Genomic DNA, 57671 nt, shown 5'->3' with positions numbered 1-57671 from the left:
GATACCCCCTGGACCCCTGCGTCCGAAACGCCGTCCCCTTCCGCCGCTCCCATCCGTGTGGTCCTGGTCGATGACCAGCAGCTGGTCCGCGGCGGCTTCAAGATGCTCATCAATTCCCAGCCGGACCTCGAGGTGGTGGCCGAGGCCGGCAACGGCCGCGAAGCCCTGGCAGCGCTGGCCGCCGTGCGCGCCGACGTCGTCCTGATGGATGTCCGGATGCCGGGGATGGACGGCATCGAAGCCACCGCAAAACTGCTGGCGGCGGACGCGGGTGCAGTGCGCAACGAGGACCTGAAGGTGGTGGTGCTGACCACCTTCGACCTGGACGAGTACGCCCTCTCCGCCATCCATGCCGGGGCCAGCGGCTTCCTGCTGAAGGATGCCCCTCCGGAAGAGCTGCTGGAGGCCATTCGCACGGTGCACCGGGGTGACGCGGTGATTGCCCCGTCCACTACGCGGCGCCTGCTGGACCATGTTGCTCCCCTGCTGCGGACGGCGGGGACTCCCGGCAGTCCGCATGCCGCTGCCGTCGCTTCCCTGACGCCGCGCGAACACGAGGTGTTCACCCTGATTGCCCAGGGACTCTCCAACCCGGAGATCGCCTCGAAGCTTTTCCTCTCCGAGGCAACGGTCAAGACCCATGTGGGACACATCCTGGCCAAGCTGGAGGCCAGGGACCGCGTCCAGGCCGTGGTTATTGCCTATGAGACGGGCATTGTCGCTCCCTAGGGGTGCTCCCGGTCTCTACCTTTCCACCCAGGGTATGAGACACGCCCGCAAGGGACCGTCCCCAGGCCCGATGTGGCAGGCCCGGCCCGGCGCATAGCGTATGGGGTATGAAAACACTCGCAGAGCACAATCCTGTCCCCGGCACGGGGAAAACCCGTCTGGCCGCTGCCGCACAGCAGTTGAACAAAACCTACGGAACCGGGGAAACCCGCGTCCATGCCCTGAAGGACGTGGATGTCAGTTTCGAAACCGGCACGTTCACGGCCATCATGGGCCCCTCCGGTTCCGGCAAGTCAACCCTGATGCACTGCCTGGCCGGCCTGGACACCGCCGAGTCCGGCCGCATCTGGATCGGCGCCACCGAGCTGACCGGGCTCAAGGACGCCGAGCTGACGCGACTGCGCCGGGAGAGCGTGGGGTTTGTTTTCCAATCCTTCAACCTGGTTCCCACCCTCACGGCGGAACAGAACATCACCCTGCCCGTCGCGCTGGCGAACGGCACCGTGGACCGGGAGTGGCTGGCCTACATCACCGACACGCTCGGGCTCACCGACCGACTCAAGCACCGCCCGCACGAGCTTTCCGGCGGACAGCAGCAGCGTGTGGCCGTTGCCCGCGCCCTGCTGACCCGCCCGGATGTCCTCTTCGGCGATGAGCCCACCGGTAACCTCGATTCCAAGTCCGGCGCCGAGGTCCTGTCCCTGCTGCGCCGCTCCACCAAGGAGCTGGGCCAGAGCATCATCATGGTGACCCATGATCCGGTGGCAGCTTCCTATGCGGACCGCGTGGTTTTGATGAACGACGGCGAGCTGGTGGGCGAGATTGCCGAGCCCACCCCCGAATCCGTCCTAGCCGCCCTGACCAAGCTGGGAGCCTGACGCATGTTGCAGGTAGCCCTGGCGCAGGTGCGCCTGAATGCCCGCCGCTTCATTGCGGTCTCCCTGGCGGTGCTGATCGCAGTCGGCTTCCTTACCGCCACCCTGATCATTAATTCCTCGTCCAAGGCCTCACTCGCGCAGAGCGTGGGCGAGGGCTACCGGAACGCGGATCTGGTCCTCAACAACGACCTGTTCCGGTCCGACCCGGTGATCCTTACCGAGGAAACCGCAGACATGGTGCGGGACCTTCCCGGCGTGGAGGGCACCTACCCCGTCCAAAAGGGCTATGCCAGGTTCGGCACGGGCCGTGACACCGTCTACGCCATGTTGGACAGCCTTCCGGAGCACACGGAACTGTTCCCCGGCGAGGTCATCGACGGAACGCTCCCGGCTTCGGACGGCGAGGTTGCCGTGGACAGTGACACCGCAGAGCGCGAGAGCCTGTCGACGGGCTCCGTACTAAGCCTCACCGGCGGCTTCGATGAAACGGCTAAAGCCGAGTTGACGGTCAGTGCCATCCTTGCACCGTCCAACGACCCGAGCAGCATGGGCAATCCCCAGTTGTACGCCAGCGGCACCACAGCGGCGTTATTCGCTAACGGAGAAGACGGCTTCGATACCATCCAGCTGGCGCTTACCGAGGGCGCCAAGGCGGACGAGGTACGCGCGGCCGTGGAAGAGAAGCTTGCCGCGGCGGGCATGGATGAGGTTGTTGTCCGTACTGCTTCGGAACAGACCGACGCAGTGGTGGCCATGTACACCGGCGGAGATGATGCCCTGACCATCATCCTGCTGGCCTTCGCCGCTGTGGCCGTACTGGTCTGCGCGCTGGTGGTCTCCAACACGTTCTCCGTGCTGGTGGCCCAGCGCACCCGCGAGCTGGCCCTGCTGCGCTGCATCGGTGCCGAACGGGCACAGATCCGCCGCTCCGTCATCGTGGAAGCACTGATGGTGGGCATCGTGGCATCCGTTGCCGGCGTGCTGGCCGCCGTTGCCCTGGTGGGCGGGATCATCGCCTACCTGCAGACCATCCCGGAAAGCGGCTTTGCCACGCTGGCGGTCTCACCCCTTTCGGTGGTCGTCGGTCTCGCGGTTGGTGTGCTGCTGACCGTCCTGGCCGCACTGGTCCCGGCCCGGGCTGCCACTGCGGTGTCCCCGCTGGCAGCGCTCCGGCCTGCCGACGACGTTCGGGCCGGCACCAAGCGGGGACGGGTGCGCCTGGCCATCGGGCTGGTGCTGCTGGTAGGCGGCGGCGCCCTGCTCGCAGGCGGCGCGGTCGCCTCGGATCTCCTGGTGGCGCTTCCGGGCGGCATCCTCAGTTTCGTGGGCGTGCTGATGTGCGCCACCCTGTTTGTTCCCGGACTGGTGCGGACCGTGGGCAGGATCGCCGCACCGCTGGGTGTGCCCGGCAAGCTGGCCGCCCTCAACGCGGTCCGAAACCCGCAGCGCACCTCGGCCACGTCCTCCGCGCTGCTGATCGGGGTCACGCTGGTGACCATGATGATGACCGGAGCAGCCACGGTCAGGACGTCGCTGGACAACGTGCTGGCCGGGGAGTACCCGGTGGATGTCAGCGTCGCTGCCCAGGAAGCTCCGTTCACTGCGGCAGACGCGCAGACCGCCGGCACGCTTGACGGGGTGCAGGAGGCCGTGTTGGTGCCCGTGGCCGGCACTACCGAAACTGAGCAGTACGGGTCCTACGACGTCTATGCCCTGGACCCGGCCGAAGCTGCCAAGGTTCTGCAGGACTCCAACCTGGTGCTGGATGACAACACCATCCTGATGCCCCAGGGCATCGAGGCCCAGAACCTGACGGTTGTCGGTGCCGACTCCAGCGTGGAGCTGAAGGTCCTGGTCTCCGAAAGCAAGCAGCTGCGCCCGCTGATCACTGCGGCCACGGCAGCGGCTCTGGGCGGCCCCGCGCCGCTTCCGGATTCCGCGGGTTATCAGCCGCTGCCCCAGATCTGGCTGTCCGTGGAGGACGGGCTCAACACCACCGCCCTGATGGACCTGCGGTCCGATCTGGCCGAGCGGCTGGATGTGGAGGATTACGCCGTGGACGGAGCGGCCATTGAGCGGGCAGCGTATGAGCAGGTCATCAACGTGCTGCTGATGGTGGTTACCGGCCTGCTGGGCGTCGCCGTGGTGATTGCCCTGGTGGGCGTCGCCAACACCCTGTCCCTCTCGGTACTGGAGCGAACGCGGGAGTCCTCACTGCTGCGGGCCATGGGCCTCACGCGCGGCCAGCTGCGGGGCATGCTGGCACTGGAAGCGGTGCTGATTGCTGGAGTCGCAGCTCTGATGGGCGCGGTGCTGGGCTCCGTCTACGGGTGGCTTGGAGCGCAATCCGCCCTCGGCTCCTTTGCCTCCGTGACACTCGCACTGCCCTGGCTGCAGCTGCTCGGTGTCCTGGCCGTCGCCGTAATTGCCGGCCTGGCCGCCTCGGTGCTCCCGGCCCGGCGTGCCGCACGCCTCTCCCCCGTAGCGGGGCTGGCCGCCGACTGACATGCAGCAAGGGTCCGGCCCATCCGCGGCCCGGCTGCGGGGCGTCTGCCTCGCGGTCGGGCCGCGGATCTGCAAGGATACTGGGAAGGACAAATTACTAAGCAGGCTTATCCCGGGTCCGTTGGCCCGGCAGCCTGCAGGCGTAAGGAGATCAGCATGACCCATGCCACCCCCGGACACTTCACCCCCGGGCGCGAAGACCTCGCCGCGTATCTGGACGACCACCTGGTCGGCGCCGAAACCGGCGTCCGGCTCTTTACCGCCGCACAGCGCACCTGGGAAGGATCACCGTACGAGGAAACCTTCGCGCGGCTGGTGGAGGAAATTTCCGACGAGCGCGACGAACTCGAATCCCTTATCCATGCCCTGGGCTACTCCCGCAGCAAGGTCAAGGCAGCCGCCGCGGCAGTGGGGGCGGCCGCCGGGAAGTTGGGACCGCTCAATCCCCTCAGCACCGGCGGAGGCGCCACCGGCCAGCTGGAACTGGAATCCCTCCAGTCGTTGGTCCGGATGAAGGAATCCCTGTGGCGGACCCTGCTGGTGCTTTCCGGCACCGATCACCGTTTCAATACGGCGCGGCTGCAGGAGCTGATCGAAATGGCCCGCGGGCAGCAGGAAGCCGTAGCCGAGGTCATGGAGAAAACGGCAGTGGAGCGCTTCCTGAGCACAAACTCCTAGGCTCCTGACACATCGAAAGCCCGCAGCGAAACGTCTGCTGCGGGCTTTCCCTGTGTCTTGGAAGTTACTCCGTCTCGGGAGTTACTCCGCCTTGGAAGTTACTCCGCCGGTTCCTCGTACTTCGGGAAGATGGGCGTGGGCGCGGGCAACGGAATGCCCGGCACCAGCGGCGAAGCGATGGCGCTGAACTGCCGCGCGGCGTCGTCGTCCTGGCCCAGGACCGTCAGCAGCTTGGCCGCACTGTCCGGCATCACCGGCTGGATCAGGATGGCCACGATCCGCAGCACCTCCAGGGTCACGTAGAGCACGGTGTTCATGCGTTCGACGTCGGTCTTCCGCAGCACCCAGGGGGCCTGCTCGGCGAAGTAGGCGTTGGTGTCGCCGAGGACCTTCCAGGTGGCTTCCAGCGCACCGTGGAAGTCCTGGACATCGTAGGCCTCACGGGAAATCTGCAGCAGGTTGCCGGCGGCTTCCAGCAGTGCAGTGTCCTCCGGGGTGAAGGCGCCGGGCTGCGGTACCGCTGAACCGCAGTTCTTCGCCACCATCGACAGGGAACGCTGGGCCAGGTTGCCCAGGTTATTGGCGAGATCGGAGTTCATGCGCCCGACGACGGCGTCGTGGTTGTACGAGCCGTCGGCACCGAAGGGCACCTCGCGCAGCAGGAAGAACCGGACCGAGTCCAGGCCGTACTGGTCCGCCCAGTCCTTGGGTGCCACCACGTTGCCCAGAGACTTGGACATCTTCACGCCCTTGTTGTGCAGGAAGCCGTGGATCATGATCCGCTTCGGCAGCTCCAGCTTGGCGGACATCAGGAATGCCGGCCAGAAGATGGCGTGGAACCGGGAGATGTCCTTGCCGATCACATGGACGTCGGCGGGCCAGTACTTCTTAAACGTCTCACTATCAGTGTCCGGGAAGCCGACACCGGTGAGGTAGTTGGTCAGGGCATCCACCCACACGTACATCACGTGGTCCGGGTTGCCCGGAACGGGCACGCCCCAGTTGAAGGTGGTGCGGGAAATGGAGAGGTCCTCAAGCCCGCCCTTGACGAAGCTGATCACCTCGTTGAACCGCGAGCGCGGGGCAGCGAAGTCGGGCTGGGACTCGTACAGGGCCAGGAGCCGGTCCTGGTAGGCAGAGAGGCGGAAGAAGTAGCTTTCCTCCTCCGTCCACGTCACCTCGGTGTCGGTCTCCTTGGAGTAACGCACGCCGTCCTCGCGGACTTCGGTTTCATCCTCGCTGTAGTAGGCCTCGTCGCGGACGGAGTACCAGCCGGAGTACTTGGAGAGGTAGATGTCGCCGTTTTCTTCCATCCGCTTCCAGATGGCCTGGGCCGCGGCGTAGTGGTCGGCGTCGGTGGTGCGGATGAACCGGTCATAGGAGGTGCCCATGTCCGCTTCCATCTGCTTGAAGGCGGCGGAGTTGCGGTCGGCAAGCTCCTTGGCGGTCACGCCTTCCTTATCCGCGGACTGCTGCATCTTCAGCCCGTGCTCGTCCGTACCCGTCATATAGAACACGTCATACCCGTCAAGGCGCTTGAAGCGGGCCATGGCGTCAGTGGCGATGTGCTCATAGGCATGCCCGATGTGGGGCTGGCCGTTGGGGTAGGAGATGGCCGTGGTGATGTAGAACGGGGTCTTGGAGTCGGTTGAAGTCACATAAGAAAATTACCCTGTTTCAGTCCGGCTTGTCGCTTCGGTGCCGCCAAGGCGGGCGAGGCCGAGAAGGACGAGGGTGTAGAAAACGCTGATGGTGCAGGCCGTCCCGACGATGCTGCGGTATGGCAGCCAGGACTCCCCCTGCGGCAGGATGACGAACTCCGCCGCAATACAGGCCGCCAGCAGCACCGCGAGGAGGACCTCCATACCCATCCTGAGCCTGCCGTCCCGGTACCGACGACGCAGAAGCAGGGCAACCGGCAGCAAGGGCATGAGCCACACCAGTTCGTTGAACCACACGGTCGCGATCAGCAAATACGCGGCCACCCCGGCTGCAGCATAAGCGGCCGTATAGCCCCACCCGGCGGGCAGCCCTCCCTTCACGCCGTACAGGGCCGTGAGCAGCGCCCAGGGCAGCAGAAGGGCGGCCATGAACTCCATCGACCCCGTTGGAAGCTGAAGAAGCATCAGCAGGCCGATCGGAACGGCATAGACAGCGCCACGGAGCGCCCGTGCGGGCGGGCGCGCCGGCACAAAGACCATGAGCCCGGTGAGGACCGCTGCCGCACACCCAGAACCAGCCCGTTCACCAGCGTGCTGTCCCATTGGTCATCCCTGCCCTGCAGGAACAGCGCATTGATGAAGACGCCCGCATAGGAGGCTATTCCTACCAGCAGCCAGGCGGCTGGAATCCAGGACCCTGCAGTGGTGTTGGTGCCGTCGCGGGCGGAGGTTGGGACATTTGAGACAGCTTAGTGCCCGCCGGCAAGCACCGAGGTCAGCACCGGAGCCGTAACGGCAAGTCCGGCCCTCACCAGCCCGACCCCCGCGGCAACGGTTGCCGCAAGGATAACCATCGACGCCGGAGCGAAAAGCAGTGCGGCACCTACCAGCGGGAACAGCAGGACCCCCGACACTGTCACGGAAGCGGTGCATACGAGCAGCAGGGGCTGCATCACCGCCTTGATGCGTGCGCCTTCGATCACTTCGCGCGGCATGCCCATCCGGTCAAGGCTGCGGTAGAGCTCACCGCGGTCCAGGACCGTGGCTGCCTGGTTGATGCCCGCAGAACAGGCGACCATCAGAAACCCTGCGACAACCGTGATCAGCACACCGGTCATGAGGTCCTGCAGCAGGAAGTCTTCCGGCCCCTCCGCCTGGCTTCCCTGCACGGCCGCCGCGGCCGAACCGGCAACCACGGCAGTGAAGCAGACCAGGGCCAGGGCACTGACCTGTCGCCAGGCTGCCTTGGGGGAATCCAGCACGATCCGGGCGGCAAGCAGCGCCTCCGGCGTTTGTGCCCGCTGCAGGCGCCTGGTGGCTGAGCGGGCAACCAGCCAGGGGCCTGCCAGGTTGAGGACGGACATCCCGGCGGCAAACACACCGAAGATGATCATGATGGCCAGTACCGCCCCGGCGCCCGGAATACTCAGGGCAAGGCTGCCCGCAACCAAAACCGCCACGGCAATGCCTGCCCGGCTCCAGTGGACCTTTTGGGCTGCGGCCCGGGTCCGCACCCCGAGGGGTGACACAACCACTTTTCGCAGGCCTGCCGCGGAGCTGACCGCGGCCAGCAGAACCACCGCCAGCACCGTGGCGAATCCCGCCGCCGGGTGCAGCCAATAGGCTGCGCCAAGGGCTGCGCCGCGGAAGTGGATCAGCTGGATCAGAGGAGCGAACAGCACATACCCGGCCACACCGGCCACGGCGCCGGCCAGTGCCTGGGCGGTGGCCTCCAGGACCGTCACCTGCCGGACCGTCCTGGCGGAGCCTCCCAGCAGGCGCAGCGTTGAGAGGTGCTCATCGCGCCGGCGGGCGGACAGGCGCGCCGCGGAACCACCCAGGGTGATGAGTGGCAGCACCAGCAGCAGCAGCGCGAAACATGCCAGCAGCAGATACAGATCGCCTTCGGCGTCCCCCCACTGCAGGAAGGACAAGGCACCTGACAGGACGGTCAGCAGCAGCGTGGTGACCACTGCAAAAGCCGCGGCAGGCAGCAGCGCTTTCTCCCACCCGGCGGTGCCGGGACGGTTCAGCACCCAGGTGAGGCGGACGGCCACCGGCGAAGAGTCCAAAATGCGGTCCATGGCGGACAGATGTGCGGGCAGGGGCCTGACGGCGTTCATCGGGTCTGTCCCGCTGCACCGGCTGTGTCGGCAACAATCCGGCCGTCAGCCACGGTGACCACTCTGCCGCACCAGCGGGCCACCTCCGGATCATGGGTCACCACCACCAGGGAGCGCCCCGACCCCTCTACCGTGCGGAGCAGCAGCCCCATCACTTCGGCCGAGGTGTGCGAGTCCAGTGCACCCGTGGGTTCGTCTGCAAAGAGGACCCGCGCACCGTTAACCTGTGCCCGTGCTATGGCCACCCGCTGGGCCTGCCCGCCGGACAGCTCTCCTATGCGCCGCTGTTCCATACCTGCCAGGCCGAGGGCCGCCAAAGCCTGTGCGGCGGCCTGTTCCGCTTCGGCCCGCGGCACCCCGTTGAGCATCCGGGCCAGCGCCACATTCTCCCCGGCTGTCAGCTCAGGAATCAGCAGCCCCTGTTGGAAAACGAAGCCGAAGTCTCTTCCGCGCAGTGCGGAGCGCGCGTCGTCGTCCAGCGCCGTGATCTCCACGGGTTCACCGCTGCGGAACAGCCGGACGCTGCCGGTGTCGGGACGGATAATGCCGGCCAGGCAGTGCAGCAACGTGGTTTTTCCCGAACCGGAAGCACCCATCACGGCCACGGCCTCCCCCGGATATACGGCCAGGCTGATGCCCGCCAGTGCAGCGGTGCTTCCGTAGGTTTTGGTCAGGTTGTCGGCGGCCAGCAGAGGTCCGCCCGGCATGGATGAAGTCATGCCTTCCATGCTGCCGCGGCAGGGGTGCGGTCCGCGTCGGAGCCGGGCATGAAGCCGGGCGGGTGTGTCTCCTCCCCTGGGTGGAGACGGCGAAAGGCCGGCCCCGCCGAAGCGGAACCGGCCCTCCGGCAGGTGCGGTTAGTCCTGCAGGTCCACTTCGCGTGCCACGGAGGCGCCGATTTCTTCTCGCAGCTTCTCCAGCACGTCCTGCGGCACGGAGGAATCCACGGTGAGCAGGGACAGTGCCTGCCCGCCCTCGGAGTTCCGGGCCACCTGCATACCGGCGATGTTGATGTCCTTCTCGCCCAGGACACGGCCCAGGGCGCCGATGACGCCGGGACGGTCCTGGTAGATCAGCACAATCAGGTGCTCGCTGATGGGGATTTCCAGGTCATAGCCGTTGACTCCCACGAGCTTCTGGATCTGCTTGGGTCCGGTCAGGGTGCCGGAGACCTCCAGGCGGGTGCCGTCGGAGAGGGCGCCGCGGATGGTGAGCAGGTTCCGGTAGTCATCCACGTCGGGCGTGGTGAGCAGCCGGACCTCGATACCGCGCTGTTCGGCCAGTACCGGGGCGTTGACGTAGGAGACCTGCTCGGAAACGATGTCGGTGAAAATGCCCTTCAGCGCTGCCAGTTCCAGTGCCTTCACGTCCAGGGCGGCAATCTCGCCGGCCACCTCGATGTCGATGGCCGTGACGGAGTCATGGGACAGGGCGGTGAAGATGCGCCCCAGCTTCTCGATCAGCGGAATACCCGGGCGGACGTCTTCGGCGATGACGCCGCCGGCCACGTTCACGGCATCGGGCACCAGTTCCCCGGCCAGTGCCAGGCGGACGGACTTGGCGACCGAGACGCCGGCCTTTTCCTGGGCTTCGGCGGTGGAGGCGCCGAGGTGCGGGGTGACCACCACGTTGTCCAGCGCGAAGAACGGCAGGTCGGTGCTGGGTTCCTTCACGAACACATCCACGCCGGCGCCGGCAATCTTCCCGGCCTGAAGCGCCTCGAAGAGTGCAGCCTCATCCACGAGCCCGCCGCGGGCCACGTTGACCACGTAAGCGGTGTCCTTCATCTTCTCGAAGGCATCCGCGCCAAGCATGCCCAGGGTTTCCGGCGTCTTCGGCATGTGGATGGTGATGAAGTCCGATTCCTCGAGGAGTTCATCCAGGCTGACCAGGCGGACGTTCAGCTGCGCGGCGCGGGCGGAGGTCACGTACGGGTCATAGGCCAGGATCTCGGTGCCGAAGCCCTGCAGCCGGGCCGCAACCAGGGCACCGATGCGGCCGAGGCCGATGATGCCGATCTTCTTTTCGAACAGCTCGATGCCGCTGTACTTGGAGCGCTTCCACTCGCCGTTCTTCAGCGCTGCGCTGGCCTGCGGGATGTTCCGGGCCAGGGAAAGGATGTGTCCCACGGTCAGTTCCGCGGCGGAAATGATGTTCGACGTCGGCGCGTTGACCACCATCACTCCGGCCTGGGTGGCCGCCTTGATGTCCACGTTGTCCAGCCCCACGCCGGCGCGGGCAATGACCTTCAGGGTCTTCGCCGCGGCAATGGCTTCGGCATCCACCTGCGTAGCCGAGCGGACGAGGATCGCGTCTACGTCCGCGATCGCGGAAAGGAGCTGGGAGCGGTCCGCACCGTCCGTGGAGCGGATCTCAAAGTCGGGGCCCAGGGCCTCAACAGTGGCGGGCGAGAGTTCCTCCGCGAGGAGTACGACTGGTTTGGTGGCAGACACCGGTGACCTCTTTAGCTGTGGACGATTCAGGTGGGGTTTCGCGCAGGAGGCCGGACCCGAGGGTCCGGCCTCCCTGCCGATTCGGCTTGCCTTTCGAGCCTAACGCCATCCCCGGGGGGCGTGGCGAATCGGTGCGGATATTACGGTGGTGACTAGCGGGCTACGGAGCCCTCCGTGTAGTCATCCTCGTTCTTGATCCAGGAAAAGAGCTTGCGCAGCTCGCGGCCGGTGGCCTCGATCGGGTGGTCCTCACCCTTCTGGCGCAGTTCCTTGAACTCCGGTGCACCGGCATCCTGGTCATCAATGAAACGCTTGGCGAAGGCGCCGTTCTGGATGTCCGCGAGGACTGCCTTCATGTTTTCCTTCACGCTCTCGTCAATGACGCGCGGGCCGGAGACGTAGTCGCCGTACTCGGCGGTGTCGGAAACGCTCCAGCGCTGCTTGGCGATGCCGCCCTCCACCATCAGGTCAACAATCAGCTTCAGCTCGTGCAGTACCTCGAAGTAGGCGACCTGCGGCTGGTAGCCGGCTTCGGTAAGGGTTTCGAAGCCGTACTGGATCAGCTGCGAGGCACCGCCGCAGAGCACTGCCTGCTCGCCGAAGAGGTCCGTTTCGGTCTCTTCGGTGAAGGTGGTCTCGATGACGCCGGCGCGGGTGCCGCCGATGGCCTTGGCGTAGGAGAGGGCCAGTTCCTTGGCCTTGCCGGAGGCGTTCTGCTCCACGGCGATCAGGTCCGGCACACCGCGGCCGGCTTCGAATTCGCGGCGCACAATGTGTCCCGGGCCCTTGGGGGCAACCAGGGCAACGTCGACGTCGGCCGGCGGCTGAATGTAGCCGTAGCGGATGTTGAAGCCGTGGCCGAAGAACAGCGCGTCGCCGGACTGCAGGTTCGGGGCGATCTCCTCGGCGTAGACAAAACGCTGGACCTGGTCCGGGGTGAGCACCATGATCAGGTCGGCTTCAGCCACGGCGTCTGCCACGTTGAGCACGCGCAGGCCTTCGGCTTCGGCCTTGGCCCGGGAGGCGGAGCCTTCCTTCAGGCCGACGCGGACGTCCACACCGGAGTCGCGCAGGCTGAGGGCGTGGGCGTGGCCCTGGCTTCCGTAGCCGATGACCGCAACGGTGCGGCCCTGGATGATCGACAGGTCTGCGTCGTCGTCGTAATACATGTCAGTCACTGTGGTTATCTCCTACTGGTTTCCTGGATAAGGGTCTGTGGTGGAACTAGGCGCTGCGCAGGGCGCGGTCGCTCATGGATTTTGAGCCGCGGCCCACGGCCAGAGTTCCGGATTGGACTATTTCGCGGATGCCAAACGGCTCAAGCACTGAGAGCAGTGCATTGAGTTTCTCGGCGGTGCCTGTTGCCTCAACGATGAGCGAGTCTATGGACACGTCCACCACAGAGGCGCGGAACAACTCGGCTGCCTGGGTTACCTGCAGCCGGGTTGCGGCATCCGCGCGAACCTTGACCAGGATGTGGTCGCGTTGCACGGAAGATTCGGGAACAAGCTCAACAATCTTGATGACGTTGATGAGTTTGTTCAGCTGTTTGGTGACCTGCTCCAGCAGGTCACCCTCGGCGTCGACCACCACGGTGATACGGGACATGCCCGGCACCTCGGAGGGGCCCACGGCCAAAGAATTGATGTTGAAAGCGCGGCGGGCAAACAGCGAGGCCACCCGGGTCAGGACGCCCGGAACGTCTTCTACCAGCACGGAAAGGGTATGGCGGGCCATGTCCTAGTCCTCCTCTTCCCAGGTGGGAGTCATGTTGCGGGCAATCTGGATCAGGTCATTGGATACACCGGTGGGCACCATCGGCCAGACCATCGAGTCGCGGCTGACCACGAAGTCGATGACGACTGGCCGGTCGTTGATTTCCAGTGCCTTGGCGATGGTGGCGTCAATGTCCTCATCGCGTTCGCAGCGCAGGCCCACGCAGCCGTAGGCGTCGGCCAGCTTCACGAAGTCCGGCACCCGCACGGTGTCATGCCCGGTGTTCAGGTCCGTGTTGGAGTAGCGCGACTCGTAGAACAGGGTCTGCCACTGCCGGACCATGCCCAGCGAGGAGTTGTTGATGATGGCGACCTTGATCGGGATGTTGTTGATCAGGCAGGTGGCCAGTTCCTGGTTGGTCATCTGGAAGCAGCCGTCACCGTCAATTGCCCACACCACGCGGTCCGGGTTGCCCACCTTGGCGCCCATGGCCGCCGGCACGGAGTAGCCCATGGTGCCCAGCCCGCCGGAGTTCAGCCAGGCGCGGGGGCGTTCGTACTTGATGAACTGGGCGGACCACATCTGGTGCTGCCCCACGCCGGCCACGTACACGCCTTCGGGACCGGTCAGGGCACCGATGCGCTCGATGACCTTCTGCGGGGCCATCAGTCCGTCTTCCGGCTCGGCGTAACCGATGGGGTAGGTTTCCCGCAGCCGGTCCAGCACGGCCCACCAGGCGGAAATGTCCGGTTGCTCGGCCGCGAACTGGCTCCGCACGGCGTCGGTGAGCTCGGGGATGATTTCCTTCACTGAGCCGACAATCGGCACGTCCGCGGCACGGTTCTTGGAGATTTCGGCGGGGTCGATGTCCGCGTGGATGACCTTGGCGCCGGGGGCGAAGGAGCTGAGCACCCCGGTGACCCGGTCATCGAAGCGGGCGCCGAGCGTGATCAGCAGATCGGACTGCTGCAGGGCGGTCACCGCGGACACGGAACCGTGCATGCCGGGCATGCCGACGTGCTGCGGGTGCGAGTCGGGGAACACGCCGCGGGCCATCAGGGTGGTGACCACGGGGGCGCCCACCAGTTCGGCCAGTTCCAGCAGCTCCGCTGAAGCGTCGGCCTTGAGTACACCGCCACCCACGTAGAAGACCGGCCGCTGCGATGCGGCGATCAGGCGTGCCGCTTCGCGGACCTGCTTGGAGTGTCCGCGCACTACGGTGCGGTAGCCCTGCAGATCGATCTTCGGCGGCCAGGAGAAGACCGTCTTGGCCTGCTGGGCATCCTTGGACACGTCCACCAGCACCGGACCCGGGCGGCCCGAGGTCGCGATGTGGAAGGCCTCGGCGAGCACCCGAGGGATGTCCGCGGCATCGGTGACCAGGTAGGAGTGCTTGGTGATGGGCATCGTGATGCCGACAATGTCGGCTTCCTGGAACGCATCGGAACCGATGAACGCACTGGAAACCTGCCCGGTGATGGCAACCATCGGCACCGAGTCCATGTGCGCATCGGCAATGGCGGTGACCAGGTTGGTGGCGCCGGGGCCCGACGTCGCGATGCAGACACCGGCCCGACCGGTCACCATGGCGTAGCCTTCGGCAGCGTGTCCGGCACCCTGTTCATGCCGGACCAGGACGTGACGGATCTTCTTCGAATCCATCAGGGGATCATAGGTGGGCAGGATGGCGCCGCCTGGCAGTCCGAAGACTTCGTCGACGCCGAGCTCCTCCAGGGACCGGACTAGGGCCTGGGAGCCGGTCATTTCGGTGGGCGGAACAATGTTGTTCGGCCCTTGGATCCGGTCATCCACGGCATACGTGGAGGACATGGAACCGGCTACGTCTTTGGTCTTGGCTGCTGCCGCGCGTGCAGCGGCATTTGCCTTCGAGGCCATCAGCGAAGGGCTGATTGGCGATCCCTTACTCATTGGAACTTCCTTTGCGGATACTGATCCATTGTCTGTGCGGCGGCCTGCCCGGGTTGTGCCCGGTGGGGCTTTTAGGTGCTTAGCAAAGCCAAAACTGACGAAGCCAATAAAAAAACCCCTCGTGCCGGTTGGCTCCGTAGGGGTTCGCGCGTGACGTCTTAGACAAGTCGGGCTATTACGCCACGCGCTTGATAAGGACGACGGGTACGATCTGCATACCGTTTAGTCTCGCGGTCCCCTGCGGGAGTGTCAATTAGGTGAGACCGGCGTCTCACTATCTGGACATCATGTCTGTCTTATGGACATGCCTGCCCGGCTCCCCGCTCACGAGGGCGGCGGGCTTAATAAGGCTGAAAAGGCCTTAGGGCCCCGACGGCGTCCGCACCAGCGGGCGCCGTCGGGGAGGCTTTATCAGCCTTATCAGCCGCAGTACGCGCCGGTGGAGGCCGAGTTGACCATCTTGGCGTACTTGGACAGGACACCCTTGGTGAACTTGGCCGGCAGCGGCTGCCAGCCAACCTTGCGGGCTTCCAGTTCCTCCGGCTCCACCAGCAGGTCGAAGCTGCGGGCGGCAATGTCCACGCGGATCCGGTCCCCGTCCTTCACAAAGGCGATGGGACCGCCGTCGACCGCTTCGGGGGCCACATGGCCGATGCATAGGCCGGTGGTGCCGCCGGAGAACCGGCCGTCGGTGAGCAGCAGGACATCCTTGCCGAGGCCGGCGCCCTTGATGGCACCGGTGATGGCCAGCATTTCGCGCATGCCCGGACCGCCCTTGGGACCTTCGTAGCGGATGACGACGACGTCGCCGGCGTGGATCCGGCCGGCGTCGAGGGCATCCAGGGCACCCTGTTCGCGTTCGAAGACGCGGGCGGTGCCCTCAAAGACATCGGCGTCGAAGCCGGCGCTCTTCACCACAGCACCCTCGGGGGCCATGGACCCCTTCAGCACGGTGATGCCGCCGGTCTTGTGGATGGGGTTGTCCATGGCACGCAGGACCTTGCCGTCCGGATCCGGCGGGTTGATCGAGGCCAGGTTTTCCGCGACCGTCTTGCCGGTGACGGTGAGGCAGTCGCCGTGGATCAGGCCGGCGTCGAGCAGTGCCTTCATGATCACCGGGACGCCGCCGATCTTGTCCACGTCGAACATAACGTAACGGCCGAACGGCTTCAGATCGCCCAGGTGCGGGATCTTGTCGCCAATGCGGTTGAAGTCATCCAGGGTGAGGTCCACTTCGGCCTCGCGGGCAATGGCAAGCAGGTGCAGGACGGCATTGGTGGATCCGCCGAAGGCCATGGTGACGGCGATGGCGTTTTCGAAGGCCTTTTTGGTCATGATGTCGCGGGCGGTGATGCCCTTGCGCAGCAGGTTGACCACGGCTTCGCCGGACTTGCGGGCAAACTCGTCACGGCGGCGGTCCGCCGAGGGCGGTGCTGCGGAACCGGGGAGGGACATGCCCAGGGCTTCACCGATGCAGGCCATGGTGTTCGCGGTGTACATACCGCCGCAGGCACCTTCGCCCGGGCAGATGGCACGTTCGATCGTGTCCAGGTCCTTGAGGCTCATCTTCCCCGCGGCGCAGGCGCCGACGGCTTCGAAGGCGTCGATAAGTGTCACTTCGCGCTCGGTGCCGTCCTCCATTTTGGCGAAGCCGGGCATGATCGAGCCGGCGTAGAGGAAGACGCTGGAGAGGTCCAGGCGCGCGGCGGCCATCAGCATGCCGGGCAGTGACTTGTCACAGCCGGCCAGGAGCACTGAGCCGTCCAGCCGCTCGGCCATCATGACCGTCTCCACGGAGTCGGCGATGACTTCGCGGGAGACCAGGGAGAAGTGCATGCCCTCGTGGCCCATGGAAATGCCGTCGGAAACCGAGATGGTCCCGAACTGCATGGGGAAACCGCCGCCGGCGTGGACGCCTTCCTTGGCGCCCTGGGCCAGCCGGTTCAGGGAGAGGTTGCAGGGGGTGATTTCGTTCCAGGAACTGGCGATGCCGATCTGCGGTTTGGCGAAGTCGTCGTCGCCCATACCGACGGCTCGGAACATGCCGCGGGCGGGTGCTGCATGAATCCCGTCCGTGACGACACGGCTGCGGGGCTTGATATCCGGTGTGTTTTCCACGCTCATAGCTAAATCTTAGGACTTAAGCCTGCCCGCTTCTCTGTGTGACGGGGCGACACAGCCCTTGTTACGGCCCGTGAACAGCAGATGAAGTTCAGCGGCCCGGCCGGGACAGGGTTCACGAATGGGGGGAACGTGTTCATAGACTGGGGAAATGACATCGGATAGAGAATCCACCCGTCCGGACGCAGAACCTGATTCCGGCGCCAGCGACCGTCTGAAGATGGTCCTTCGGCGCGTTTTTGAAACCCAGATTCCGAACTACGGTGACTACAACCTGGTCTGCGCCACGCCGGGCGCGGAGGACGAAACCGGATACTACGTGCTGGGCTACCGCTGGCGTCCGGCCGAGCTGGTGTTTGCTCCGTTCGATGTCGATTCCCTGGCCGCACTGGAAGCGCCCACTGCCATCAACACCACCAATCTCTCCCACACAGATGAGCTGGGTACGGATGCCTACGAGGTGGGAACCAATACCGGACGCATCTTCCGCTTCAGTGTCCTTCCGGAGGCGGTACTCCCGGTGGAAGGTTCATCCACCCTCCTGGAGCAGGCCGCAGACTGGACCGATTTCCGCTCCTTCGTGCAGTCCTACCTGGAACTCGCATAGCGCCGCGTCCCTGACCGGCGCCGCTTCCCTGAGTTCTATTCCCAGGGGCCCGGGCGCACCAGGTTCATCGGTTCCCGGCCCTTGGCCAGCAACCCGACCTGTTTGCGGAGAAACGCTTCGATCCGTGGCTGGAATGCTCCGGTGTTCCCGCCCCAGTGCGGCGTGATGATGGCTCCCGCGGCCCGCCGCAGCGGATGGTCCGCGGGCATCGGCTCAGGATCAAACACATCCAGGGCGGCCCGCAGCCGCCCGGAGGTTACTTCCTTGGTCAGCGCTTCACTGTCCACCACCGCTCCGCGTGCCACATTGACCACGAGGGCGCCGTCCGGCAGTGCTGCCAGTACGCGTGCGTCGATGAGGTGCCGGGTCTGTTCGGTGAGCGGGGTGATCACCACCAGGATGTCCGTGCCGGCGGCAAGGTCAATGAGTTCGTCGCTGCCGTGGACCTCGCCCTCCGCGTCAGTCCGTGCGGTCCGCCCGACACGGGTCAGTTCGACGTCGAAGGGCCGAAGGCGTGCGGCGATTTCCTGCCCGATGCCGCCGACGCCAACCAGCAGCACGCGGCGGTCCGCCAGCCCGGGGTAGCGCAGAGCCTCCCAACGCCCTTCCGGCTGCGCCCGAACGGCCTCGTCAATCCCTCGTTGGGCCGCCAGCATCAGCGTCAGCGCCATTTCGGCCGTGGCAGCGGCATGCACGCCCGCGGCGCTGGCAATCGCGGTGCCCGGTTGCACCAGTTCGGGCAGTCCGTCATAACCGGTGGACTGGGCCTGGAGCAGGGCAAGGTGCGGAATCCGGGACAGCGCAGCGCCGTAGTTGCCGGGAAGGTAGGGGAAGACCACGGCGTCAATCTCGGCATACTCCACGCCCTCCGGGTCACCGTCCAGATCCCAGAGCACGGCCCGGATACCCTCCGGGAGCGGTTCCAGTGCGGAGAGCAGTTCAGCGCTGGGAACGGTGAGCACGCGTACGGGGCGGGATTCGTCGTCGGCCATGCGTGCCAGCCTAGCCGGATGCGTACCGTCCCCGGCTATGGACACGACCGGCTCCCGGCCGTACCGTCAAATTGTGCCTTCCGCCGACTCAAGGAGGCCCCGTGGCGCGAAAAACGGCTCTCTTTACCGCCCTTGGACTGGGCTCAGCCGCTGCGGTCTGGGCGGCCCGCCGGCTGCATGTGCTGCTGGCGAACAGTGCCGTGCAGATGGCTGCCGGCTCCGGCCACGGTGCCGAACCCGACCGGACAGCGTCCGGACCCGAGCGGACGGCGTCGGAACGGGAGGCGGAACAGCGGGAGGATATGGTCACCGTGGTGACCACCGGGGATCCCGGCTCCAACCTTCCGGCGCGGACCTGGGTGGTGGACAACGGCTCCGATTGGGACGGCCATCCCGGCGAACTGGTCATCCTGCCGTGGAACCGGACGGCGCCCGGACAGGAAACTGAGTGAAACAGCCCACAAAACGGGCCCGGATTTCATTCTTCGGCAAAACTGCTGGTAGTGTTTCATGTCGTTGCCGATGGCAGCCACGGAGAAATACCGATGGTTTCCACCGCATCGAATGCGCACCTCTAGCTCAATTGGCAGAGCAATTGACTCTTAATCAATGGGTTCCGGGTTCAAGTCCCGGGGGGTGCACCAACTACCCCGTCCGTTCAGGCTCTTCGCCTGAACGGGCGGGGTTTTTTGTGTCTCCGCCGCTGCCGCCCCGACGCCCGGCACCGTTTCGCGCTCGGCGCCGGGACGTGGTAGTGTTTCATGTCGTTGCGGAGATCGAACCGCGCTTCACGGCGCAGCGAGTTCGTCCCCGCAAAGATGCACCTCTAGCTCAATTGGCAGAGCAATTGACTCTTAATCAATGGGTTCCGGGTTCAAGTCCCGGGGGGTGCACACCGAGAAACCCCGTCCGGCCAGGCCCAGTGCCCGGCCCGGCGGGGTTTTCTGTTTCCGTGCCGGCAATCCGGCAAACCGCGGCGCTAGTTGCCTTTGACGTTCACGAGCTGCCGCAGTACGTGCCGCACCGAGACCAGATCCTTCGCATCCGCCATCACGGCGTCGATGTCCTTATAGGCGGCCGGAATTTCGTCAATGAACGCAGAGGTGTCCCGGTACTCAATCCCCCGCATGGCCTCGCGCAGCTGATCCCGGCTGAACGTCCTGCGTGCCCGGGTGCGTGAAAACTGCCGGCCCGCTCCGTGCGGCGCCGAGTTCAGCGACGGGGCATACCCCTTACCTTCCACCACATACGACGCCGTGCCCATGGATCCGGGGATCAGGCCTGCCCGCCCCGGCGAGGCATCAATGGCGCCCTTACGGGAGAGCCAGACATCCCGGCCGTAGTGGTGTTCCACTTCCGTGTAATTGTGGTGGCAGTTGATCCGTTCCCGCTCCTGCACGTGCTCCCCCGTCCACGCAGAGAAGCAGGCCAGGACACGGTCCATCATTTCCTCGCGGTTCAGCAGGGCGAATTTCTGCGCCCACATGAGTTCGGCAATGTAACGGTCAAACTCCGGGGTGCCCTCCTCCAGGTAGGCCAGGTCCCGGTCGGGCAGTTCAATGGAGCGTCCGGCGCAGTAGACCTGCGCAGCCCGGATGTGCCGCTGGGCAATCTTGTTTCCGACCCCGCGGGATCCCGAATGCAGGAAAAGCCACACCGAATCCTCCTCATCCACGGATACCTCGATGAAGTGGTTGCCGGAGCCGAGGCTGCCCAGTTGCAGGCGCCAGTCCCGGACATAGGCGGCAGGATCAAACCCCGCAGCGGCGGCGTCGTCGGCCAGTTTCTCCGTGCGGTGCCGGGCGGAGTCGGTGAGGACCTTGTTGTTATGGCCGGCGGATAGCGGAACGGCGCCTTCAATCGCCTCCCGCAGCCTCCGGCGCTCCAGGCCCGCCAGATCCGAAGCCCGGTGCCCGGTCCGGACCGCGATCATGCCGCAGCCGATATCAACGCCGACGGCGGCCGGGATCACCGCGCCCAGCGCGGGAATGACGGATCCCACGGCCGCCCCCTTGCCCAGATGCGCGTCCGGCATGGAGGCCAGGTGCGGATAGATAAACGGCATCTGCGCGGTCAGCTTGTTCTGCGCCAGTGTTGCGTCGTCGATGACACTGGCGAAGTTCAGGTACTTCCCGCTGATTTTCTGTTCCATGAAGCCGTCTTCCTTATCGGGGCTATCCGGATAAAGCAAAGGAGGCACATCCGGCGGATGTGCCTCCTTTTGGCATGGCTGCCCGTGAACTCAGCGGCTCTCGGCCGCAGCCTCAGGGATGATCTCCGGGCCGTTTTCCGGCGGGAGGGGAAGCCCGGGGACGTCCACGGCGATCTGCCAGCGCGGACTGCCCAGCTCGCTGATCACCTTGCGCAGCTGACCGCGCAGGTCCTCGGACATCAGCTCGCCGCCGTCGAGCAGGGTGCGCTCAATGTTCTGGGCCTCGTTCAGTGCTTCTTTGCCCTGAGGGGTAATGGTCACCATGTGACTGCGTTTGTCCAGGTCATTGCGCACGCGTGTTACGTGGCCGTGGGCTTCCAGGCGCGCCAGGGTTTTCCCCATGGTCTGGGCCTGGACACGCACCAGCTGTGCCAGGCGTGCCTGTGTCATTGGTCCCTGCGTCTCCAGAACACCCAACGCGATGACACCTGCATGGGTCAGTCCGATGCTGACCAAACGTTCATTCCAGGCGTGCTCTACGAGGCGTGCCGCTGTAGACAGCAGGCGACCGGTGGGCCAACGCTCCATATCCGGCATAAAATAAAACTCTTCCTCTCGGCTTCGGACTCGCAGTAACAGTCAGTTTGCTGATAACGCACGGATCCACAGACTAGGATAACCACCCTGCGTTGGAATGTCGCGTTCGGACGCACCGGACACGAAATCTAGATCTTAGGAGAGACACAATGCCCCGCCTCAGCCCGGCCGAAACCGCACCGGATTTCACTCTGTCCGCCTCCGACGGGAGTACCGTCTCGCTGGCCGATATGCGCGGCAGCAACACCATTGTGTACTTCTACCCGGCTGCCGCGACCCCCGGCTGCACTACCGAGGCGTGCGATTTCCGCGACAACCTGAACAGCCTTAAGAGTGCCGGTTACACCGTTCTTGGCATCTCCCCCGATCCCGTGGAGAAGCTGGCAAAGTTCACCGACTCGGAGGGCCTGAACTTCCCGCTGCTGTCCGACGAGGACCACGCCGTCGCCGAAGCCTACGGTGCCTGGGGCGAAAAGAAGAACTACGGCCGCACCTACGAGGGCCTGATCCGGTCCACGGTGGTGGTGGATCCCGAGGGAAAGGTTTCCCTCGCCCAGTACAACGTCAAGGCCACCGGACATGTTGCCAAGCTGCGGCGTGATCTGGGGCTCGATTAACCTCGGGTACACTGGAGGCTGGTTTCCCGGACGCCCCTGTGGCGGGCCGGGAACCACGCGCGAGTGGCGAAATTGGCAGACGCGCTGGATTTAGGTTCCAGTGTCTTCGGACGTGTGGGTTCAAGTCCCTCCTCGCGCACCATCCAAAGCCCCGGTCTACGGACCGGGGCTTTTTGCTGCCCGGCGCCAGCCCTGCCCGACCATCAAGGCGTGACCAAATCGTGACCGCGCCGGGGGTGTCGTATTTCACGTAACAGAAACACTTCGCCATTAGGCTCTGTCCATACGTTTGTGTCCGAGGACACATTCGGCCGGTATGCCGGCCGCAGGCAACACTCGCCTTAGCGTTTACCCGCCCTAGAGGAGTACCGAATATGTTCCCAGCAGACAGAGTCCGGAAAGGCCGTTCCGCGAAGAAACGCGCGTCCGCCCTGACCGCAGGCCTGGCCCTGAGCGCTCTTGTGCTCTCCGGCTGCGCCCAAAGCAACCGTGAAGAAGGCGACGCCGGTACCTCCGGCGACGTTGACGGCACCTTCGTTTTCGCCGCGTCCTCGGACCCCAAGTCCCTGGACCCCGCTTTCGCCTCCGACGGCGAGTCCTTCCGCGTCAGCCGCCAGATCTTCGAAGGGCTTGTGGGCGTGGAGCCCGGCACGGCTGACCCTGCACCGCTGCTGGCCAAGTCGTGGGAAAACTCCGAAGACGGCATGACCTACACCTTCGATCTTGAAGAAGGCGTCACGTTCCATGACGGCACCGATTTCAACGCCGAAGCGGTCTGCGCCAACTTCGAGCGCTGGTACAACTTCAGCGGCATCCAGCAGGCGGAAAGCCAGGCGTACTACTACGGCATGCTCTTCAAGGGCTTCTCGGATACCCCCGAAACGGCTACCTACAAGTCCTGCGAGGCCCCCTCGGATACCGAGGCCGTGATTACGCTGAACAAGCCGTTCGCCGGCTTCGTCGCCGCCCTGTCCCTGCCGGCATTCGCGATGCAGAGCCCCGCCGCCATGGAGGAATTCGGCGCCAACGAATCCTCGGGGACCGCTGAAGCACCCGAGCTGACCGAATACGCCAAGGAACACCCCACCGGCACTGGACCGTACAAGTTCGATGCCTGGGATGTGGGCAGCCAGCTGACCCTCTCCCTGAATGAGGACTACTGGGGCGAGGAAGAAGCCCAGGTCACCGACATCATCTTCCGCGTCATCGATGATCCGCAGGCCCGCCGCCAGTCGCTGGAATCCGGCGACATTGACGGCTACGACCTGGTGGCTCCGGCTGACACCGAGTCCCTGGCCGCAGCAGGTTTCAAGGTGGTCCCCCGTGATCCCTTCACCATCCTCTACCTGGGCATGAACCAGCAGGTACCGGAACTGGCCGACGTCAAGGTCCGCCAGGCCATCTCCCACGCCATCGACAAGGACGCCCTGGTTTCCCAGACGCTGCCCGAAGGCACCAAGGTGGCCACGCAGTTCATCCCCGAGGTTGTCAACGGTTACAACGACGACGTCACCACCTACGAGTACGACCCCGAGAAGGCCAAGTCGCTGCTGGCCGAAGCCGGTTACCCGGACGGTTTCACCATCGACTTCAATTACCCCACCGGCGTCTCCCGCCCGTACATGCCCACCCCCGAGCAGGTCTTCACCAACCTCAGCGCACAGCTGGGCGAGGTAGGGATCAAGGTCAACCCGCTGCCGAACAAGTGGTCCCCGGACTACCTCGACCGCGTCCAGGCCGGACCCGATCACGGCCTGCACCTGCTGGGCTGGACCGGCGACTACAACGACACCGACAACTTCGTAGGTGTGTTCTTCGGCCAGGAGAAGCCCGAATTCGGCTTCAACAACCCGGAGATCTTCACCGCACTGGAGGAAGCACGCCAGGTGTCCAAGCTCGAAGAGCAGACCCCGCTCTACGAGCAGATCAATGAAGACATCGCCCAGTTTGTGCCGGCAGTACCGCTGGCCCACCCGGCGCCGTCGCTCGCGTTCTCTGAGCGGGTGGATTCCTACCCGGCCAGCCCCGTGAATGACGAAGTGTTCAACCAGATCAAGCTCAACAAGTAACGCAGCGAAGGCCGGGGACCCCAGCGGTCCCCGGCCTTTACGCGTGTTCCAGTCTTTTTCCCCACCAGATCCTCCAGCTCCCACGGCTGGGAAAGGACGCTCGTGTTACGAGTCATCGGCAAACGCCTGCTTATGCTGATTCCCACCCTCATAGGCCTCTCCATCCTGCTGTTCCTGTGGGTACGCAACCTGCCCGGAGGCCCGGCCACCGCCCTGCTCGGGGACAAGGCCTCGCCGGAAGCCATCGCCAACATTAATAAGGCCTACGGATTCGACCGCCCGCTGATCGAGCAGTACTTCACCTATGTGGGCAAGCTTCTCCAAGGGGATTTCGGCACGTCCATAGTCACCGGCCGCCCCGTCCTGGAGGAATTCGCCACCCGCTTCCCGGCCACCGTGGAACTTGCGGTCGTGGCACTGATCTTCGCAATCGGCATAGGCATTCCCCTCGGCTACCTGGCCGCCCGGCATTACGGCCGCTTCTGGGACCACGGCTCGGTGGTCCTCTCCCTGATCGGCATCACCGTTCCGGTGTTCTTCCTGGCCTTCATCCTTAAATGGGTACTGGCCATCCAGCTGGGCTGGTTCCCCACCGACGGACGCCAGGATCCGCGCATTAACGCGACACATGTGACGGATTTTTATGTCCTTGACGGTCTGCTGACCCGGGAATGGGATGCCTCATGGGATGCCATCATGCACCTGGTCCTGCCGGCCATTGCCCTGGGCACCATTCCGCTGGCGATCATTGTGCGCATCACGCGCGCCTCGGTCCTGGAAGTCCAGGGTGCCGACTACGTCCGTACCGCCCGGGCCAAGGGACTCATGGAGAAAACCATCCGCGGCCGGTTTGTCCTGCGCAACGCCATGCTGCCGGTGACCACCACCATCGGCCTGCAGACCGGGCTGCTGATTTCGGGGGCGGTGCTCACCGAGACGGTCTTCGCATTCAGCGGTATAGGCCGGTTCCTGCGGGATGCCATTTTCGCCCTCGACTATCCCGTCCTGCAGGGCTTCATCGTTTTCATTGCCATAGCGTACTCACTCATCAACCTGCTGGTTGATGTGTCCTACGGCTTCATCGATCCAAGGGTGCGTGTCCAGTGAGTACTACTCTGCCTCCCGCCGCGGGCGGGTCCGTTCTTCCCGAAGGCGCACCCACCGCCAAGCCGGCCACCGGAAGCGGCATGTGGAAGGACGCCTTCCGCCGGCTGCGCCGCAACCCTGCCGCCATTGCCGGGGCCGTCATTGTCGGCCTGTTTGTCCTCGTGGCGATTCTTGCCCCGCTGCTGGCACCGTACGGCGGCAATGACCTGCCGGGCCGGACCGAAATCACTCCGACCAGCATTCCGGGACCCGGCGATATCGACGGCTATCCCCTGGGCCTGGACCGCTTCGGCGGAGACGTGCTCTCCAAGCTCATCTGGGGCGCCCGGGCATCACTGATCATCGGCGTGGTCTCCACCGCCCTCGGCCTGTTGGGCGGAATGCTCCTGGGCGTCATTGCCGGCGGCCTGGGCGGCTGGGTGGACAGCGTCATCATGCGGTTCGTGGACATCCTGCTCTCCGTTCCGAACCTGCTGCTCGCCGTCAGCATCGCCGCACTGATGGGCCAAAGCTCCATGGCGATCATGATCGCCATCGGTGTGTCCCAGGTGCCGATCTTCGCCCGGCTCCTGCGGTCCTCCATGATTTCCCAGCGCAGCGCGGACTACATCCTCTCGGCGCAGACCCTGGGGCTGAGCCGGCGGACCATCACCATGAGCCACCTGCTGCCCAACAGCACGGGTCCGCTCATTGTCCAGGCCACGCTGACCCTGGCAACCGCCGTCATTGATGCTGCTGCCCTGTCCTTCCTCGGCCTCGGCGGCGGACTGCCGCAGACCGCCGAGTGGGGCCGGATGCTGACCTACGCGCAGGCCGAACTGGCCGTGGCCCCGCAGCTGGCCTTCCTGCCGGGTATCTGCATTGCCATTACTGCCCTGGGCTTCACCCTGCTGGGTGAGTCCCTGCGTGAAGCGCTGGATCCCAAGACGCGGCGCAAGTAAGAATCACGCGCCAGGGACCGGTCCCTGGCTGCACAAAGGGAAGGTCCCCTCCGGCGTGGAGGGGACCTTCCCTTTGTTAATAGCACTTCTCTGGACGGTGCTCAGCCCGGGGCAGCTGTGCCGGACTGGGCAGCGTCCAGCGAAGCGAGGTACTCCGCGTTGCCCCTGATGGCCGGCACATACCGCTGCAGATCCGGGGAGTCGGCATTCTCGGCCAGGAGCAGCAGCAGATTGGCCAGGGCGCGGTCCGCACGGCCTGCGGCGTGAAGCGTCAGCGCCTCGAAGACCCCCAGCGACACCGAACCGGGAAAGTCCTGCCGGGCACGGGCAAAAACGGCCAGTGACTGCTCCGTCCGTCCCAGATTCCGCAGGGTGCTGCCGTACTGCAGGCAGCACCTGCGCAGCACATCTCCGGCGAGGCCGGCCGCCAGCGCCTTTTCGTAGTACCCGGCAGCCTCCTCCTCCCGCCCGGCGGTGTCATAGGCCCCGCCGACCTCATAAAGGACGCGGGCATTACCCGGGTGCCGCCGGAGTACGGCCAGCAGGGCCGCGATGGTCGGACCCATGTCCTCACGGTCCCGGGCAGCCAACAGTCCGTCCAGCTCCGCCTCGAGCGCGCCGTCCGGGTTCTCCGCCGGTTCCCCGGCCGGTGTGCCCTCCCCTGCGGCACCCGACGTCGGTGCCATGGTCAGGAGGCCAGCTCGCCGTCGAGCTCCGCGTCACCCTGGATGTTCAGCTCATTGCCCGGGATGGACGCCAGCAGCTTGCGGGTGTACGGGTGGCGGGGGTTGGAGAAGACTTCCTCGGAGGTGGCCGCCTCCACCAGCTCGCCGTCCTTCATCACGCACACGTAGTCCGAAATCAGGCGGACCACTGCCAGGTCGTGGGAGATAAAGAGGTAGCTGAGCCCAAACTCGCGCTGCAGGTCCCCCAGCAGCTGGAGGATCTGTGCCTGGACCAGCACGTCCAGCGCCGAGACCGGCTCGTCGCAGACAATCAGTTCCGGCTTCAGGGCCAGGGCCCGTGCAATGGCCACACGCTGGCGCTGGCCGCCGGAGAGTTCTGCCGGATAGCGGTGCAGCATCTCATGCGGCAGCGCCACCTGGTCCATCAGCTCCAGGATGCGCCGGCGGCGTTCGGCCCGGTCCCCGCGTCGATACGTCTTCAGCGGTTCCTCCAGGATCCGCTCAATGGTGTACATGGGATCCAGGGAGGAATACGGGTCCTGGAAGATCGGCTGCACCCGCTGCCGGAAATCACGCAGCTGGACCTTGTCCAGCGTGGCCACGTCCATCCCGTCAAAGGTCATGGACCCGGACGTCGGCTCGATCAGTTTCAGCAGCATCCGCGCCGTGGTGGTTTTGCCCGAGCCGGACTCCCCCACAATGGCCACTGTCCGGCCGCGCGGGATATCCAGGGTGACGTTCTTCGCGGCATAGAAATCGTCGGCACGGCCGCGGATTTTGAAAACCTTGGTCAGGTCGCGGAACTCCACGATGTTGTCCACGGCTGCGGTGCCGGTGCTCCTGCCCTCCGCTTCCCCGGTGCCTGCGGCTGCGGGCAGGCCGGATTCCCCTGATTCGGAAGCTGCGGAAGCTCCGGCGAAGGCCCCGGGCCGGAGGCGGACCGCGGCAACGCTGGGGGCCGCCCGGACCAGTGACTGGGTGTAGGGATGCTGCGGGTCCTCCAGCAGCTGCCGTGCCGGACCGGTTTCCACCACTTCGCCGCGGTGCATCACCACCAGCTGGGAGGCACGCTCGGCGGCAAGTCCCAGGTCGTGGGTAATCAGCAGGACGGATGTGCCCAGCTCTTCGGTCATGCGGTCGATCTGGTCCAGGATGGTCCGCTGCACGGTCACGTCCAGGGCACTGGTGGGCTCATCGGCAATCAGCAGACGCGGCCGGCAGGCCAGGCCAATGGCGATCAGGGCACGCTGGCGCATACCGCCGGAAAACTCATGCGGATACTGCTTGGCACGTTCCTGGGCGTTGGGCAGCCCGGCCGCGGTGAGGACCTCCACCACCTTTTGGTCAACATCCTTGGAGGTGGCCATGCCGTGCACCAGCAGGGTTTCGGCCACCTGGGTTCCGATCCGGGTCACCGGATTGAGGTTGGACATTGGATCCTGCGGCACCAGGCCGATGGACCGGCCGCGGATGGCCCGCATCTTCGCTTCCGGAAGCCCTACGAGTTCCTGCCCGTCGAAGCGGATGCTGCCGGAGGCAACCTTGCCGTTGCCCGGCAGCAGGCCGATCACCGCCATGGCCGTAGTGGATTTTCCGGATCCCGACTCACCCACAATGGCCAGGGTCTCACCGGCCGGAAGGGAGAATCCGGCGTCCCGCACCGCGGCCACGTTGCCGTCCATGGTGCGGAAATTTACCGCGAGGTTGCTCACCTCGAGCAGGGGGGAATCAGTGCTCAAATCAGTCATTTCCCCATCCTGCCCCACTCTGGCCCCATGTGACGCGTGTCTCTGCGCTGTTTACCTGTTTTTAATCATTTAGAATGGAAAATCCACGAAACAGAGGGATGGAGCGTCCCGGAGGAGTATCACCGTGACCCGATCCGGCGCAGCAAAATCCGGCGCAGCAGACCCCGCACCCGGACCGGACCGTCCCTTCCTTTCCCGCCGTTCACTCATCCGCGCCGGCGCGGCAGCCGCAGCATTGATGCTCGCCGGGTGCACCGCTGAAGCCGCCGGAGACAACCCGACCGCCGGACCGTCACCCACCGGCGGGAACGGCCCTCTGGCCCGCTTCACGTTTGCGACGGCGGCCCGCCCGGTAACGCTGGACCCCGCCCTTGCCTCAGATACCGAATCCTTCCGGGTCAGCCGCCAGGTGCTGGAAGGCCTGGTGGGCGTTGATGCCCTGACCTCGGCGCCGGCGCCTCTGCTGGCCACCGGGTGGACCCAGTCAGAGGACCGCAAAACCTACACCTTCGAGTTGCGCCGCGACGTAACGTTCCATGACGGGGAACCCTTCAACGCGGAAGCGGTCCGGCAAAACTTCGAACGCTGGTACAACCTGCCCGAATCAGTGCGGAGCGGCGGTTCCCTGATGTACAAGTCCGTGTTCCGGGGCTACTCGGACACGCCGGCCACCGCCGTTTACAAGAGCTGCGAGGTGGAGGACGAATACACCGTGCGGGTGGAGCTCAACACTCCGATGGAGAGCTTCATCGCAGCGCTTGCCGCGCCCGCCTTCGCCATGTCCTCCCCCAAGGCACTGGCCGGCGCCGGAGCGGACTCCCTGACCCAGGAACGCAACGGCCGCAAGGTCTCGGGCTACGGCGTCCACCCCGTGGGTACCGGCCCCTTCCGGTTCGTCGCCTGGAACGAAGACACCGTGGAACTGGCCGCCTACCCGCAGTACTGGGGTGAAAAGGGACAGATCGGCACGGTGGTCTTCCGGACCATTTCAAGCCCGGAGGGCCGGCTGCGCGCCCTGAAGAAGGGCGAAGTGGACGGCTACGACCTGGTCACCGTCAACGACGTCGGAGACCTGGCACGTAACGGGCAGCAGATTCAGCAGCGGGATCCGTATTCCGTCCTGTATCTGGGTATCAACCAGAACTTCCCCGGCCTGGACAGTGTCCTTATGCGCCAGGCCGTGGCTCATGCCATCGACAAGCCCGCCGTGCTGGACGGGCTGTTCCTCAACGGCACCAAGCCGGCCAACCAGTTCATGCCGGAAAAGCTGGGGCTCACCTCCGACTCGGTCACCGGCTACGGCTATGATCCGGAGAAAGCCCAGGAACTGCTCGAAGAGGCCGGTTACGACGGCCGCGAACTGCCGTTCTACTATCCGCGGCGGGTCACCCGCAGCTATCTGCCCGCACCGGAGAAGGTCTACGCCCGGCTCAGCGCCCAACTCACCGCCGCCGGATTCAACATCCGTCCGGTGCCCGTGGACTGGTCCGAGGGATACCTGGAAAAGGTGCAGGGCAAAGAGGACCGTGCGTTCCATCTGCTGGGACTCGCCGGCAGCTACGAGGGCGGAGACAATTTCCTCGGCACCCTGTTCGGCCGCTACACAGAAGAGTTCTCCTTTAACGATCCCGAGGTCTTTACCGGCATTGAAAAGGCCGCCCGCCTTCCGGAAGGCCAGGACCAGACGGACGCGTACCACGCCGTTTCCGACCGCATTTCCCAGCGTGTTCCGGCCGTGCCGCTGGCCTTCCCGATTTCCGCGCTGGCCCTGTCCCCGCGGGTTTCCTCCTACCCCACCAGCCCGGTCCTGCATGAGGTCTTTAACCGGGTCAGCCTCACGGACCGCTGACCCCGGCTTGGAATAGCAGTTCCCGCCGCCCTCCAAAAGCGGTATTTGTGCTGCGATAATTTTAGGAAGGCACCCGCTCGGGGATACGCTTCTATGGCTAGCGCCCACGCGACTGGAGAAGAAGTTGACTGCTAATAGCCCGGCGGAGAATTCCGCAACGAAAACTGATGTACTGCTGATCGGCGGAGGCATCATGAGCGCTACCCTCGGTGCGTTCCTGAAGCAGCTGGCTCCGGACTGGGACATCTCCCTCTACGAGCGCCTCGATCGCGCGGGGCTGGAAAGCTCCGACCCCTGGAACAATGCGGGAACCGGCCATGCCGCCCTCTGCGAACTGAACTACAGCCCGGCTGCAGCCGACGGCTCCGTGGACCCGGCCAAGGCGGTGGGAATCAACGAGCAGTTCCAGGTCTCCCGCCAGTTCTGGTCGCATCTGGTCTCCGAAGGCCATATTGGCAATGACTTCATCAACCCGCTGCCGCACATGAGCTTTGTCTGGGGCGATGCGCATTCGGAGTACCTGCGCCGCCGGCACGAATCCCTGAGTGCCCAGCCGTTGTTCAAGACCATGGAGTTCTCGGAGGATCCGGCCAAGCTGGCCGAATGGGCTCCGCTCATCATGGAAGGCCGCGACCCCGGACAGCGGGTCGCCGCTTCCCGCGTGACCGGCGGAACCGACGTCGACTTCGGGAACCTGACCCGGCAGCTGACCAACTACATGGGTGCCAACGGCGTGCACCTGAACTTCGGCCACGAGGTCGGCAACGTCACCCGTTCCTCCACCGGCGGCTGGGACGTGAAGGTCAAGGACCGGGCTACCGGGGCTACCAGCACCGTGTCCGCCAAGTTCGTGTTCATCGGCGGCGGCGGCGGAGCCCTGCACCTGCTGCAGGCCTCCGGCATCCCCGAAGGCAAGGGCTTCGGCGGCTTCCCCGTCTCCGGCCAGTTCCTGCGGGCCACTGACGAATCCATCATTTCCCGCCACAATGCCAAGGTCTACGGCCAGGCTTCCGTCGGCGCCCCACCCATGTCCGTGCCGCACCTGGATACCCGGTTCGTCAACGGCAAGCGCTCCCTGCTGTTCGGACCGTACGGCGGCTTCTCCCCGAAGTTCCTGAAGACCGGTTCCCTCCTGGACCTGCCCCTCTCGGTCCGTCCGTCCAACCTGGTGCCCATGCTGGCCGTGGCCAAGGACAACATGAGCCTGGTCAAGTACCTGGTCACCGAGGTCATGAAGACCCGCGAAGGCAAGACCGCTGCCCTGCAGGAATTCATGCCGCAGGCACAGACGGAGGGCTGGGACCTCATCACCGCCGGCCAGCGCGTCCAGGTCATCAAGAAGGACCCGAAGAAGGGTGGTGTGCTGCAGTTCGGTACCGAACTGATCACCGCCGCCGACGGCTCCATCGGCGCCCTGCTGGGTGCTTCACCGGGTGCTTCCACGGCGCCGCCCATCATGATCAATCTGCTCAAGCGGGCCTTCCCCCGGCAGTTTGACGGCTGGGAGCCGAAGATCAAGGAAATGATCCCCGGCTACGGCGTGAAGCTGAATGAAAACGAACGCCTGGCTGAAGAGATTGAAGCCGATACCAGCCGTGTCCTGGGCCTGTCCTAGTCCCGACTGACCCGGCTTACCGTTTTACGCGGCGCAGATCTGCCAGCCCGGCGGGTCTGCGCCGCGAAGCAGTTATATCGCCGGTTTCCGGCGTCTTTCCGTTGCGCACCGCCCTTCCCTAAGGCAGAAACATGGATCGTCTGGCCAAGCTGTCCCTCTCCAACAGGGCGCTCATTGCCCTGATCACGGTGTTTGTAGCCGTCTTCGGGGTGATCTCCATGAGCTCGCTCAAGCAGGAACTGATCCCTTCGCTGGAGTTTCCGCAGATCAGCGTCATCACGGCCCTGCCCGGAGCCTCACCCGAAGTGGTGGACGCCCAGGTCAGTGAACCCCTCGAAGGTGCCCTGACGGCGGTGGAGGGACTCGAATCCTCCTCGGCCACGTCGCGTTCCGGAATTTCGACGATCGCCCTCACCTTTGCCTACGGCACCGACCTGGACCGGGCGCGCGGCCAGGTGGACCGGGCCATCTCCAATGCCCGGCAGCTGCTGCCGGAGGACACCAACCCCCAGTCCCTCGCAGGCAGCATCAGCGACTTTCCTATCGTTTACCTGGCGGTTTCCTCGGACGAGCCGCTGGCAGAACTGAATGCCGATCTGCAGCGACTGACCGTTCCCCGCCTGCAGAAAATCGAAGGCGTGCGCACCGCCGAGGTGACCGGCGGATCAACCCGGCATGTGGCCATCCTCCCCGACCCTGCAGCACTGGCCGCCGCAGGTGCCACGCCGTCGGCCATTGTCGATGCCCTGGAAAACAGCGGCGCCCTGCTCCCGGCAGGCACAGTGGATGAGGAAAGCCGGACGCTCTCCATCCAGGTGGGCGCACCGCTGGACAGCCTGGAGAAGATCTCCGCCCTGCCGATTGAATCCTCCTCCGACGCCGGCACGCCGGTGACCATCGGCGACGTCGCCTCCGTGGATATCACGGAGGACGAAGCCACGTCCATCACGCGCACCAACGGCCAGGCCACCCTGGCTGTCTCCATCACGAAGACCCCGGCCGGGGATACCGTCGGCATCTCACATGAGGTTACGGACCTGCTGCCTTCCCTCCAGGACGAGCTGGGCAACGGTGCAAAATTCACCGTGATCTTTGACCAGGCGCCCTTCATCGAAAAATCCATTTCCGACCTCACCACCGAGGGCCTGCTGGGACTGGGCTTCGCCGTCCTGGTGATCCTGGTCTTCCTGCTCTCGGTCCGTTCCACCCTGGTCACCGCCGTCTCCATTCCGCTGTCCCTGCTGGTGACCTTTATCGGGCTGCTGGCCTTCGGCTACTCCCTGAACATCCTCACCCTCGGCGCGCTGACCATTGCCATCGGCCGGGTGGTGGATGACTCGATTGTCGTCATTGAAAACATCAAGCGGCATCTGGGCTACGGCGAGGACAAACGCACCGCCATCCTCACGGCCGTGCGCGAAGTGGCCGGCGCCGTCACTGCCTCCACCCTCACCACGGTGGCCGTGTTTGCACCCATCGCCTTTGTGGGCGGCCTCGCCGGGGAACTGTTCCGGCCCTTCGCCGTCACCACCTCCCTTGCCCTGCTGGCCTCGCTGCTGGTGTCGCTGACCATTGTGCCGGTGCTGGCGTACTGGTTCCTGAAGTCCTCTCCGCCGGTGGCGGATCCGGAGGCCTACCGTGCCGAAGCCGAGGAGAAGGAAACCCGGAGCCTCCTGCAGCGCGGCTACCTGCCCATCCTGCGCGGCACGCAGCGCCACCCCGTGTACACGGTGGTCGCCGGGCTGATCATCCTTCTGGCCACCGCCGCCATGACACCCCTGCTGCCGACAAACCTGCTAGGCGACACGGGACAGAACACCTTCAGCGTGCGGCAGGAACTCCCGGCAGGGACCTCGCTGGAACGCACGTCCGAAGCCGCCGAACAGGTCGAGGAAGCGTTGTCCGACGTCCCCGGCGTCAAGGACGTCCAGGTCACCATGGGCACCTCCACCTCCGGTCTCGCAGCCTTCACCGCCGGCGGGTCTGCGGTAGCCAACTTCACGGTTATCACTGAGGAAGGCGAGGACCAGGTCGCCCTGCGGGACGCTGTCCGCGCCGCCGTAGAGGACCTCGACGACGCCGGCGATGTCACCCTGGGCAGCACCGGCGGCGGTTTCGGTACATCGAACACCGTGGACATCAATCTCTCCGCCGGGGACCCCGCCGAACTGCAGCCAGCCAGTGACGCCCTGGTGGCAGCCATGTCCGAGCTTCCCGGCGTCGCCCAGGCCAGCAGCAACCTCTCCTCGTCCCAGCCGGTGGTACAGGTGACCATTGACCGGGCCAAGGCCGTGGAAGCCGGGCTGAACGAGCAGCAGATCGCCGGCCTGGTCGCCTCCACCATCAGTCCGCTTCCGGCCGGATCGGTCCGGCTGGGCACCGATGACCTGCCCGTGCTGATCGGTGAGGGCACGCCCATCACGTCCCTGGAACAGCTCAGCAGCATCTCGGTACCGGCCGGCGCCGGCTCCGTGCCGCTGAGCGAGCTGGCCACCGTGGAGGAGGTCTCGGTGCCGACGTCGGTCTCCTCCTCAGGCGGCGAACGCACGGCCATCGTTTCGGTCTCTCCGGAGGGCGACAACCTGGGCGCCACCATCACCGAAGTCCAGGCCAAGCTGGCCGACGTCGACCTGCCGGCCAGTGTCACCGCCGAACTCAGCGGTGCCGCGACCCAGCAGAACGAATCCTTCACCCAGCTGGGACTTGCCCTGCTGGCAGCCATCGCCATTGTGTACGTGATCATGGTGGCCACCTTCAAGTCCCTCCTGCAGCCCCTGATCCTGCTGGTCTCCATTCCGTTTGCGGCCACCGGCGCGATCCTGCTGCTGCTCATCAGCGGCATCCCGCTGGGCCTGCCGTCCCTGGTGGGCATGCTGATGCTGGTGGGCATTGTGGTGACCAACGCCATTGTGCTGATGGACCTGATCAACCAGTACCGCCGTCCGAGGGACAACGAGCCCGGCATGAACGTGGAGGACGCCATTTTCCGCGGCGCCCGCCAGCGTCTGCGTCCCATCCTGATGACGGCGCTGGCCACCGTCTTTGCCCTGACGCCCATGGCGCTCGGCATCACCGGGGAAGGCGGCTTTATCTCCCGGCCGCTGGCAGTGGTGGTGATCGGCGGGCTGATCTCCTCCACGGCCCTGACGCTGATCCTGGTGCCCGTGCTGTACCGCTTGGTGGAAGGGTCCCGGGAAAAGCGGGCGCAGCGCAGGGAGCAGGTCCCTGCCACAGCGGCGGACGCCTAGGCTGCCGGCTGCGGAACCGGCTCCGGGAATGAACCGGGGCCGGTTCCGGTTGGAACATAAGTCTATGCATATGCATATACTTTAAGGACCATTCCACCATCGGAGGCCACCATGCAGATCGGCGTCTTCAGCGTCAGCGACATCACCCGGGATCCCGTCACCGGGCGCATCCCCACCGAGGGCGAGCGGATCAAGGCCGCCGTGGCCATCGCCAAAAAGGTCGAGGAAATCGGCATGGATGTCTATGCCACCGGCGAGCACCACAACCCGCCCTTCTACGCCAGCTCCCCCACCACCCTGCTGGGCTACATTGCCGCGCAGACCGAGCGGATCATCCTCTCCACCACCACCACGCTGATCACCACCAATGACCCGGTGAAGATCGCCGAGGACTTCGCCATGCTCCAGCACGTGGCCGACGGCCGCGTGGACCTGGTCCTGGGCCGCGGCAACACCGCCCCGGTCTACCCATGGTTCGGCAAGGACCCGCAGGACTCGGTGGAACTGACGGTGGAGAACTACAACCTGCTCCGCCAGCTCTGGGACAACGAGACAGTGAACTGGCAGGGGAAGTTCCGCACCCCGCTGCACAACTTCACCTCCACACCCCGCCCGCTCGACGGCGTCGCCCCCTTTGTCTGGCACGGCTCCATCCGTACGCCGCAGGTGGCAGAAATTGCCGCATACTTCGGCGACGGGTTCTTCGCCAACAACATCTTCTGGCCGAAGGAGCACTACATGCAGCTGATCGGGCTCTACCGGGAACGGTACGAGCACTACGGCCACGGCCGGGCCGACCAGGCCGTAGTGGGGCTGGGCGGGCAGTTCTTTATGCGGAAGAACTCCCAGGACGCGGTCAATGAATTCCGCCCCTACTTCGACAACGCCCCGGTGTACGGCCACGGGCCCAGCATGGAGGACTTCACGGCGCAGACCCCGCTGACCGTGGGCAGCCCTCAGGAGGTGCTGGAGAAGACCCTGAGCTTCCAGGAGTACTTCGGCGACTACCAGCGCCAGCTCTTCCTGATTGACCATGCCGGCCTGCCGCTCAAGACCGTGTTGGAGCAGCTGGACCTCTTCGGAGAGTATGTCCTTCCCGAACTGCGGAAGGAATTTGATGCCCGCCGCCCCGCGGACGTGCCGGACGGCCCGACTCATGCTGCCCGGGTAGCCGCACGCGACGCTGCGCGTAACGCCGGGGACGCGGTGCCCGCACCTGCCCCTGCGGTTCAGTAGGCTGGAACCATGGACTCCTCGAACACCGCCACCCCCAAGCAGGCAGCCGAAGCGTGGGAATCCCTTTTCCGCGTACAGGTGGGCGTTATGCGCCGATTGCAGAAGGACGCGGAGTTCAAGGACCTGACCATGCGGGAATACGATGTGCTGTTCAATCTGACCCGCTGCCCGTCCGGCTGGACCCGGCTGAACGAGCTCAATGAGCACCTGTTGATCAGCCAGCCCAGCCTCAGCCGGATGGTGGACCGCCTCGAGGCGCGCGGCCTGGTGCAGCGCCGGCCCGCGGAGCAGGACCAGCGCGGCGTCGAGCTGTCCCTGACGGATGAGGGCCGCGCGCTGCAGAAACGCCTGGGCCGGATCCACGTGCGCGGCATCCATGACCTGCTGACACCGGCGCTGGACCGGGACGAGCTGGCCACGCTGAAGGAACTCACGGACAAGGTGCTGGCCAGCCTCACGGATTAGTCCCGGCGCAGGACGGCCGTCCCGCGCCGACCGCCCTGCCCCGGACTAGACCGTGCTCTCCTGCGCACCCAGCGGCGGATCGGCGAATGCCAGCCGCGGCACCAGCAGCAGCACGGCCGCCGCCACCAGCGCCGTTACCGAGCACACGGTCCACACCGTCAGGTAGCCCTCCAACGGCGCGGCCGTTCCTGCGGTTCCGCCGGCGAGGGCGTCGGCGGCGGTGCTGGCCAGGGCAATGCCGAACACGGCCGAGGCAAAGGACCCGCCAATGGTCTTGGTGGTGTTGGTAAGCCCGGTAGCCATTCCGGTGCGGTTCAGCGGAGCGGCAGCTGCCGCCGCCGATGGAAGCGCCGCCACCAGCGCACCGGAGCCGAGTCCGGCCACCACCATGTTGGCCAGGGCCTGCGGCAGTGTGTCGTGGAAGGGCAGGAACATGGCGTATCCGATGCCGACCAGCAGTGCCGCCCCCACCAGTGTGTTGCGCGGGGTGGTGCGCCGGGCAGCGACCGGAAACAGCAGCGCACCCACCAGCAGGGCCAGCACGTAGCTGCCGATGATGATGGACACCTGGGAGGCTTCCAGCCCCAGCCCGTAGCCGTGCCGTGCCGGGTCGGTGCGGGCAAAGGTGGACATGGGGGCCTGCGCGCCCAGCACCGAGATGCCGAACAGGCCGGCGGTCAGCTGGACTGGCCACATGGACGGGCGGCGCAGCATGGCGAAGTCAATCAGCGGGTCCTTGCGGCCGAGTTCGTAGCGGACAAAGGGAATGAACGCCAGGAGTCCGCCGGCGAGCACGGCCCAGGCCCACCAGGTGCCGGGTCCGTTGATCCGCAGGAACGTCAGCCCCGAGGTCAGGGTGAGCAGTCCGACGGCCAGCAGCACGAATCCCGTCCGGTCCACCGTGCCTCCGTCCAGTGCATCGGATTCCGGCACCCCGAAGTGCACCGCGAAAATGCACAGGGTCACGGCCAGTGCGGGGAAGGACAGCGTCAGCCACAGCATCCCCTCGAGCCGTTCCACCAGCACGCCGCCCAGCAGCGCCCCGCCGATCACGCCCAGCTCCAGGGCTCCCACCAGCAGGCCCGCCGCTTTACGGGTCAGCACGGCCCGGTTCGGGACGTGGCGCAGCCGGCTGAAAATCAGCGCAATTTCCATGGGCAGCCAGACCACATAGAAACCCTGCAGGGACCAGGCCGCGAGGAACGTCCAGAACCCGGGTGCGAAAGCCACGCCCCAGGACGCGGCGGCCGTCAGGACCGTGGAGACGAGCAGGATGCGCTTGTGCCCGTAAATGTCCCCCAGCTTGGCCAGGATGGGCACCGCAAGGGCACTGAGCATCAGCTGCGCGGATTCGAACCAGTTCACGTCGCCGTCGTCGATCCCCAGGTGCCGGGCGATGTCGGTGAGCATGGGCGTGTAGTAGCCCTGCAGGATGCCGCTGGTCAGTTCCACCAACACCAGGAATCCCACCACCGGGCCGAGCATCCGCAGCCCCGCCGCCGGCACGGCCGTCATCAGAGGCCGCCCATCAGGGCGCGGTAGAACAGGATGCCCTCGCCGAAGGTTTCAATGCCCAGTTTTTCGTTGTCGGAGTGAATGCTGGCGCGGTCCGCTGCGCTCATCCGGAACGGGGCAAACCGGTAGACCGCATCGCAGATGGCGGTGAAGCGGCGTGCGTCGGTCCCGCCGAGCATGATGTACGGCACCGGGACGGCATCCGGGAACGTCCCGCGGATGGTCTCTTCCAGCAGCGCGAACTGGGCGTTGGTGGTGGCCGAAACCGGCGAGGGCTCGTTGCCTTCCACCACACGCAGGGACACTTTGGGGTCCCGGATGACAGCACGCAGCCGGGTGAGCGTGGAGGCCACGCTCTCCCCCACGGCTACGCGGATATTGGCGTTGGCGGTGGCGCGGGTGGCCAGGACATTGGAGCCCTTGCTGCCGCGCAGTTGGGTAACCGCCACGGTGGTCCGGGTCATGGCATTGGGTTCCCCGCCGAGCAGTCCGAAAACCCGGGTCAGCGGACGGCGGAGCCGGCGCACGTTCCCCAGCACCAGACGGGGAAGCATCGGGGCGGCAGCGGAAAGCCGTTCCACCATTTCCACGGTCACCTCCGGCAGCGCGGCCGGGAAGGGACGGCGGTCCAACCGGAGGATCGCCCGGGCAAGGCGCGCGGTGGCGCCCATCCGGTTGGGTGTGGAGGCGTGTCCGCCGGCATCCTCAGTGGCCAGTTCGACGTCGAGGATCCCCTTTTCGGCAACGCCCACCACGGCGAGGGGAGCAGAGACGAAGGGAAAGGCACCGGAGGCCACGGCGCCCCCTTCGTCCAGTACCAGCCAGGGCCTGACACCGCGCTCCGCGAGCAGGGCTGCGGCCGCGGCTGCGGTGTCGCCGGCGGTTTCCTCGTTGTTGCCGAAGGAGAAGTAGATGTCCCGTTCCGGGGTGAAGCCTTCCGCCAGCAGCTGTTCGGCAGCCTCGAGGACAGCGGCCAGGGCGCCCTTGTCATCAAGTGCCCCGCGGCCGCAGATGGAGGTGTCGGTGATGGTGCCCGCGAACGGCGGATGCTCCCAGGCAGCCGGGTCCTCCACGGGGACCACGTCATAGTGGGCCATCAGCACCGCGGGTCCGCGGGAGTCACCGGCATCACCTTCCCCCGCACCGCCGCCCGACCAGCGGTAGAGCAGCCCGTACCCGTTGACCCGTTCCAGCTGCAGTTCGGCCGCCACCCTGGGGAAGAGTTCGGGCAGGGTGGCGATAAAGGCGTCAAACTGGTCCGTCTCCACCTCCTCAGGGATACGGGAGGAAACGGTGCGATAGGTCAGGAGCCGGGCCAGTTTCGGAGCAGCGTCCCTGCCGGTCCTCAGTGCCGACGGCGCAGGCGCGGCGGAACCGGCCTGCGGTTCAATGGTGCTGTGCATGGGCCGAGTGTAGCGGCGGTGTGGCGCAGCTCATGATGCGGACGCGAACCTGCGGCTACATTACGACGGCGGACTGCCTGGCCCTCTCCCCGCCTCTGCCCTGCACAGCTGCCACCGCTTCGATGACTGCGCGGGCTGCGTGTCCCATCTCTGCAGCCGTGGTGTGCCGGGAGAGGGTAAAGCGCACGGCCGTCTGCGCGGTTTCCCGGTCCAGTCCCATGGCGGTAAGCACCGGCGACGGCTCATCGGATCCCGCAGCGCAGGCAGAGCCGGAGGAGCACAGCAGTCCGCGGCGCTCCACCTCCAGCAGCACCGCCTCTCCTGCCGTGCCGGGAAAGCAGAAGGATGCATGTCCGGGCAGCCGCCGCACGGCCGGGCCGGTGAGCAGTGCGCCCGGCACTCCGGCGAGTACCTCCCTGATGAAGCGGTCGCGTAGCTGCGCGGTGCGGCGGGCGGCGTCCTCCTGTTCGGCGACGGCGAGCGCCAGTGCAGCGGCGACGGCGACGGCACCGGCGAGGTTTTCCGTTCCCGACCGTTTCCCGCGTTCCTGTCCGCCGCCGTGCAGCAGCGGCTCCAGCGGCAGCGCGCCCCGGACATACAGGAGACCGCAGCCGGCGGGGGCACCGAGTTTATGTCCGGAAATGCTCATGGCGTCAACGCCGAGGTCCTTCACCTGCACCGGCAGCCACCCTGCCGCCTGCACAGCATCGGTGTGAAACGGTACGCCCAGGGACCTGCAGGCACGCGCCACCTCGGTCACGGGCTGTACGGTTCCCACCTCATTGTTGGCGTACATCAGGCTGCACAGGGTGGTGTCCGGTGTCAGTGCCGCAGCGGCGGCCTCCGGGTCCACCCGTCCCGTGCCGTCCACGGGCAGGAGCGTCAGCCGGAACCCGTGGGACCGTTCCAGGTAGCGCAGGGATTCCAGCACGGCGGGGTGTTCCACCTGGCTGGACACCAGATGGCGTCCGCGGGGTGCGGCCAGGGCCAGCCCCTTGACCGCCAGGTTGTCGGCTTCGGTTCCGCCGGAGGTAAAAACGATGTCCCCCGGCCTGCACCCCAGTGCTGCGGCGGCCGTGGTCCGCGCATAGTCCAAGGCCGCGGCCGCGCCGGTACCGCGAAGGTGGCGGCTGGAGGGATTGCCGAACTCCGTGGTCTGCAGGGGTCTGATCAGCTCCAGGATTTCGGAGCGCACCGGCACGGTGGCGGCGGCATCGAGGTAGATCACCGGGCGGCCGCCATGTCCAGGCCAAGGTCCAGCGCCCGGACACTGTGGGTGAGGGCCCCGGCGGAGATCAGGTCCACTCCGGTGGCGGCAATGGCGGCAACGGTGTCGAGCCGGACATTGCCGCTGGCTTCGGTCAATGCGCGGCCGCCGATCATCCCGACGGCGCGGCGCAGCTGCGGGGGCGTGAAGTTATCCAGCAGGACCGTGTCCGCTCCCCCGGCCAGCACCGCCTCGATCTGGTCCAGGCGGTCCACCTCCACCTCGAAATGCACGGTGTGCGGGAGCTGCGAGCGGGCCTGCGCCAGGGCCCGGGACAACTCCTCACCGCTGCCGAGCAGAGCCAGATGGTTGTCCTTGGCCATCACGGCGTCCGAAAGGGAGAACCGGTGGTTGAACCCGCCCCCGCAGCGGACGGCATGGCGTTCCAGGATCCGCAGCCCCGGGGTGGTTTTTCGGGTATCGATGATCCGCGCCGATGTTCCGCGGGTTTCCGCCACGAACGCTGCCGTCACCGTGGCAATTCCACTCAGCCGCTGGATGAGGTTCAGTGCCACCCGTTCGGCACTCAGGATGGCGCGCGACGGGCCGCTGATCTCCGCCAGGACGTCCCCGGCGCCGAACACCTCGCCGTCCTGTATCCGGAGCGTGACACTGGTTTCCGCCGAGGTGAGCCGGAAGGCTGTTTCAAGGACCTGGCGGCCGCAGAACACCCCGGCCTCCCGGGCGGTCAGCTGGGCCGTGCTGTGCGCACCGGCCGGTATCAATGCCGTGCTGGTCAGGTCTCCCCACGGCGCGTCTTCCTCCAGGGCCGCGGCCACGATGCGTTCGACGGCGGCTGGATCCGCGGCAGGGATCGCAATGGTGGTCATACTCGTACGTCCGTTCTGTGCGGTTCGGCGGGGGTATGCGGGCTGTCCGTTCGGTAATGCGCGCCGAGTGAGCCGTACCGCTGCAGCGCAGCACCCACCAGCAGCCGGGCACAGGTCAGCAGGTTGGCGGTTTCCCGCTCCGGCACGGAGCCCCCTGCCGGCGGCAGCCAGGACTGCAGCTGCCGGGCGGCAGCGGCCAGGCCCGTGGCATCGCGCAGCACCCCGGCGGAGGCGGACATCAGCGCCTGCAGTCCGTCCCGCGTAACCGCTTCCTGCCCGCCCTCCTCCGGCACCGCGGAACGCTGGGCCCCTGGACCCAGCGCCGCTGAACGCCGGGGTTCAGGACCCGGCGCCACGGGAAGCCGGCCAGCGGGACCCTGCGCCACGGCCATTCCGTGCCTCACGTCCCCTGACGCCGGCCAGTCCCGGCCGGCCCGGACAGCGGCGGCCGTGCGCGCCCCGAAGACCAGGCCTTCCAGCAGTGAGTTGGAGGCAAGCCGGTTCGCGCCGTGCACGCCGGTGCAGGCGTTCTCCCCCACGGCATAGAGCCCGGGAACCGTGGTGCGCCCGGCAAGGTCCGTACGGATACCGCCCATCCAGTAGTGAGCCGCCGGTACCACCGGAACGGGGTCGTCTTCCCAGGCATAGCCGTGCGCTGCGGTCAGCGCGGTCAGCGCCGGGAAACGCCGGACCAGGTATCCCGGGCCGTGCCGGTGCCGGATGCCGGTGGCATCCAGGAAGACGCTGCGCGCTCCCGTCTCGCGCAGATGGACCGCAATACCGCGGGCCACCACGTCCCGGCCGGAAAGCTCGGAAGCGGTGACGGGGTCGAAGCGGAAGCCGGTGACCGTACCGGAGCCCGCGACAGAGCCGGGGCCGGCGAGGAACCGGTTTCCGGCAGCGTCCCGAAGCACCGCTCCCTCGCCGCGCACCGCCTCGGACACCAGCGGATGGCCGGGGACGTCCAACGCGGTGGGATGGAATTGGAAGAACTCCAGATCCGCCAGTGCTGCGCCCGCGCGGGCGGCGAGCGCCACGCCGTCGCCGGTAGCCGAGGCGGGATTGGTGGTCTGTGCGTAGAGCTCCCCCGCGCCGCCGGTGGCCAGCACCAGAGCCGTGGCCGGCAGAATGCCGGTCCGGCCGGCGGAATCCAGCACCTGAAGCCCGGCAACCCGGCCGTGTGCCAGCACGATCTCCGCGGCAAAGGTATGTTCGCGGATGCTGATCTTCGGCTCGGCACGCACGGCATCCGTCAGCGCCGAGGCGATCCCGGCCCCGGTGGCGTCCCCGTTCACATGCAGAACCCGCCGGGCACTGTGCCCTCCCTCCAGTCCGGGGTCGGGATCAAAGACCACCCCGAGCCGGACCAGTTCGGCAATGTGTCCGGCCGCCTCGGTGCACAGCGCGGCCACGGCGTCCGGATTGTTCGCCCCGGCACCGGCATCCAGGGTGTCCCGGATATGCAGGCGGATCGAATCCGGGCCGCGCAGCACCGCTGCAATCCCGCCCTGTGCATGAGGGGTGGCGCCGCTGAGCAGCCCGCCCTTGGTCACCAGGCAGACATCCAGTCCGGCGCGCGCGGCACACAGTGCGGTGTAGAGCCCGGCCACACCGCTGCCCACCACCGCCAGGGGGAGGGTCATGGACGGACCGCCAGCATCCGCTCCAGGGCGATGCGGGCGGGGACGGCGACGTCGTCCGGCACAGTGATGCGGTTATGCAGCTCGCCGCGGACCAGGCCCTCCAGCACCCAGGCCAGGTACCCGGGATGGATCCTGTACATGGTGGAGCAGGGGCAGATCACCGGGTCAAGGCAAAAGATGGTGTGCTCGGGATGGGCGGCGGCGAGCCGGCGGACCATGTTGATCTCCGTGCCCACGGCAAAGGTGCTTCCCGGTGCGGCGGCTTCGATGGCCTTGCGGATGTAGTCAGTGGAACCGGACTCGTCCGCTGCGTCCACCACGGGCATGGGGCATTCCGGATGCACGATCACCCGCACCCCGGGGAACTCCCGGCGTGCCGCGGCAATCTGGTCCGTGGTGAAGCGCTTGTGCACCGAGCAGAAGCCGTTCCAGAGCAGGACCCTTGAGTTCCTCAGTTGTTCTTCCGTGTTCCCGCCCAGCGGCAGGCGGGGATTCCACATGGGCATGGCCTCGAGCGGGATGCCCATGGCCTTGGCGGTATTGCGGCCCAGATGCTGGTCCGGGAAAAACAGCACCCGCTGCCCGCGCTCGAAGGCCCAGGCCAAAACAGCCGCAGCGTTGGAGGAGGTGCAGACGATGCCGCCGTTCCGGCCGCAGAATGCCTTCAGGGCCGCCGAGGAGTTCATGTACGTCACCGGAATGACGGGGGCTGTTCCCGCGGTTTCCTGCCCGCTGAAGACGGCTTCCAGCTGCTCCCAGCATTCTTCCACCGAGTCGATGTCCGCCATGTCCGCCATGGAGCAGCCCGCCGCCAGGTTGGGCAAGAGCACTGCCTGCTCCGGACCGGAGAGCAGGTCCGCGGTTTCGGCCATAAAGTGCACGCCGCAGAACACGATGGCTTCGGCGTCGGGGCGGGACGCGGCAGCTTGGGCGAGCTGGAAGGAATCGCCCACGAAATCCGCGTGGCGTACCACTTCATCACGCTGGTAGAAGTGCCCCAGGACCACCACGCGGTCCCCCAGCACGGCTTTGGCCGCAGAGATCCGGTCCTCCAGTTCCTGATCCGTTGCCTCAAGGTATTCCGGGGGCAGCGCACCCTGGCGCGGTGTTGCCGCCGGAGCCGGATCAGCCGCTGAGGCCCCCGGACCGTAGTGAGGGAGGGCGGCGCCGTCGAACGCCCATGGCGGCGAAGCCAGCCCGGGCCCGCACGTTGAGGACGCAGCGGCCGCCTCGTTGCGGCTGATCAGCCGGATGGCCGTTGCCACGCTGGCGCCGGGGAGTTCTGTGTCCATGCTCATTCGGTGCTCCGTTGCGGTGTTGAGGGAACCGGGCCGGGCGCCGTCTCCGGGTCCGGGGTGTAGCGGTAGAGACGCGGCGGGCGGTGCCTGCCGCCGGCGAGGTAGTGCTCGGTCGCGGAGATCTGCGGGGTTGCCCGCAGCTGGCGGCGGAAATTCGCCGGGTCGAGTTCGCGCCCCAGAACCGCCTCGTAGACTTCCCGCAGCTGCGCCAGGGTGAACAGTTCCCCCAGGAACGCGTAGGCCGCCTGGCCGTACTCGGTTTTGTTGCGCAGCCGCCACAGGGCATATTCCACGATGGTGTTGTGGTCAAAGGCCAGCTCGCCAACGGCATCGGCACGGAACCAGCGCACGTTGTCGCTTTCCCGGGCGAGGGCGGCCTCGTCCGGCTGGACCAGCGCCCAGTACACAATCGAGACAACCCGGGGCGACGGTGAGCGCTCCGGACCTCCGAAGGCATAAAGCTGCTCCAGGTAGCGGGGTGTAAGTCCGGTGGTCTCGGCCAGGTTCCGGGCCGCGGCGTCCTGCAGGGATTCACGGGCGGCCAGCGGCCCGCCCGGAAGTGCCCACCGGCCCTTGTAGGGTTCCCGGATCCGCCGGACGAGCGGAAGCCAGAGCTCCGAACGCCCGGTGTCCCGGTCCCGGCGCAGGGCGAAAATGACGGTGGAGATAGCCAGGGAGGGCGGTGCCAGTTCACGTTCGGACACGTTGGCGTAGGGGGAATACACGGCTCCCCTTTCCGGGGCATTAGTAAAAGTCAGAATGACTGTAACTCATGCGAGCCGAAAGATGGCTTTCATCACAGTGCAGCATTCGGGTGCCGCGACACCCCGGCGTGCCCGGGAGGGTTGGCCCGGGCCGTGTGCCCCGGCAGGTGATTCCGGATTCTGCAGCAACCTCAGGGCGGGGGCAGCAGCCTCAGGGGCGGGCATCAACCTCAGGACTCAGGTACGGCCGCCGCGTTCAGCAGCGGCAGCATCCGGCCCTCAAAATGCGTGTTGAGCACAATCACCGAGGACGTGCGCAGCACGGTATTCGTGGCCACGATCGCGTCTATGACCCGCTGCAGGTCCGAGTTGGACCGTGCCGCCACCCGTGCCAGAAGATCACTTTCTCCGGATACGGTATGCACTTCCTGGATCTCGGGAATCCGGGACAGCGCCTGGACCACCGCATCATGGCCGGTATCCTGCCGGATGGTCAGGGAACAGTACGCCACCACGTCATATCCGAGCGCTTCGGCATCGATCCGCGGGCCCCAGCCGGCAATCACACCGGTTTGCTGCATTCTGTCCAGCCGGGCCTGCACGGTGGCACGGGCCACCTCCAGCCGGCGGGATGCCTCAAGCACCGACATCCGGGGGTTGTCGGTAAAGAGCGTGACAATGCGGGCGTCCAGCGCGTCGGTGGGCATGGGGTCCTTTGCTAGGAAAAGTGTGCAGCCGGGTAGAACGTACGTCAGTGTACAAATTGTAAAGCCAGCGCGGGTCACAACCGGACATGGGTGGACACAAACCGGTCCTAAGATGGAATCCGGTGTACATTCCCGCCAGCCCCCTGTTGCCGGTTCAGCAGATGCACCCGGCAGCCGCCCCAACGTTCTAAGGCCTTTACCTTTTATGCCTGGTTCCACCCTTCCGTCCCGCACCGATACGCCTGCTTCGGCCGCGAAGCCGTCCGGGACACGGAAAATGCAGCCGCGGCACCTGGTGCTGATGAGCCTGGGCAGCGCCATCGGCACGGGACTCTTCGTCGGCTCTGGAGCGGGCATCGCCGCAGCAGGACCGGCCGTGCTGATTTCCTTCCTCGTTGCCGGAACCATGGTGATCCTGGTGATGCGCATGATGGGCGAGATGGCTGCCGCCGATCCCAGCAGCGGAGCATTTTCCGTCTATGCGGAAAAGGCCCTCGGCCGCACCGCCGGGACAACGGTCGGCTGGCTCTGGTGGATCCAGATAGTAATTGTCATTGCGGCAGAGGCCACGGCAGCCGCCGCGATTGTCACATCCCTGATTCCCGGCGTCGAGCAATGGGTTCTCGCGCTGGCCTTCATTGTCATTTTCACCGCCGTCAATCTGGCCGGGGCCGCCAGCCTGGGCGAGTTCGAGTACTGGTTTGCCATCCTCAAGGTGGCGGCGATCATCATCTTCCTGGCGGTGGGAGCTGCCTTCATTGCCGGCTGGCTTCCCGGCGTCGACTCCCCCGGGGTGGACAACCTCTTCAACAACGGCGGATTCATGCCCAACGGCATTACGGGGGTGGCCGCAGGCCTGTTGCTCGTGGTGTTTGCGTTCGGGGGTACCGAAATCGTCACCATCGCAGCCGCGGACACCGAGGAACCGTCCAAATCCATCGCGGGAGCCATCACCTCGGTGATCTGGCGGATTCTGGTCTTCTACATCGGTTCGGTCCTGGTGATGGTCACCGTGCTGCCCTGGGACAACGAAGCCCTGAACACCGGCCCCTTTGTGGCCGTACTGCATGCTGCCCAGGTGCCGGGAGCTGACACCGTGATGTCCGTGGTGATTGTCATTGCCCTGCTCTCGGCCATGAATGCGAACCTCTACGGCGCCTCACGGATGATCTACTCTCTCGGTGACCGCGGGCGCGCACCGGCCGCCCTGGCGAAGCTGGGCAGCAGCGGAGTACCCCGCCGTGCCGTCCTGGCCTCGGTTGCCTTCGGGTTCATGGCCGTGGTGCTGAACTACCTCTACCCGGACACCGTACTGATGATCCTGCTGAACCTGGTGGGCTCCACCTGCCTGGTGGTGTGGGGGATTTCAATCGTTTCGCAGATCATCCTGCGCCGCCGGGCCGATGCCGCCGGAGTGGAACTGAGCTTCAAGATGTGGGCTTTCCCCTGGCTCTCCTACTTTGCCCTGGCACTGCTGGCCGGCATTGTGGTGCTCGGCTTCTTTGACCCGGCCGTCCGTGTGCAGCTGGTGGCCACCGCCGGACTGACCGGCGCCCTTGTCCTTCTGGCCTGGCTGTTCGACCGCCGGGCCGCCCGCCGGACCAGCGACCCGTCCCGGACGGCGGGCCCGGCAGACTAGGCCGGCCCGCCGCCGAAACGCCGGGGCATGCTCCCTACCGGGTCTTGCGCCGCTTCGGCAGGAACTCTGCCTCAACCGCACTCTTCGCCCGCTTCTCGGCGCGCTTTTCCTTCAGTGCCTTGCCGTGCTTTTTCGAACTCGATCCCTGCGGAGATTTACCTGACATGTCCGGCTCCTGACTCAAGGGGATGGATGTTTGGAAACCATACGCGGATACCGGCCGGATTCCAGCCCCTTCCCGAAATCGAATAACGGCACCCCGCAATCCCATGTGCGAGCAGATTGTCTAGGCAAAGGCCGGAGGCAATGGAACGTTTGTACAGAATGTTCAGCCAATTCCGGGCGAATTGCCCAGCGTGATGCAAGCCACTAGATTGCCCGTATGGACAACTCTCTGGACCCGGCGCCGCTGACGCCGGAGGAACTGCGCAGGCTGTACCGCCTGGTCACCGCCGCACGTCAACTGGATCTCGCCGCCGTGGCCTGGCAGCGTCAGGGGATCATTCCCGGCTATGCACCCGCCCTGGGCCAGGAAGCCGCCCAGGTGGGCAGCGCCTTCGCCATGGACCCGAAACGCGACTTCGTGTTCCCCACCTACCGGGAAATGGGCGCGGCACTGGCCCTGGGCGTGGACATGACGGAGTACATGTCCACCCACAAGGCCAGCTGGCACGGCGGGCTCTACGATCCGGTGCGCACCGGATTTGCCCCGATCCAGGCCGTGGTCGGCGGCTCGGTGCTGCACGCCGTGGGGTGGGCCCACGGCCAGACCCTGGCCGGCGGGACGGGCGGCGTGGCACTGACCTATTTCGGGGACGGTGCCAGTTCGCAGGGCGATGTCCATGAGGCCATGAACTTTGCCGGCGTGCTGAAGGCCCCGGTGATCTTCTTCGTCCAGAACAACGGCTGGGCCATTTCGCTCCCCACCGAGGCGCAGGTGGCCGGAGGCACCGTTGCTGCCCGCGCTGCCGGGTATGGCATGCGTGCCATCACCGTGGACGGCAACGACGCCCCCGCCGTCGTACAGGCCACCCGCGAGGCGGCGGCGCATGCCCGCGCGGGACTCGGTCCGGTGCTGATCGAAGCCATGACCTACCGCCGCGGCCCGCACTCCACCAGTGACGACCCCGGACGCTACCGCAGCCTGGATGAGGAACGCCGCGATGCCGGCTCCGATCCCGTCCAGCTGCTGGCGGACCGGCTGCTGGCCGACGGCGTGGCGGACCGCGGATTCCTTGACGCCGCCCTGCAGGACGCCCGGGACAACGCGGACCGGATCCGCGAGGGCGTCTCCGCACTGGAGCCGCGTCCGGGGCGGGAGATGTTCGATTACGTCTATGCCGAACCCACCGAAGCACTCAAGGCCCAGGCACGTGCCTGGCGGGAGGAATCCGAACATGTCTGAGCAGCTCACCGAGGCAACGGCCTCCTCCGACCTGGCGGAAGCGGCCCGCAACACCGAAGACACCGCCGCCACCCGCCAGTCTGCGGACACGCTGCCGGCTCCTTCCGGCACCGGCGAGGTGCAGCAGCTTTCCATGCAGCAGGCGCTCAACCGTGCCCTGGCCGAGATCCTGGCCGAAGATCCCAAGACACTGGTCCTGGGTGAAGACGTGGGCCGGCTGGGCGGGGTCTTCCGCATCACTGACGGGCTGCAGCAGCGTTTCGGCGCCGACCGGGTGATGGACACCCCGCTGGCCGAATCCGGCATCCTGGGCATGTCCGTGGGTTTGGCCATGGCCGGTTTCCGCCCGATTCCCGAAGTACAGTTCGACGGTTTCGCCTATCCGGCGATCAACCAGATCATCACGCAGCTGGCCCGGATGAACTACCGCAGCCGCGGCACCCTGCCCATGCCGGTCACACTGCGGGTACCCAGCTTCGGCGGCATCCGCGCCCCCGAGCACCACGGTGAGTCACTGGAAGCCCTCTTCGCCCATGTTCCGGGGCTGAAGGTCGTCTCCCCGTCGAGCCCGCACGAGGCGTACCACCTGCTGAAGCATTCCGTGGCCGTTCCGGACCCGGTCATCTTCATGGAACCGAAGTCCCGGTACTGGCAGAAGGGCGATGTAGCGCTGGACGACGCCGGCCCGGTGGAAGGCGCCAAGGTGGTCCGCTCCGGCAAGCACGTCACTCTGGTGGCGTGGGGCGCCATGGTGGCCCGCTGCCTGCAGGTGGCCGAGCTGGCCGCCGAGGACGGCATTGAGGTGGAGGTTCTGGACCTGCGCTGGCTGAAGCCGATCGACGCCGCCGCGATGGCCGAGTCGGTCGGCCGGACCCGGCGCGCCGTCGTCGTCCACGAGGCGCCGCTTACCTCCGGTCTGGGCGCCGAGGTGGCCGCCCTGATCACCGAACACTGCTTCGACACCCTGCGCGCCCCGGTTGGGCGGGTCACCGGGTTCGACGTACCGTATCCGTCAGGAGACCTTGAAGACGAATACATCCCGAACATCGACCGCATCCTGTTCGGGATCCAGCGAGTATTGGAGTACCGGCGTGGCTGAAATTTCCTTCCCCCTTCCCGACCTTGGTGAAGGCCTGATCGAGGCCACCGTGCTGGAGTGGCTGGTAGCCGAAGGCGACCAGGTGGAGCGCAACCAGCCGCTGGTCGAGGTGGAAACCACCAAGTCTGCCGTGGAGCTGCCGTCCCCGCAGGCCGGAAAGGTCGCTCGCATCTACGGTGACTCCGGGGAGAAGATCAACGTGGGCGAGCCGTTGATTGTCTTCGAGGTTCCGGAGAACACCGCCGGGATTGTGGGCACCGTGCCGCAGGAGGCCCCGGCCAGGCGCCGGGTCCGGCTGACCGCTGTGCCGGACGAGGACTAGCCGGTGTCCGGTTACGGTTCACTGGTGGAAGGCACCGATCCGCGGCTGGAGGTCCGGATCTTTGCGGGCGACGCCGGCGCGGGGGCAGGCGCCCGGCGTCCGGTCCTGCTGCTGCATGGATTTGCCTCCGATTCGCAGCTGAACTGGCACAATTCCGGCTGGGTCAATGCCTTGGTTACGGCCGGCCGGCAGGTTATTACGGTGGATCTGCCCGGCCACGGTGCCAGTGCCGCACCGGCGGACCTGGATGCCTACCGGCCCAGCCGCATCCGGGCGGACCTGCTGCAGGTGGTTCAGGACGCCGGCGTACGGCCACTGGCCGACGGCGACCCGGCCAGCGGCCTGGACGTGGTGGGTTATTCCCTGGGCTCCCGGCTGGCCTGGGAGTTCGGGGCGACGCAGCCGGAACTGGTGCACCGGATGGTGCTGGGCGGACCCGGCAGCGGTGACCCGCTGGCGGAGTTCGACCTCGACGCCGCCCGGGAGGCTGCCGCAGGCGGGGCACCGGTGGCGGACCCGCGTACCGCCGAACTGCTCCGGATGGCGCAGCTCGTGCCGCAGAACAACCTGGCCGCGCTCTTCCGGATGGTCGAGGCCATCAAGGAGGAGCCCTTCTCCCCGGCGGCCGCTGTGCCCGGAATGCCGCTGCTGCTCGTGGCCGGTGAGCGGGACGACCTTGCTGCCACGGCGCCCGAGCTGGCTGCATTGAGCGGGCAGGCGCAGATACTCACGCTCCCCGCCCGAACGCACGCCAATGCCGTCACGTCACGGGCCTTCAAGACCGCCGCCCTTGACTTCCTGCAGGGATAAGTGGGCAAAAAGTTACGAGTTGGTCACGTCGAGGGCAATCTGCACCGGGATGATGCCGCGCCGCGCTAGGATGGAGAGGCTGGTGGACTAGGTTGGTTTTAATCAGCCTACTGATTGTTTTCGGCTGATTCCCGGCCACACCGGCCTTCATCTTTTGACCCCCGTAGGGAGGACACCCGTGGATGTACTCCTTGGGCACCGATACCGCACCACTGAACTCATAGGTTCCGGCGGTGCAGCTTCGGTGTACCGGGCCATCGACGAGAATCTTGGCCGCGAAGTGGCCGTCAAGCTTTTCAGCCCCGGCATCCACGAGGATGACGAAGCCCGCCGCCAGCAGACTGAAATGCAGCTGCTGGCCACGCTGAACCACCCCGGCCTGGTCACGCTGCACGATGCAGGCGTAACCGTGGACGGCGAAGGCCGAACCTCGAGTTTCCTGGTGATGGAATTGGTGGACGGGCCTGACCTGCGCGGCAAGCTCAAGGACGGCCCGCTCTCTTCCCCCGCCACCGCCGCGCTGGGGGCAGACCTGGCCGATGCGCTGAACTACGTCCACAGCAACGGCGTCATCCACCGCGATGTGAAGCCTGCCAACATCCTGCTTTTTCCGCAGGGAGAACAGGACACCCGCCTGTACCCGCGGCTGACCGACTTCGGCATTGCCCGGATGGTGGAGGCAACGGTTGCCACCGCCCACGGTGCCACCATCGGCACGGCGAACTACCTGAGCCCGGAACAGGCCCAGGGAGCCGCAGTGGATCCGCGCACCGATATTTACTCACTGGGCCTGGTACTGCTGGAATGCCTGACCGGAGAAAAGGCCTTCCCCGGTCCGATCGTGGAAGCCGCTGTTGCCCGTCTGCTGCGGGACCCTGAGATCCCGGAGTGGGTAGGCCCGGACTGGACGGAAATCCTGCGGGCCATGACCGCCCGCCTGGTGGATGCCCGCCCCGAAGCCCACGAGGTGGCCATGGCGCTGCGCACCCTCGCTGCCGAGTGCACCGTCCTGGACGCACCCGAGTCGGGGGTTGAAACTGCTGATACGTCGGCCGTCCGCGAACCCGTCACCGGTGACTCCACGGGCGGCATCACCACGGGGAATATCTACATTCCCGCCCCACCGCTGCACTCCCCCAGCCTGGGCTAGGAAGCACTCCACCTGCCCGGGACAGCAAAACACCCGGGACAGCAAAAAACGGGACCCGCGGTAATCCGCGGGTCCCGTTTCAGTTCTTCGCTGCGCCCGGAGTGCCGGACGCCTTACTTGCCGTCGCCGGCCGCTTCGTCCTCTTCAGGTTCAAAGTTCGAGGCTTCCGCGGTGCTCGCAGCCGCAATACCGTCATCGCTCTGCGGGATGGTTCCATCGGGGCCCTGCGAACCGGTCTCCTTCGGATCCTGGCCGGCTTCCTTCTCTCCCATGGTGTCTCCTTAGTGGTACTGATAACTGCGGCGGATAGTTCATGCTTCACTGCCCGACCTATCCTTCGATACTAGGCCAACTGTGGCGGGGCTGACACCTGTCCGGGCTGCCGCCCGGGTTCAGGCGTTGCGCCGCAGGGCGGCTGCGCGCACCGCCACCAGGCCCAGGAGCAGCAGCGCTCCGGCGGCAGCGGCCGGAACGATGAACGCGTGCTGGTAGCCGCCGGAATCCGCCAGGCGCCCTGCGACGGACGAGCCCAGTGCCGTGCCCGTCACCACCCCACTGGCGAGCAGCGTCATCACGGTGCCCATCAGCTCCCTCGGTGCCACAATGGCGCCGATACCGAAGATGCTGACCATGGTCGGCCCCACGGGAATGCCCAGCACAAACAGGACCACCAGCATGGTGGCAATATCAGCGGGCAGGAACAGCAATAGGGCAAGGCCCGTCATTGCCCCGGCACAGAGCAGCCAGCGGAACGCCGAACCGAAACGTTCCGGCCAGAAGGCCACGGAGAGCGCCGCTGCGGCCGAGCTCAGGCCCATGACTGCATAGAGCAGGCCCGCCGAGGAGGCGATGCCGAAGCTGCCGGCAAAGGCGGTCAGGCTGGTCTGCGTGGAGCCGAAGAACGTACCCATGGCAACCATGCCCAGCACGGGCAGCATGATGAGCAGCCACTGCGGACGGGCACGGTCCGGGGTCCGGACCTGCTGCTTCGCTCCGCGGCCCGCCTTTCGGAACCGGGCGCCCGGGCGACGGGAGGACGGAACCACGTATTCCACCGTGGGGTGGACGGCGAAGGCCGCCACCATGGTGGCGGTGAGCACTGCGGCCAGGGCCAGCGGGAGCCACGGGGCGACGGCGGCGGCCAGCAGGCCCACGAGCGCCGGTCCCAGCACGAAGGTGAGCTCATCCGCCGTGCCTTCATAGGACAGGGCCGTGTCCATTTCACGTCCCCGGGGACGCCGGGCGGTCATAGCCATCCAGCGCACCCTGGCCATGGGCCCGACCTGCGGGCAGGAAGCACCCATGGCGAAGGCGGCAATAAGCATCCAGGCCGGAGAGCCTGCAGGGTCCAGCAGTGCCGCCGTCAGCAGGAACAGTCCAATGGCCACTGGATTCAGGACGGCGGTGGAGAGCAGGACCGGACGCTGACCCACTCTGTCAGCCAGGTAGCCAAGCAGCGGTGCGCCCACTGCCGAGCCGATTCCCACCCCGCCCGCGGCGAACCCGCCCAGGGCGTAGGACCCGGATACTTCGGTGATCAGGGTGAGTGCTCCGACGGTCAGCATGGCCAGCGGCAGCCGTGCAAGGAAGGCAACGGGGAAAAAGGACCTACCCGCCAGGTCAAAAATGGCCCGGTAACGGCCGGCGGGAGGTGTTCCCGCGGCGTCGCCGGCGGGCGTGGAAGGAGTTGGGGAGGGCGTGTTGGGAGTCATGGTGCGGTATCCGGATACGTTGAACCGCGCACCGTCCCCCCTCCCGGTACGCCCGACCCTTGCTACGCGCTAATTTTACCCACGCTCCGCTGCCATGCCTAACTGCCGCTGCCGCATGGGCAGAGACGGTGCAGCCCGGCCGACCCTGCCTGCCGGCGGCACCGCGGTCCGGCTCAGCGCAGCGGCCGTGGTCCGGGCTCTGCCTGCTCGCAGCGCGCGGTCCGGTTCAGCGCAGCACCACTTCACCCAGGCTGTAACGGATGGTGGAGCCGTTCCGTCCCTTCAGGATCTGCAGCTGGGCCGGTATGCGCTGCTTCATTTCGCCCACATGGCTGACCAGTCCAACCACCCGGCCGCCGTCCCGCAACCCCTCCAGCGCATCCATGACCTGTTCCAGGGACTGATCATCCAGGCTGCCGAAGCCCTCGTCCACGAACAGGGTCTCGATGTTCACTCCACCGGCCTCCTGCTGCACCACGTCTGCCAGTCCGAGTGCCAGTGCCAGGGAGGCCATAAAACTCTCGCCACCGGAGAGCGTGGAGGTGTCCCGCCGCTGGCCGGTCCACTCGTCAGTGACGTGCAGCCCAAGTCCCGCCTTGCGGTTGCCGGATTTGGAGTCGCTGTGCACGAGCGCGTAGCGGCCGCCCGTCATGGCCGCGAGCCGTTCCGTGGCAGCTGCGGCAACCTGTTCCAACCGGGCAGCCAGGACGTAGGTGCTCAGTGTCATCTTGTATGTGTTTTCGCCCGCACCGCGGACTGTGTCCGTGACCGACTGCAGCAGGTCGCGGCGGGCACGCAGCGGTGCGGTCTCCTCCAGTGCGGCTGCGAGCTCCGCTGAGTATTCCGAGAGCCGAACCGCCGAGCCTTCCAGCAGGCGCACCAGCAGGGCTGCGTCTTCCTGTTCCTTCCGTGCGCTTGTGGCCTGCTCCGCCGCCTCGGCAATGTCCTCCTCATCAGGAACCGCTTCAGTGTCCGGGCCCTCCTCTGCAGCTGCCTCCTGCCCTTCACGCCGCACCAGCAGCCGGCGGCCGGTTTCCTCCCATTCCTGCACGGTGCGTTCATAAACGTCCCTGGTGGCACCGTCCAGCAGTGCGGAGCGGACGTCGGCGGCGGAGGCAAAGCCGGTGCCGGCAAGTGCCGTTTCCAGTTCGAGAAGCAACCGTTCCAGCTCCTCCCCTGCCGCGTCCGCGGCAGCGCCTGCCTCGCGGGCAGCAGCGGCCAGCCGGCGGAACTCCGTCAGCGCCTGTACGCGCTCGCCCGCTCCGGCGAAACCATGCAGCGCCGCACCGACCCTCGCCTCGAGGCCCGCCGCCTGTTCGCGGGCCGATTCAGCGCGGGAGTCCGCCTGTGCGGCCTCGATCAGTGCCTGGGAACGGTCCGCTTCCGTGGCGGTCAGTTCCCCACCGATGGCCTCGAGCCTGTTCCGGGTATCCAGCAGTACCCCGGCAGCGTTGCGCGCCCGTTCCAGTTCTTCCCGGGCCGCTGTCAGCTGCTCCTCGGCCTGCCCGGCATCGCCGTCGCCGCCGCGGGCACGAAGCCCCGCCGCCTCTTCGGCGGCAGCAGCCGCTTGCCGCCGGGCGGTTTCAAACGCCTCTTCCGCCCGGGCGGCCTCCGCCTTGGCGGCCTGTTCTGCTTCGCGGGTAACTGCCGCCTCGCCGTCTCCGAGTGTGGCCGGCTGCGGATGTTCGACACCGCCGCACACTGGACACGGTGCATTGTCCACCAGCCCGGCGGCCAGCTCCGCTGCGGCCTGGTCCAGCCTGGCCTGCAGCAGATCCTGCCAGGCCTCCCGGAGGTCCTGGTATTCCTGCCGTGCCTCGGCGGCGGCGGTATTCGCCGTTTCGGCACGCGCCTGGGCAGCCGCGTAGGCCGCGATGGCCGCCGTCAGTTCCTCGGCACGTGCAACGTCGCTGCCGGCACGGTCCTGATCCGCCGCCAACCGCTCCAGCTCGGCCGCGGTGCCGGCCAGAGCGGTTTCTTCGACCCGCAGGGATTCCTGCGTGGCGGCGGCGGTTTCCGCCCGTTCGCGCAGCCCGGCGGCCGCGGCTTCTTCATCCCGGGCGAGCAGTCGAAGCTCCCCGATCCGCCGCTCATCCTCCAATGCCGCTGTGGCCGCAGCGAGATCCGCGCCGAGGAGTGCTTCCAGCCCTTCCGGCAGTCCGGGGCCGGAAATGTATTCTTCCGCCAAGGGGTGTTCCGCCAGTTCCGCCATTGCACCGGCAGCGGCTGTTCGGCGCGTCTCGGTGCGCTGTGCGGCTGCGTCAGCGGCCCGAACCGGGCCCTCCACGGCAGCTGCCGCGGCATGCACCTGCAATGCCGCCCGCAGCGGTGCGATCTCCGCCTCGGTCCGGCGATGCTCGCTTTCATCCCGGATCAGCTGCTGCAGGGAGAGCCCCCGGGCGCGGCGGTGTTCCAGCTCGTGCAGGTGCCTTTCAGCGCGGTCACGTTCGGTGCCCAGTTCGTCGAGTTCTTTCCGGGCAGCGGCCGCGCGGGAGTCCAGCTCGGCCCGGAACACGGCGATTTCCTCTTCGGGGCGTTCCACCGCGGGAGTGTCCCCGGAGCCCGCTGTGAGTCCCCCGCCGGGCCCCTCCGCATCCTGTTCCGTGCGGTAGCGCCGGATTTCATCGTCTGCCCGGCGCAGGACGTGTTCGGACCGTGCCTGCGCTGCCTCGAACCGTTCGGTGGCTTCGGTGAGCTCGACCTTAAGCCTCCGCTCAATGTCTTCAAAGCGCGAGGTGCCGAAGAGCTGCTGCAGCAGCTGTTCGCGGGATGCGGCGTCTGCGCGCAGGAACGCGGCAAAATCGCCCTGCGGAAGCATGACCACCCGGGTGAACTGCTCCCGGTTCATGCCCAGGAGTTCCGTGATTTCCGCCGACGCTTCGTCATTGCGCGAGGACTTCTCCACCCAGGCGCCGTCGACGTACTCGCGCAGCAGGGTCTTGGCCTGTTCGGTCACTGTGCTTCGGCCGCCGGCGCGTTTTGCCGGCCGCTCCCACTGCGGGCTGCGGACCACTTCGAACCGCCGGGTCCCGGAGCTGAACCCGCACACGATTTCAGGGGCCGTCTGCGGGTCCGCATGGTCGCTGCGCAGCCTGCGTGCCTGCTGCCGAGCACCCGGCACCGCGCCGTAGAGGGCAAAACAGATGGCGTCGAGCACGCTGGTTTTCCCGGCGCCTGTGGGACCGTTCAGCAGGAACAGCCCGTGCTCCCCCATCTGGTCGAAGTCGATGACCTGCCGGTCCGCGAACGGGCCAAAGGCCTGTATTTCCAGGCGGTGGATCCTCATTTGGCTGCCTCGGCTTCCCGCACCTTGTCGAGGACTTCAATGAAGAGGTCCTTTTCTCCCTGAGCGGCACTGCGGGACCGAACGTGTTCCAGGAAACCGCAGCAGATGTCCAGGTCATCGGCTGCGCCCGCCAAACGCTGGCTGTAGGTGCGGGCCGGT

The 57671-nt window shown here is 66.4% G+C and carries 48 protein-coding genes and 3 tRNA genes (1 of these 51 cut by a window edge); 24 read left to right on the top strand and 27 right to left on the bottom strand.

What is annotated here, in order from left to right:
* Positions 1-57: 57 nt before the first annotated feature.
* From AC5RTS_RS06740 to AC5RTS_RS06725, 4 genes are all read left to right on the top strand, one after another.
* Positions 58-729 carry a response regulator gene (locus AC5RTS_RS06740; RefSeq protein WP_493991310.1) on the top strand — a complete coding sequence of 224 codons (672 nt, stop codon included), beginning with the start codon at positions 58-60 and terminating at the stop codon, positions 727-729.
* Between the two features lie 107 nt (positions 730-836).
* Positions 837-1607: an ABC transporter ATP-binding protein gene (locus AC5RTS_RS06735; protein WP_493991295.1), complete on the top strand. Its 771-nt coding sequence runs from the start codon at positions 837-839 to the stop codon at positions 1605-1607.
* A gap of 3 nt (positions 1608-1610) precedes the next feature.
* Complete coding sequence (locus tag AC5RTS_RS06730) at positions 1611-4112, top strand: ABC transporter permease (protein ID WP_493991294.1); 2502 nt, start codon at positions 1611-1613, stop codon at positions 4110-4112.
* A gap of 156 nt (positions 4113-4268) precedes the next feature.
* A complete protein-coding gene (locus AC5RTS_RS06725; protein WP_493991293.1) occupies positions 4269-4790 on the top strand; it encodes a hypothetical protein in 522 nt (173 codons plus the stop codon).
* A gap of 98 nt (positions 4791-4888) precedes the next feature.
* Here the strand turns inward: AC5RTS_RS06725 and metG are convergent, their stop codons facing one another.
* The 9 genes from metG to ilvD form a co-directional block, all read right to left on the bottom strand.
* The gene (metG, locus tag AC5RTS_RS06720) at positions 4889-6448 is read right to left on the bottom strand and encodes a methionine--tRNA ligase (RefSeq protein ID WP_493991292.1); all 1560 of its coding nucleotides are present in this window, start codon (positions 6446-6448) and stop codon (positions 4889-4891) included.
* A 9-nt stretch (positions 6449-6457) separates the two neighbouring features.
* Positions 6458-6880 (bottom strand): hypothetical protein, encoded by a 423-nt coding sequence (locus AC5RTS_RS06715; RefSeq protein ID WP_493991291.1) that lies wholly within the window; start codon positions 6878-6880, stop codon positions 6458-6460.
* 320 nt (positions 6881-7200) lie between these two features.
* Positions 7201-8535, bottom strand: coding sequence for an FtsX-like permease family protein (locus AC5RTS_RS06710; RefSeq protein WP_493991290.1), 1335 nt, complete (start codon positions 8533-8535; stop codon positions 7201-7203).
* A gap of 35 nt (positions 8536-8570) precedes the next feature.
* On the bottom strand, positions 8571-9293 hold the full coding sequence (locus tag AC5RTS_RS06705) for an ABC transporter ATP-binding protein (RefSeq protein WP_493991289.1): 723 nt from the start codon (positions 9291-9293) through the stop codon (positions 8571-8573).
* A gap of 138 nt (positions 9294-9431) precedes the next feature.
* Positions 9432-11027: a phosphoglycerate dehydrogenase gene (gene serA, locus AC5RTS_RS06700; RefSeq protein ID WP_493991288.1), complete on the bottom strand. Its 1596-nt coding sequence runs from the start codon at positions 11025-11027 to the stop codon at positions 9432-9434.
* 152 nt (positions 11028-11179) lie between these two features.
* Positions 11180-12205 (bottom strand): ketol-acid reductoisomerase, encoded by a 1026-nt coding sequence (gene ilvC / locus AC5RTS_RS06695; RefSeq protein ID WP_493991287.1) that lies wholly within the window; start codon positions 12203-12205, stop codon positions 11180-11182.
* Between the two features lie 46 nt (positions 12206-12251).
* Positions 12252-12764: an acetolactate synthase small subunit gene (gene ilvN, locus AC5RTS_RS06690; RefSeq protein WP_493991286.1), complete on the bottom strand. Its 513-nt coding sequence runs from the start codon at positions 12762-12764 to the stop codon at positions 12252-12254.
* Positions 12765-12767: 3 nt separating this feature from the next.
* Complete coding sequence (locus AC5RTS_RS06685; RefSeq protein ID WP_493991285.1) at positions 12768-14672, bottom strand: acetolactate synthase large subunit; 1905 nt, start codon at positions 14670-14672, stop codon at positions 12768-12770.
* Between the two features lie 420 nt (positions 14673-15092).
* The gene (gene ilvD, locus AC5RTS_RS06680; protein WP_493991284.1) at positions 15093-16796 is read right to left on the bottom strand and encodes a dihydroxy-acid dehydratase; all 1704 of its coding nucleotides are present in this window, start codon (positions 16794-16796) and stop codon (positions 15093-15095) included.
* Between the two features lie 148 nt (positions 16797-16944).
* Between ilvD and AC5RTS_RS06675 the strand changes: the two genes are divergently transcribed.
* Entirely contained in the window at positions 16945-17400 is a 456-nt protein-coding gene (locus AC5RTS_RS06675; RefSeq protein ID WP_493991283.1) for a hypothetical protein, read from the top strand.
* Positions 17401-17435: 35 nt separating this feature from the next.
* Here the strand turns inward: AC5RTS_RS06675 and AC5RTS_RS06670 are convergent, their stop codons facing one another.
* Positions 17436-18392 carry a 2-hydroxyacid dehydrogenase gene (locus tag AC5RTS_RS06670; RefSeq protein WP_493991282.1) on the bottom strand — a complete coding sequence of 319 codons (957 nt, stop codon included), beginning with the start codon at positions 18390-18392 and terminating at the stop codon, positions 17436-17438.
* A 101-nt stretch (positions 18393-18493) separates the two neighbouring features.
* Between AC5RTS_RS06670 and AC5RTS_RS06665 the strand changes: the two genes are divergently transcribed.
* From AC5RTS_RS06665 to AC5RTS_RS06655, 3 genes are all read left to right on the top strand, one after another.
* Positions 18494-18844, top strand: a complete 351-nt coding sequence (locus tag AC5RTS_RS06665; RefSeq protein ID WP_493991281.1) for a hypothetical protein — start codon at positions 18494-18496, stop codon at positions 18842-18844.
* Positions 18845-18960: 116 nt separating this feature from the next.
* Positions 18961-19036, top strand: a tRNA-Lys gene (locus AC5RTS_RS06660).
* A 176-nt stretch (positions 19037-19212) separates the two neighbouring features.
* Positions 19213-19285: transfer RNA gene (locus tag AC5RTS_RS06655), tRNA-Lys, on the top strand.
* Positions 19286-19371: 86 nt separating this feature from the next.
* Here AC5RTS_RS06655 and AC5RTS_RS06650 read toward each other — a convergent pair.
* On the bottom strand, positions 19372-20544 hold the full coding sequence (locus AC5RTS_RS06650; protein WP_493991280.1) for an RtcB family protein: 1173 nt from the start codon (positions 20542-20544) through the stop codon (positions 19372-19374).
* A 90-nt stretch (positions 20545-20634) separates the two neighbouring features.
* A complete protein-coding gene (locus AC5RTS_RS06645; RefSeq protein WP_493991279.1) occupies positions 20635-21141 on the bottom strand; it encodes a MarR family winged helix-turn-helix transcriptional regulator in 507 nt (168 codons plus the stop codon).
* A gap of 149 nt (positions 21142-21290) precedes the next feature.
* Here AC5RTS_RS06645 and bcp point away from each other — a divergent pair, with 149 nt between their 5' ends.
* From bcp to AC5RTS_RS06620, 5 genes are all read left to right on the top strand, one after another.
* Positions 21291-21758, top strand: a complete 468-nt coding sequence (gene bcp, locus AC5RTS_RS06640) for a thioredoxin-dependent thiol peroxidase (RefSeq protein WP_493991278.1) — start codon at positions 21291-21293, stop codon at positions 21756-21758.
* Between the two features lie 57 nt (positions 21759-21815).
* A tRNA-Leu gene (locus AC5RTS_RS06635) sits at positions 21816-21900 on the top strand.
* Between the two features lie 232 nt (positions 21901-22132).
* Positions 22133-23827 (top strand): ABC transporter substrate-binding protein, encoded by a 1695-nt coding sequence (locus AC5RTS_RS06630; RefSeq protein WP_493991277.1) that lies wholly within the window; start codon positions 22133-22135, stop codon positions 23825-23827.
* A gap of 102 nt (positions 23828-23929) precedes the next feature.
* Positions 23930-24934 carry an ABC transporter permease gene (locus tag AC5RTS_RS06625; RefSeq protein WP_227903293.1) on the top strand — a complete coding sequence of 335 codons (1005 nt, stop codon included), beginning with the start codon at positions 23930-23932 and terminating at the stop codon, positions 24932-24934.
* Complete coding sequence (locus AC5RTS_RS06620; RefSeq protein ID WP_423723746.1) at positions 24931-25875, top strand: ABC transporter permease; 945 nt, start codon at positions 24931-24933, stop codon at positions 25873-25875. The genes AC5RTS_RS06625 and AC5RTS_RS06620 overlap by 4 nt, the downstream gene beginning before the upstream one ends.
* A 101-nt stretch (positions 25876-25976) precedes the next feature.
* Here AC5RTS_RS06620 and AC5RTS_RS06615 read toward each other — a convergent pair whose 3' ends face one another.
* Together AC5RTS_RS06615 and AC5RTS_RS06610 are read right to left on the bottom strand one after the other, a co-directional pair.
* Positions 25977-26561: a tetratricopeptide repeat protein gene (locus AC5RTS_RS06615; protein ID WP_493991276.1), complete on the bottom strand. Its 585-nt coding sequence runs from the start codon at positions 26559-26561 to the stop codon at positions 25977-25979.
* A 2-nt stretch (positions 26562-26563) separates the two neighbouring features.
* Complete coding sequence (locus tag AC5RTS_RS06610) at positions 26564-28309, bottom strand: dipeptide ABC transporter ATP-binding protein (protein ID WP_493991275.1); 1746 nt, start codon at positions 28307-28309, stop codon at positions 26564-26566.
* 124 nt (positions 28310-28433) lie between these two features.
* Between AC5RTS_RS06610 and AC5RTS_RS06605 the strand changes: the two genes are divergently transcribed.
* From AC5RTS_RS06605 to AC5RTS_RS06585, 5 genes are all read left to right on the top strand, one after another.
* Complete coding sequence (locus AC5RTS_RS06605; protein WP_493991274.1) at positions 28434-30158, top strand: ABC transporter substrate-binding protein; 1725 nt, start codon at positions 28434-28436, stop codon at positions 30156-30158.
* Between the two features lie 124 nt (positions 30159-30282).
* Positions 30283-31773 carry a malate:quinone oxidoreductase gene (locus tag AC5RTS_RS06600; protein ID WP_493991273.1) on the top strand — a complete coding sequence of 497 codons (1491 nt, stop codon included), beginning with the start codon at positions 30283-30285 and terminating at the stop codon, positions 31771-31773.
* 131 nt (positions 31774-31904) lie between these two features.
* A complete protein-coding gene (locus AC5RTS_RS06595; protein WP_493991272.1) occupies positions 31905-35021 on the top strand; it encodes an efflux RND transporter permease subunit in 3117 nt (1038 codons plus the stop codon).
* A 111-nt stretch (positions 35022-35132) separates the two neighbouring features.
* Positions 35133-36257, top strand: a complete 1125-nt coding sequence (locus AC5RTS_RS06590) for a CE1758 family FMN-dependent luciferase-like monooxygenase (protein ID WP_493991271.1) — start codon at positions 35133-35135, stop codon at positions 36255-36257.
* Between the two features lie 9 nt (positions 36258-36266).
* Positions 36267-36722: a MarR family winged helix-turn-helix transcriptional regulator gene (locus AC5RTS_RS06585; protein WP_493991270.1), complete on the top strand. Its 456-nt coding sequence runs from the start codon at positions 36267-36269 to the stop codon at positions 36720-36722.
* 45 nt (positions 36723-36767) lie between these two features.
* Here AC5RTS_RS06585 and AC5RTS_RS06580 read toward each other — a convergent pair whose 3' ends face one another.
* The 8 genes from AC5RTS_RS06580 to AC5RTS_RS06545 all read right to left on the bottom strand — a co-directional run bounded on the left by AC5RTS_RS06580 (position 36768) and on the right by AC5RTS_RS06545 (position 46089).
* The gene (locus AC5RTS_RS06580; RefSeq protein ID WP_493991269.1) at positions 36768-38237 is read right to left on the bottom strand and encodes an MFS transporter; all 1470 of its coding nucleotides are present in this window, start codon (positions 38235-38237) and stop codon (positions 36768-36770) included.
* A complete protein-coding gene (locus tag AC5RTS_RS06575) occupies positions 38237-39640 on the bottom strand; it encodes a M20/M25/M40 family metallo-hydrolase (RefSeq protein WP_493991268.1) in 1404 nt (467 codons plus the stop codon). Before AC5RTS_RS06575 ends, AC5RTS_RS06580 begins: the two co-directional genes overlap by 1 nt.
* Before the next feature lie 55 nt (positions 39641-39695).
* Complete coding sequence (locus AC5RTS_RS06570; protein ID WP_493991267.1) at positions 39696-40868, bottom strand: cysteine desulfurase family protein; 1173 nt, start codon at positions 40866-40868, stop codon at positions 39696-39698.
* Positions 40865-41737 (bottom strand): carboxylating nicotinate-nucleotide diphosphorylase, encoded by an 873-nt coding sequence (gene nadC, locus AC5RTS_RS06565; RefSeq protein WP_493991266.1) that lies wholly within the window; start codon positions 41735-41737, stop codon positions 40865-40867. Before nadC ends, AC5RTS_RS06570 begins: the two co-directional genes overlap by 4 nt.
* Entirely contained in the window at positions 41734-43380 is a 1647-nt protein-coding gene (locus tag AC5RTS_RS06560; RefSeq protein ID WP_493991265.1) for an L-aspartate oxidase, read from the bottom strand. The genes nadC and AC5RTS_RS06560 overlap by 4 nt, the downstream gene beginning before the upstream one ends.
* Entirely contained in the window at positions 43377-44678 is a 1302-nt protein-coding gene (gene nadA, locus AC5RTS_RS06555; protein ID WP_493991264.1) for a quinolinate synthase NadA, read from the bottom strand. Before nadA ends, AC5RTS_RS06560 begins: the two co-directional genes overlap by 4 nt.
* Positions 44675-45403: an NUDIX hydrolase gene (locus AC5RTS_RS06550; protein ID WP_493991263.1), complete on the bottom strand. Its 729-nt coding sequence runs from the start codon at positions 45401-45403 to the stop codon at positions 44675-44677. Before AC5RTS_RS06550 ends, nadA begins: the two co-directional genes overlap by 4 nt.
* A gap of 209 nt (positions 45404-45612) precedes the next feature.
* Complete coding sequence (locus AC5RTS_RS06545; protein ID WP_493991262.1) at positions 45613-46089, bottom strand: Lrp/AsnC family transcriptional regulator; 477 nt, start codon at positions 46087-46089, stop codon at positions 45613-45615.
* A 205-nt stretch (positions 46090-46294) separates the two neighbouring features.
* Here AC5RTS_RS06545 and AC5RTS_RS06540 point away from each other — a divergent pair, with 205 nt between their 5' ends.
* Positions 46295-47728, top strand: a complete 1434-nt coding sequence (locus AC5RTS_RS06540; protein WP_493991261.1) for an amino acid permease — start codon at positions 46295-46297, stop codon at positions 47726-47728.
* Positions 47729-47762: 34 nt separating this feature from the next.
* Here AC5RTS_RS06540 and AC5RTS_RS06535 read toward each other — a convergent pair whose 3' ends face one another.
* The gene (locus tag AC5RTS_RS06535) at positions 47763-47894 is read right to left on the bottom strand and encodes a hypothetical protein (protein ID WP_493991260.1); all 132 of its coding nucleotides are present in this window, start codon (positions 47892-47894) and stop codon (positions 47763-47765) included.
* Positions 47895-48110: 216 nt separating this feature from the next.
* Here AC5RTS_RS06535 and AC5RTS_RS06530 point away from each other — a divergent pair, with 216 nt between their 5' ends.
* The 5 genes from AC5RTS_RS06530 (at position 48111) to AC5RTS_RS06510 (ending at position 52514) form a co-directional block, all read left to right on the top strand.
* A complete protein-coding gene (locus tag AC5RTS_RS06530; protein ID WP_493991259.1) occupies positions 48111-49133 on the top strand; it encodes a thiamine pyrophosphate-dependent enzyme in 1023 nt (340 codons plus the stop codon).
* Between the two features lie 133 nt (positions 49134-49266).
* Positions 49267-50232, top strand: coding sequence for an alpha-ketoacid dehydrogenase subunit beta (locus AC5RTS_RS06525; protein WP_493991309.1), 966 nt, complete (start codon positions 49267-49269; stop codon positions 50230-50232).
* A complete protein-coding gene (locus tag AC5RTS_RS06520) occupies positions 50225-50554 on the top strand; it encodes a biotin/lipoyl-containing protein (RefSeq protein WP_493991258.1) in 330 nt (109 codons plus the stop codon). Before AC5RTS_RS06525 ends, AC5RTS_RS06520 begins: the two co-directional genes overlap by 8 nt.
* Before the next feature lie 3 nt (positions 50555-50557).
* On the top strand, positions 50558-51364 hold the full coding sequence (locus AC5RTS_RS06515; RefSeq protein WP_493991257.1) for an alpha/beta fold hydrolase: 807 nt from the start codon (positions 50558-50560) through the stop codon (positions 51362-51364).
* Between the two features lie 178 nt (positions 51365-51542).
* Positions 51543-52514, top strand: a complete 972-nt coding sequence (locus AC5RTS_RS06510; protein WP_493991256.1) for a serine/threonine-protein kinase — start codon at positions 51543-51545, stop codon at positions 52512-52514.
* A 113-nt stretch (positions 52515-52627) separates the two neighbouring features.
* Here AC5RTS_RS06510 and AC5RTS_RS06505 read toward each other — a convergent pair whose 3' ends face one another.
* The 4 genes from AC5RTS_RS06505 to AC5RTS_RS06490 all read right to left on the bottom strand — a co-directional run.
* Complete coding sequence (locus AC5RTS_RS06505; RefSeq protein WP_493991255.1) at positions 52628-52786, bottom strand: hypothetical protein; 159 nt, start codon at positions 52784-52786, stop codon at positions 52628-52630.
* A gap of 120 nt (positions 52787-52906) precedes the next feature.
* Complete coding sequence (locus tag AC5RTS_RS06500) at positions 52907-54226, bottom strand: MFS transporter (RefSeq protein ID WP_493991254.1); 1320 nt, start codon at positions 54224-54226, stop codon at positions 52907-52909.
* Between the two features lie 226 nt (positions 54227-54452).
* Entirely contained in the window at positions 54453-57512 is a 3060-nt protein-coding gene (locus AC5RTS_RS06495) for an AAA family ATPase (RefSeq protein WP_493991253.1), read from the bottom strand.
* Positions 57509-57671, bottom strand: partial view of an exonuclease SbcCD subunit D gene (locus AC5RTS_RS06490; RefSeq protein ID WP_493991252.1) — the 3' portion only. Its footprint extends 1001 nt past the window's final position; 163 of the gene's 1164 nt are visible here — the last part of the coding sequence; the start codon falls outside the window, past its right edge; it ends in the stop codon at positions 57509-57511. The genes AC5RTS_RS06495 and AC5RTS_RS06490 overlap by 4 nt, the downstream gene beginning before the upstream one ends.

Source organism: Arthrobacter sp. MDT1-49-2, assembly GCF_059090185.1.
This window is presented reverse-complemented; position numbering and strand designations above follow the sequence as displayed.

Excerpts from the sequence above, each read along its gene's own strand:
- AC5RTS_RS06735 (WP_493991295.1), top strand. The coding sequence starts at position 837 with ATGAAAACACTCGCAGAGCACAATCCTGTCCCCGGCACGGGGAAAACC.
- AC5RTS_RS06730 (WP_493991294.1), top strand. The coding sequence starts at position 1,611 with ATGTTGCAGGTAGCCCTGGCGCAGGTGCGCCTGAATGCCCGCCGCTTC.
- AC5RTS_RS06725 (WP_493991293.1), top strand. The coding sequence starts at position 4,269 with ATGACCCATGCCACCCCCGGACACTTCACCCCCGGGCGCGAAGACCTC.
- AC5RTS_RS06715 (WP_493991291.1), bottom strand. The coding sequence starts at position 6,880 with ATGGCCGCCCTTCTGCTGCCCTGGGCGCTGCTCACGGCCCTGTACGGC.
- AC5RTS_RS06710 (WP_493991290.1), bottom strand. The coding sequence starts at position 8,535 with ATGGACCGCATTTTGGACTCTTCGCCGGTGGCCGTCCGCCTCACCTGG.
- AC5RTS_RS06705 (WP_493991289.1), bottom strand. The coding sequence starts at position 9,293 with ATGACTTCATCCATGCCGGGCGGACCTCTGCTGGCCGCCGACAACCTG.
- ilvN (WP_493991286.1), bottom strand. The coding sequence starts at position 12,764 with ATGGCCCGCCATACCCTTTCCGTGCTGGTAGAAGACGTTCCGGGCGTC.
- AC5RTS_RS06685 (WP_493991285.1), bottom strand. The coding sequence starts at position 14,672 with ATGAGTAAGGGATCGCCAATCAGCCCTTCGCTGATGGCCTCGAAGGCA.
- ilvD (WP_493991284.1), bottom strand. The coding sequence starts at position 16,796 with ATGAGCGTGGAAAACACACCGGATATCAAGCCCCGCAGCCGTGTCGTC.
- AC5RTS_RS06675 (WP_493991283.1), top strand. The coding sequence starts at position 16,945 with ATGACATCGGATAGAGAATCCACCCGTCCGGACGCAGAACCTGATTCC.
- AC5RTS_RS06670 (WP_493991282.1), bottom strand. The coding sequence starts at position 18,392 with ATGGCCGACGACGAATCCCGCCCCGTACGCGTGCTCACCGTTCCCAGC.
- AC5RTS_RS06650 (WP_493991280.1), bottom strand. The coding sequence starts at position 20,544 with ATGGAACAGAAAATCAGCGGGAAGTACCTGAACTTCGCCAGTGTCATC.
- AC5RTS_RS06645 (WP_493991279.1), bottom strand. The coding sequence starts at position 21,141 with ATGCCGGATATGGAGCGTTGGCCCACCGGTCGCCTGCTGTCTACAGCG.
- bcp (WP_493991278.1), top strand. The coding sequence starts at position 21,291 with ATGCCCCGCCTCAGCCCGGCCGAAACCGCACCGGATTTCACTCTGTCC.
- AC5RTS_RS06630 (WP_493991277.1), top strand. The coding sequence starts at position 22,133 with ATGTTCCCAGCAGACAGAGTCCGGAAAGGCCGTTCCGCGAAGAAACGC.
- AC5RTS_RS06615 (WP_493991276.1), bottom strand. The coding sequence starts at position 26,561 with ATGGCACCGACGTCGGGTGCCGCAGGGGAGGGCACACCGGCCGGGGAA.
- AC5RTS_RS06610 (WP_493991275.1), bottom strand. The coding sequence starts at position 28,309 with ATGACTGATTTGAGCACTGATTCCCCCCTGCTCGAGGTGAGCAACCTC.
- AC5RTS_RS06595 (WP_493991272.1), top strand. The coding sequence starts at position 31,905 with ATGGATCGTCTGGCCAAGCTGTCCCTCTCCAACAGGGCGCTCATTGCC.
- AC5RTS_RS06590 (WP_493991271.1), top strand. The coding sequence starts at position 35,133 with ATGCAGATCGGCGTCTTCAGCGTCAGCGACATCACCCGGGATCCCGTC.
- AC5RTS_RS06585 (WP_493991270.1), top strand. The coding sequence starts at position 36,267 with ATGGACTCCTCGAACACCGCCACCCCCAAGCAGGCAGCCGAAGCGTGG.
- AC5RTS_RS06580 (WP_493991269.1), bottom strand. The coding sequence starts at position 38,237 with ATGACGGCCGTGCCGGCGGCGGGGCTGCGGATGCTCGGCCCGGTGGTG.
- AC5RTS_RS06575 (WP_493991268.1), bottom strand. The coding sequence starts at position 39,640 with ATGCACAGCACCATTGAACCGCAGGCCGGTTCCGCCGCGCCTGCGCCG.
- nadC (WP_493991266.1), bottom strand. The coding sequence starts at position 41,737 with ATGACCACCATTGCGATCCCTGCCGCGGATCCAGCCGCCGTCGAACGC.
- AC5RTS_RS06560 (WP_493991265.1), bottom strand. The coding sequence starts at position 43,380 with ATGACCCTCCCCCTGGCGGTGGTGGGCAGCGGTGTGGCCGGGCTCTAC.
- nadA (WP_493991264.1), bottom strand. The coding sequence starts at position 44,678 with ATGAGCATGGACACAGAACTCCCCGGCGCCAGCGTGGCAACGGCCATC.
- AC5RTS_RS06545 (WP_493991262.1), bottom strand. The coding sequence starts at position 46,089 with ATGCCCACCGACGCGCTGGACGCCCGCATTGTCACGCTCTTTACCGAC.
- AC5RTS_RS06540 (WP_493991261.1), top strand. The coding sequence starts at position 46,295 with ATGCCTGGTTCCACCCTTCCGTCCCGCACCGATACGCCTGCTTCGGCC.
- AC5RTS_RS06535 (WP_493991260.1), bottom strand. The coding sequence starts at position 47,894 with ATGTCAGGTAAATCTCCGCAGGGATCGAGTTCGAAAAAGCACGGCAAG.
- AC5RTS_RS06530 (WP_493991259.1), top strand. The coding sequence starts at position 48,111 with ATGGACAACTCTCTGGACCCGGCGCCGCTGACGCCGGAGGAACTGCGC.
- AC5RTS_RS06525 (WP_493991309.1), top strand. The coding sequence starts at position 49,267 with ATGCAGCAGGCGCTCAACCGTGCCCTGGCCGAGATCCTGGCCGAAGAT.
- AC5RTS_RS06505 (WP_493991255.1), bottom strand. The coding sequence starts at position 52,786 with ATGGGAGAGAAGGAAGCCGGCCAGGATCCGAAGGAGACCGGTTCGCAG.
- AC5RTS_RS06500 (WP_493991254.1), bottom strand. The coding sequence starts at position 54,226 with ATGACTCCCAACACGCCCTCCCCAACTCCTTCCACGCCCGCCGGCGAC.
- AC5RTS_RS06495 (WP_493991253.1), bottom strand. The coding sequence starts at position 57,512 with ATGAGGATCCACCGCCTGGAAATACAGGCCTTTGGCCCGTTCGCGGAC.